Source organism: Halorubellus amylolyticus (genome assembly GCF_034808145.1).
Lineage (GTDB): Archaea > Halobacteriota > Halobacteria > Halobacteriales > Natrialbaceae > Halorubellus.
Genome location: NZ_JAXHGM010000005.1, coordinates 171,037 through 221,075, shown reverse-complemented (window position 1 = coordinate 221,075; position 50,039 = coordinate 171,037). Strand labels below are relative to the sequence as shown.

Sequence of the window (50,039 nt, the reverse complement as noted above, 5' to 3'; positions counted from 1 at the left end):
ACGCCAAGGCAGAAACGGCTGACGAGTGGCTAAAATCATTCGCCTTCGCATGGAATCAGCTAATCTGAACGCGACCGGTCGTCTCGTGCGAGCGCGGACCGACACGCGTTTTGGCGGGCGCGCGGTACCGGGGAGTGATGCAGCCTCCTGGCGCGGACGTGGTGCTCGTGCGGCACGGCGACATGGGGTCGAAGTCCCGTGGCGTCAAGCGCGACATGGAGCACCGGCTGGGGGAGAACCTGCGCGCGATCCTCGACGACCGCGGGCTCGACGGCGACGTGGAGTTGACGTGGTCGCGACCGCGCGTCCACACCTCCGAGGGCGAGGCGGCGGCGGTCGCGAGGGCGGCCGCGGACACGTTCGGCGTCGTCTCCGCGAGCCCCGCGCTGTCGGTCGACTCGGAACTCGACGCGGTCTGCGACGCGCTCGCGGCGACGGCACGGGCGGTCTACGACGGGGGCGCGTTCGCGGTCGACGCCCGCCGCAGCGACCGGTCGCTCCCCTTCGACAGCGAGGACGTCCAGCGCGAGGGCGGACAGGCGGTCTGGGACGCGGCCGTCGACGCGGGCGTCGATCCCGAGGTCGACCTCGAGGACCCGGACGTGACCTTCGGCGTGGAGGTCCGCGCGGAGGCGACGTTCGTCTACACGGACACGGTCGAGGGCGTCGGCGGCCTGCCGCTCGGCTCGCAGGCGCCGCTCGTCGTCCTCGTCTCGGGCGGTATCGACTCGCCGGTCGCCGCGTTCGAGGTGATGAAACGCGGGAGTCCGATCGTGCCGGTGTACGTCGACCTCGGCGACTACGGCGGCCCCGACCATCGCGCTCGCGCCGTCCAGACCGTGCGGGACCTCGCGCGGTACGCGCCCAACCACGTCGCGGAGGCGTGGGTCGTCCCCGGCGGCGACGCGGTCGCGGGCCTCGTCGCGGAGATGGACCGCGGCCGGATGCTCGCCCACCGACGGTACCTCCTGCTGGTCGGCGAGGCGGTCGCCGAGGCCGTCGGCGCGGCCGGCGTCGTCACGGGCGAGGCCATCGGGCAGAAGTCCAGTCAGACCACGAGCAACCTCGCGGTCACCGACGCGGTGACGACGCTCCCCGTCCACCGGCCGCTGTTGACGTGGGACAAGCACGACATCACCGCGGTCGCTCGCGACGTCGGGACGTTCGCGGACTCCACCATCGACGCCGGCTGTAACCGCCTGGTGCCCGACGAACCGGTTGTCGACGGGAGTCTCGACCAGATACGCGCGCTCGAACCTGACGACCTGGCGCCGTGGGCGCGCGACGCCGTCGACCGCGCCGAACGCGTCCCCATCGACCGGGACGCTTAGGACACCGCCGGTCGCACCGCCGAACCGTAACTTTGGAGACGTATCGCGTCCGCAACTGGACTGTGAGCGCCCTCCACGCGGTTCCACGTCCCTCCAGACGCACGCTTCGCGTCCTCGCGGTCGTGCTCGTACTCGCGAGCGCGAGCCCGGCGATGGCGACCGTCCTCGGCGTCGCCACCGGGAGCGCGGAGTACGACGGTGGCGTCCCCGACGCCGTCCCGCCCGCGGACGGCCACACGGTCGTCACCGTCGACGGCATCGGGCCCGGACTCATCGCCGCGTACGCCCCGAACGGGTCGAAGGTGTACGAGGCCGACGACCACCGGTTCTATCACGACGTCGACCCCGCCCCGCGGTTCGGGAAGGCGACGGTGACGTACGTCGCGAGCCACGCGGCGTTCCCGCGACACTGTGCGAGCGACGACGGCTGCCGGAAGTCCCAGGTGATGCGCCTGAACGTCACCACCGGCGAGCGCGAGGAGCTCTGGGCGCGGTACGCGACCCCGAGCGGCTCGAACAACATCCACGACGTCGACTTCGTGAACGACACGCACCTCGTCGTCGCCGAGATATCGCATCCCGACGGCGTCTACGTGGTGAACGTCTCCGCGGACGAGGAGGTGTGGCGGTGGAACGCGAGCGAGCACTACGCGCCGAACGCCTCGGGCGGCCAGTACCCCGGCGACTGGACGCACATGAACGACGTCGAGTACCTCCACGACCGCGGGCTCGTGATGGCGAGCCCCCGGAACATGGACTCGGTCATCTTCCTCCGGCCGGGCGAGGGCGTCGTCGAGAACATGACGCTCGGGAGCGACGGCGACCATCGCACTCTCTACGAGGCGCACAACCCCGACTTCATCCCAGCGGAGCGCGGCGGGCCGGCGGTCCTCGTCGCGGACAGCGAGAACGACCGCGTCGTCGAGTACCAGCGCGTCGACGGCTCGTGGGAGCGCTCGTGGCTGTGGCGCGACGGCCGGGTGCAGTGGCCGCGGGACGCGGACCGCCTCCCGAACGACCACACGCTCGTGACGGACACCCACAGCGACCGCGTCGTCGAGGTCGACGAAGCGGGCGACGTCGTCTGGCAGATGCGGTTCCCGGGCCCCTACGAGGCCGAGCGCCTCGGGACGGGCGAGGAGAGCGCGGGCGGTGTCGCCGCCGCCGAGTCCGGTATCGACTCGCGGCGCGCGAGCGGCGGCGTCCTCGGTGGCGTCGCCCTCGCCGCGGAGGACGCCCTCCCGAGCCTCCTCGTGAACGGGATGCTGTTCACGCTCCCGCGGTGGATGAACCCCGTCGACGCCGTCGGGATGGTGTTCGCTGCACTGTTCGCGGTCGCCTGGGGCGTCGGCGAACTCGGCCTCGTCGCCCGGCGACGCGTCGGCGAGGACTCGGCGACTACCGGGGACGCGGACGGGAGCACGCCCGGGGACGACTGACGCTCCCGTCGCGACCGCGAGTCGAGCGTCGGCGCCGGCAGGACGCAAGACATTTCTCCGTGCTACTGGTCGATACGGCTCGAAACGATGTCCCGTCTCGCGCGCGTTCGCAACGCCGTCGCCGCGCGGTTCTCGGTGGACCGGCGAGCGCTCGCCGCGCTCCGCGTCGTACTCGCAGCGGCCGTCCTCGTCGACCTCGCGCTCCGCCTGCCGGACGTCCGCGCGTTCTACACGGACGCGGGCGTCCTCCCGCGGGACCTCCTGTTCGAGCTCTACCCGACCCTCGGCCGTGCGTCGCTGCACGCCCTCTCGGGCGCACTCTGGTGGCAGTACGTGCTGTTCGCGTGCCTGGGGGTCGCCGCGGTCGCGATGGCCGTCGGGTACCGGACGCGGCTCGCGACCGTCATCACCGCCTGCCTCCTGATATCGCTACAGCTCCGGAATCCCGTCGTGTTGAACTCGGGGCACTCGCTCCTGCGCCGGCTCCTCCTCTGGAGCGCGCTCCTCCCGCTGGGCGCGCGATGGAGCGTCGACGCCCGCCACCGGAGCGCCGAAGCCTCAGCGACCGACGGGGCGGACCGCGGGAGCGGTCGGGTCCGCTCCCTCGCCGCGGCCGGCCTCCTCGTGCAGGTGCTCGCGGTCTACGTCGTCAACGCCGCCGTGAAGGCCCGCGGCGACGCGTGGGCGGCCGGCACCGCGGGCCGGCTCGTGTTCGGGATGGACGCGCTCACCGTCCTCCTCGGCGACGTCGTCGCGGGCTTCCCGACGTTGCTCACCGCCGGGACGTACGCGTGGGTCGCGCTCCTCGTGGCGTCGCCGCTGCTCGTCCTCGCGACCGGACGCGCCCGGGCCGCGCTCGTCGCCGCGTTCGCCGCCGGACACGTCGCGATGGCGCTCACGCTCCGACTCGGCGTCTTCCCGCTGGTCTCGCTGGGCGCGCTACTCCCGTTCCTCCCCTCGTTCGTCTGGGAGCGCGTCGAGCGCGTCGTCGACGACCGCCTCGCCCCGCGCGCCGACGCGGCCACCGACCGACTCGGACTCGCAGCCGGCTCCGGAGCGCGCACGCCACTGCTGCCGTCGACCGTCCGCGACCTCGGCGCGGGGTCGGGGCGAGCGCTCGCGGCCGCGTTGCTCGCGTTCGTCCTCGTCTGGAACGCCGCGGCACTCGGGCTGCTCGCGCTCCCCGCGAGCGTCACGGACACGGTCGACCCCGAGGAGCGCCGCTGGGACATGTTCGCACCGGAGCCGCGCTCGACGGGCGGCTGGTGGGTCACCGTCGGCACGACGACGACCGGCGAGCGCGTCGACCTCTCGCCGGGGACCGCGTCGACGGCGATGCCCCCCGACGTCGACGCCACGTACCCCGGCCATCGCTGGTACTTCTACCTCACGACGCTCCGGGACTCGCCCCCACCACCGGCCGCACTCGGCGACCGGTTCCCCCAGTACCTCTGCGAGCGCTGGAACCGCCGGCACGACTCGACGCTCGAATCGGCGAACGTCACGTTCGTCGCCCGAACGGTCGTCCTCGACGGGCCGGACCGCATCGACGTCAGACCGTTCGGCGTCACCGACTGCGCGGGTACGGAGGAGAGCGACGACGGCGCGCGAGCCGAAACGGATTAGCGTCGTCGTCCCCGAGAGGCGGCCGTGACAGAGGTCTGCTTCGTCGGGGACGCTGACTGCGACCTCCAGTACGAGTTGCTCTCGCGGGAGACCGCGCGGGAGGCGCTGTCGACGTACGACCTGCGGCGGCCGTTCGAGAACGCCATCGCGCTACGGACGGTGAGCCTCGGCGCCGCGGTCTCGCTGTGCAACGACCTGAACTGGTACGTCGTCCGGTTCGTCGACGACGTCCTCGTGCGCGAACCGAGCGTCGACGACGGCGAGTGGCTCTCTCGAGACCTCGCCACCGCGGTCCGGGACGGCGACGTTCACGGCCCCGAGACCGGCGAGTACCTGAAGGTGTACGGGCTCGAGGAGCCGGAGGTGACGCCCGAGGACCCGAACCCCGAGGGGCCGCCGGCGCTCGTCGAACCGCTGTACGTCTCGCGGCAGGACGGCGCGGTCCCCGAGTACGACCTCCGGGACGTCGACGACACCGTCGTCGTCCGACTCACCGAGGGGGAGTTCACCGTATGATCCCCGAAGACGAACGCGAATCAGTCGACGGCACGGACGGACGCGTCGAGCCGGCGCTCGATGGGCCGGCGAGCGTGGGGTCCGGCGTCGCCGTGGTGAACGGCCGACAGGTCGCGTACCGACGTGCGGGCACGGAGGGACCGCCGCTGGTGCTCCTGCACGGCGCCGGCGTGGACGACGGCGCACTCTCCTGGGCGCACGTGCTGCCCGAGCTCGGTCGAACGCACCGCGTGTACGCGGTCGACTGGCCGGGGCACGGCGAGAGCGACGACGCGCCCGAGCACTCCGTGGACGCGTACCGCGACGTCCTCGTCGGCGTGCTCGACGAACTCGGCCTGGCGTCGGTCGCGCTCGCCGGCATCTCGATGGGCGCCGGGGTCGCGCTCTCGTTCGCGCTCGCGCACCCCGACCGCGTCGACCGGCTCGCGCTCGTCTCCAGCTACGGCCTCGGCTCGTCGGTCCCCGCCGGGTCGCTCTGGTACGCGCTCGCGAACGTCCCCGGCGCGAACCAGGCCGGGTACGCCGCGATGGGGACGTCGACGACCGCCGCGCGGACCGGGCTCTCGCAGGTCGTGCACGACGCGAGCACGCTCGACGCGGGGTTCGTCGAGGCGTTCCGGGAGCGCGCGAGTCGCGCCGGCGCCGGCGCGGCGTTCGCCGCGTTCCAGCGCAGCGAGATCGGGCCGTCGGGGCGCGTCGAGACGGACCTCGCCGGGCGACTCGCGGACCTCGCGGTCGAGACGCTGTTCGTCCACGGGACCCAGGACCCGCTGTTCCCCGTCGAGTGGGCGCGTCGCGCCGCCGAACGCGCCCCCGACGCGTCGCTCGTCGAGATTCCCGACTGCGGGCACTGGCCGACGCGAGAGCACCCCGACGTTGTCGTGGACGCGTTCCGCTCGTTCTTCGCGCCCTGATGGCTCCGGGAGGGCGTTACAGTTCCTCGACGAGTGCGAGCCAGCCGGCCAGCGACCAGCCGACGGCCGCTCCGAAGAGCACCGGGAGCCCGAACGTAGAGACGTGCGCCTGGAGCCCGAGGAGGCCCGCGGCGACGACGGCGCCGACGACGTCGAGGAGGAGGTTCGGCGTGGACCCGTACACGCTCGGGTTGAGCGCGAACGCGAGCGTCGGGGCGACGAACCCGACCGTCGCGCCGACGGCCGCGCTCCGCCGGCGCGTCCGGACGCCCGGCCGTTCGGCCGCTCGCCACCAGCACGCGCTCCCGGCGAGGAACGCGCCGAGTGCCGTCGACAGCACGAAGTCGAGTCCGGGCGCGAACGACGGGTTCGAGAGGTCGAGCACGAACAGGAACGCGACCGCGACGATGGCGTAGCTCGCCCCCACAGCGGCTGACACGCCGGTCGCCCGCTCTGCCACTCCGGTCACGCTCGCGACGTACCCGCCCGCGCCGGAGAAACGTTCTGGTTCCCGGCCGAGCGACCGGCGTCGACGCGCGCACTCCGGGGTCGAACGCGCGGCCGCCCGGTCACTCGGGCTCGTCGAACATCCCCGTCGACAGGTAGCGTTCGCCGGAGTCCCAGAACACGGTCACGACGAGCGGACAGTCCTCGCCAGCGTCCCGCCCCGCACCGACCACCGCCTCCGGAGCGTCGCCGTCGCGCTCGCCGACGGGCGTCCGCGGTTCACCAGTGCCGGCAGGCGGACACTCGGCGTCCGGGTCCGCGATCCGTTCTGCGACGCGCTTCGCGGCGACGTTCGTCGCCCCCGAGGACTGCCCGACGAGGATTCCCTCCTCGCGAGCGAGCCGCCGGCACTCGGCCTCCGCAGTCTCGACGTCCACCGTCTCCACGTCGTCGATGAGACCGCGCTCGAGGTTCGGACTGACGAACCCCGGCCCCATCCCCTGGAAGTCGTCGTCCCCGCTCTCGCCCGTCGACAACACCGCGTTCTCCTCTGGTTCGACCGCGACGACCGTCATGTCGGGGAACTCCTCGCGGAGCCGTCGCGCGTTCCCCGAGAGCGTCCCACCGGTCCCGACGCCCGCCACGAACGCGTCTATCTCCCGACCCTCGACCTGCTCGAGGATCTCCTCGGCGGTCGTGCGGTAGTGCGCTCGCGGGTTCGCCTCGTTCTCGAACTGATGCAACTGGACCGCGCCCATCTCGCGCTCGATCTCGTCAGCGCGCTCCTTCGCCGCCTCGATCTCCCCGTCGACGAGCTCCAGGTCCGCGCCGTACGCGCTCATCACCTGCCGACGCTCCGGGCTCTTCGACGCCGGCATCACGATGGTGCACTCGTAGCCACGCGCCGCGCACACCATCGCCACGCCGATGCCGGTGTTCCCGCTCGTCGGCTCCACCACGCGGTCGCCGGGTTCCAGTTCCCCGGCGCGCTCGGCCGACCGGATCATCTCCAGCGCCGGCCGGTCCTTCGCGGACCCCGCCGGGTTGAACGACTCGACCTTCGCCGCGACCGTCGCCCCCGGCGGGCCGTCGACCGCCACGAGCGGGGACCCGATGGTCCCGAGGATGCTCCGCTTCATACCACCGAGTTCGCCCTCAGCGGTTTTACCGTGTCGGTCACCGGCAGGGCGTGACGCTACCGGAGCCACCCCGCCGCGGGGTTCGGGTCTCGCAGACGACGTCGGTGGGTGGGCAGGTGGGTGGGCGAGTGGGTGGCCGTGATGCGCGGACGCGTCGGCTCTTCTGACGGGAGCGGAACCGTCAAACCCGTCGCGTCGGTACGAGGGTGTATGAGCGAGTCATTGGAGTTGGAGACGATGCGGCCGAACCCGGCGTTCTCGCCGGGCGCGTACGAGGACAGTGTCGCGACGTGGGAGGCGCTCGCCGACCGCGTGGTCGTGAAGGTCTGGGGCGGGGACTGGTGCGTGGACTGCCGCCAGCAGCTGCCCGACTTCGGCGCGCTGCTCTCCGCCGCGGGCGTCGACGCTATCGAGCACTATCCCGTCGAGCGCGAGGACGGCGAGAAGGTCGGGCCGGGCGTCGACGCGTACGGCGTCGAGTTCATCCCGACGGTGGTCGTCGAGGACCGCGAGACCGGCGAGGAGCTCGCGCGGTTCGTCGAGGAGGCGGCCGCTCCGGTCGGTGTCGCGCTCGCCGAGGACCTCGAAGCGCACGTCTGAGCCGCTCCGCCTCGAACTTCTTCGTCGCGGCTCGACGCACCGCCCGGGCCTCTCAGCCCCGGTCCGTTCCTCGGTGTCAGTCCTCGAAGAACGCGACGGCGTCCGCGAGCGCGTCGGCGGGCGGCGAGCACGCGAACGACCGGCAGGCGTACGCCGTCGGGCCGTCGCGAGCGTCCCGGTCCGCCCAGATGGGCGGGGCCTCGTCGAGGTCGAGGACGTCGAGCCACGCGTCGAGGCCGTCCGCGGTCGCGGGCCGCTGAGCGACGACGCGCCGCGGGAGGTACGTCGCCGCGAGCGTCTCCCGGAACTCCGCGGGCCGGTCGTCGCACGCGAGCGTGAGTTCCGCGTCGCCGCGCCGGAATCGGTCGGCGACGAGCGCGAGCGAGGGATGCTCGACGGGACTGGCCTCGACGCGGGAGCCGTGGCGTTCGAGGACGGTCTCGACGACGGCCTCGTAGCGGTCGTCGGTCGTGAAGTGGTCGAGGCTCAGGAGGACGTCGCACGCGACGCCGAGACTGGACGGCGTGGACTGGTCGCGGACCTCCTGCGGGCGGACGACGAGGCCTTCGCCGGAGGCTGGCGTGAAGAACACGCTCCCGGCGTCGGCGTCGTAGAACTCCTCGCAGACGACGTCCGCGAGGTCGCGAGCGAACGCCAGGGAGCGGACGTCGCCGGTGGCCTGGTAGTGGTCGAACGCGCCGCGAGCGAGACCGGCGTAGTCCTCCAGGTAGCCCTCACCCTGGACGTCGAGGCTTCGACCGTCCTCGACGGAGCCGTGGATATCCGGTCCGTCGTCGACGGCGGCGTCCGCGTCCACCGCGGCGTCGTCGGCGTCGACCGGGACCGCGCGTCGCGACAACCGGCGTTCGTCAGCGTCCCAGAGGTGCTCGCGGACGAACGCGAGCGCGTCCGCGGCCAGTTCGGCGTGCGCGTCGTCCTCGAGGACGATCGCGCTCTCGGCGAGCGCGCTGATGGCGAGTCCGTTCCAGCCGGCGAGTATCTTCTCGTCGCACCTGGGGCGCGGGCGGTCGCTGCGAGCGTCGAAGACGGCGTCGCGAGCGCGTTCGAGGCGCTCCCGGACCGCACCCGGTTCGAGGTCGTACGTGCTCGCGAGGTCGTCGACGGACGCCGAGAGCGTCAGGACCGTCTGGCCGTCCTCGAAGTTCCCCGTCTCGGTGACGCCGAAGCGCTCGCAGAACAGGTCCGCGTCCACGGAATCGCAGGCGTCGCTCGACGCTATCGCGTCGGCGACGGCGTCGGGCGTCCAGACGTAGAACGCGCCCTCCTCGTGGTCGCCCTCGGCGGTCTCGCTCTGTGCGTCGAGCGTCGCGTACAGCCCGCCGTCCGGATGCCGGAGCTCCCGTTCGACGAAGTCGACGGTCTCGCGGACGACGTCGGCGTACCGGTCGTCGCCGGTGACCTGGTGGCCCGCGAGGAACGCCCGCGGGAGTTCGGCGTTGTCGTACAGCATCTTCTCGAAGTGCGGTATCGTCCAGTCGCGGTCCGTGCAGTAGCGGTGGAAGCCGCCGCCGACGTGGTCGTAGAGGCCGCCGTCGGCCATCGCGGAGAGCGTCTCACGGACGACGTCGAAAGGCGCGTCGCGACCGCTCTCGGCGTGCTGGCGGAGCAGGACGTGAAGACGAGCCTCCTGCGGGAACTTCGGGCCCTGGTTCCCGAACCCGCCGTACTCGCGGTCGGCGCCGCGCTCGATGGCGGCGGCGGCGTCGGCGAGCAGGTCGTCGTCCGGGGCGCTCTCCCCCGCGGACGGCACGTCCTCCAGGCGGTCCTTCGCCGCGGCCGTCCACTGGTCCGCGCGAGACTCCATCTCGCGGCGGTCGTCCTCGTCCGCCCACGACTCCGCGATGCGCTCCAGGAGTCCCGCGAACCCAGGCGTGTTCCGCTTGGGCTCCTTCGGGAAGTACGTCCCGACGTAGAACGGCTTGCCCTCCGGCGTCAGCCACGCGGAGAGCGGCCAGCCGCCGCGACCGGTGACGGTCTGGCAGACCGTCATGTAGATGGAGTCGACGTCCGGGCGTTCCTCCCGGTCGACCTTGATGGGGACGAAGTGCTCGTTCAGCAGTTCGGCGACGGCCTCGTCCTGGAAGCTCTCGTCCTCCATGACGTGGCACCAGTGACACGCCGAGTACCCCACCGAGAGGAAGATGGGTTTGTCCTGTTCGCGGGCGGCGTCGAGCGCCGCGTCGTCCCAGGGCTGCCAGTTCACGGGGTTGTCGGCGTGCTGTCTCAGGTACGGCGACGCCTCCTCGTCGAGGCGGTTCCGGTCCGTGGGGTCGCTCATGGACGCCGGTTGGGGTCGACGGCGGGTAAAGGCGTTCGTCGCGGTCGACGGCGGGTACCGGCGTTCGTCGGGGCGGTCATCATCACGGTCGCGACGCTCGTCGAGCTCCGCCGCGAGTACGCGCGCGGCAACGTCGACGAGTGCGAGGTCGACGAGCGCCTCGACGAGCTGACCGGCGGGAACGAGAGATAAGCACGTCCGTGGATACTCTCGGCGCGTGGAAGGGCAAACTTTACAGCGTCGTGCGTACCCGTTTCGCGTATGTCAGAGACCGTCCTGCTCGTCGGCGGCGGTGGCCGCGAGCACGCCATCGCCCGAGCGGTCGCCGAAGCAGACGAGCCAGCCGACCTCTACGCCTGCGCGAGCAACCGCAACCCCGGCATCGCCCGCCTCGCCGAGGACTTCGAGACGCTCGACGAGAACGACCCCGAGGCCGTGGTCGAGTACGCGCTCGACGTGGACGCGACCATCGCGGCCATCGGGCCGGAGTCGCCGCTCCAGGCCGGCGTCGTCGACGCGCTCGAGGACGCCGGCGTGTACGCGTTCGCGCCCCGCGAGGCCGACGCACGCATCGAGACGGACAAGGCGTTCCAGCGCGAGTTCATGGCGGACAACGAGATACCGGGCCGCATCGACTACGCGACGTTCGACGACGTCGACGAGGCGTGCGCGTACGTCGAGGAGTACGACGGCGACGTCGCCGTCAAACCCGTCGGCCTCACCGGCGGGAAGGGCGTACGGGTCACCGGCGACCAGGTGACGACCGCCGAGGCCGTCGAGTACATGCGCGACAGCGACTGGGACGACTGGGTCGTCGAGGAGCGACTCGTCGGCGAGGAGTTCACCATCCAGGCGTTCGTCGCCGGCGACGACGTCCTCGTCACGCCCGCCGTCCAGGACCACAAGCGCGCCTACGAGGGCGACGAGGGCCCGAACACGGGCGGCATGGGGAGCTACACCGACGCCTCGTTCCAGCTGCCGTTCATGACCGAAGCGGACAGCTTCGAGGCGCTCAAGATCCTGGAGGCGACCGTGGACGCGCTGGAGGACTACCGCGGGGTCCTCTACGGCCAGTTCATGCTGACCGCGGACGGCATCAAGGTCGTCGAGTTCAACGCCCGGTTCGGTGACCCGGAAGCGATGAACACGCTCCCGGTCCTCGACACCGACTACGTCGAGGTCCTGCAGGCCGCGCGCGACGGCCACCCGCTCCCGGAACTCGAGTTCCAGGACCGCGCGACGGTCTGCAAGTACGCCGCGCCCGAAGGCTACCCCGTCGACCCCGAAGCCGGGACGAAGGTCACCGTCAACGAGGCCGGCGCGCGCGAGGTCGCCGCCGACTACGACGGCGACGCCCTCCTGTTCTACGCGAGCGTCGACGAGCGCGACGACGGCGTCTACACGACGACGTCGCGCGCGTTCGCCGTCGTCGGGGTCGCCGACACCATCGGCGATGCCGAAGCGGTCGCCGAAGCCGTCCTCGACGAGGCCGGCGAGGAGGGCCTCCACGTCCGCCACGACGTCGGAACCGACGCGCTCGTGCAGTCCCGCGTCGACCACGTCGAGGACCTCCGGAGCGACTGACCTCGCGAACGACCCGCCTCGACCACCTCGGCCCGTCTCGACCCGTCTCGAATCACTCCGACCTGCCTCAGCCCGCTACCCGACGGGTTCCTCGCGATGCCGAACCCGCGTCAGTACGGTGGACGTTCCGTCCGGCGGCGCTCAGTCGGGACTATACTTCTCGGACCAGTACGCGATGAGTGGGACGCCGAGGACCGTGGGCCACAACCACGCCACGATACCCAGCGTGGGCGTGAGGTTGACCGCCGAGACGGCACTCGCCGTCGCGATGAACGCGGCGATCATCCGCTGGAGGTGACTGACCAGCAACGCTCCGGGATCGGGGTCGCGGAAGGACAGGACGTCAACGGCCCCGAACGCGATTCCGATGCCGCCGAAGACGACCATCGCGACGCCGAACGTCCTCCCGTCGAGGAACCAGAGGACGCCCCACGCGGTCAGTCCGGCGCAGGCGACGATGACGCCCGCGGCGGCGGTCCAGTCGACGTAGTGAGCCGTCTTATCGGGGCCTCTCCGAGCGATTGCGCGGTATCCGGAGAGGGCGAGGTAGCCGCTGAAGACCGCGACGAGGCCGAGGATGATCCGGAAGGACGTCGGGTCGATGGCGAGGAGGCCGAACGTCGTCGCCACGACGACGCCCATCGAGACGACGAAGACCTTTCCGGCCCGTCGATGCCACCACCCGCCCTTCGTCGCCACGAGCGCGCCGAACCCGGCGAAGAGCGCCACCGTCCCCGCAGCGACGTGCAGCAGCAGCGTCCAGCCCTCGACGGTCGGCATGCGAAAGACCTCAGCAATCAGTCAGATAAATCTTGTTCCCCGCCAGGCGGAACGCCCGCTCGACGGTCGACGCGACCTGGCGATGGCCGGGCCGGCCTCCCGGCGGTTCCCGTCGAGGCCGCGTCCGCGGGATGGATTCAAGACCCAGCGTCGGCTACGGGGTACCGTGAGCGACGACGAGCCAGACGGTGGCGACGACCGAGGAGCGAGCGGCGACGACACCCCCAGGCACGACCGGGTCCATAGCCATCCGACGCAGGGACCGCTGAACTCGCTCCGGCACTGGACGGACGCGAAGTCGCCGTTGCGCGTCGCACTGAACTACGTCGTCGTCTGGCTCGTCCGCGTGTCGCCGAGCCTGAAACTGAAGACGTGGCTCTTGCGGCGCATCGGCGTCACCGTCGGCGACGGCGTGTCGTGGGGACTGGAGGCGACGCCGGACGTGTTCTGGCCCGAGCACATCACGATACGCGACCACGCGATAATCGGGTACGACGCGACGCTGCTCTGCCACGAGTTCCTCCAGGAGGAGTACCGCGTCGGCGACGTCGTCATTGGCGAACGCGCGATGATCGGCGCCGGCGCCATCGTCCTCCCCGGCGTCGAGATCGGTGACGGCGCGCAGGTCGCCGCGAACTCGCTCGTCACGCGCGACGTCCCGCCGGACACGACCGTCGCTGGCGTCCCGGCGCGAGCGATGAGCGGAGACGACCTCACGGACGACTGAGCGCGAGACCCGAACGGTGTCGCGGCGCCGACCGGTCAGCGTTGCCGCGCGACGCCTTCGCGGAGCACCTTCCGGTTCGGGACGACGTACTCCATGTCGTCGTCCTCGACGCGCGTCACGAACAGGTCGACCTCCTGGACGACGCCCTCGCTCTCGCCGATACGGACGCGGTCGCCGATACTGTACGGTTGTTCCAGCAGGAGGTAGACGCCGGCGGCGCCAGACCGCAGGAAGTCCCAGAGCGCGACGACGCCGAACACGACGATACCGAAGAAGTACACGAACAGCAGGACGATGAGCGCCGACGTCGCCACCCCGAGCTGACTGAGCGACACCAGCGCGGCGACGTACAGGACGCTGTACTTCACGATCCGCGAGACGAACGAGACCTCCGGGAGCTTCACGCCGCGGAGCCGCTCGCTCACGACGAGTTCTGCCTTGTCCGCGACGACGAACCCGACGACGAGCACGAGCACCGCGACGAACAACTGCGGGACCATCTGCACGATGACCGCCCAGAACAGCGCCGCGTTCAACCCCGCGACGTACACCGCCACCAGGATGGCGAACCCGTACACGAACCACGAACTCAACCGCGAGATGATGTCAACCGTCGACGTCCCGAGGCTCTGCGCGGTCCGCTCGAACGACGTCCCCTCGACCGCGTCGCCGACGTCCGCCGCCTTGAGCGCGCGACGACTGAGCTTCCCGATGAGGTAGCCGACGACGAACCCGATGACGACGACGACGCTCGCGAGCACGAACCGGTTCGATATCGCGGACTCCGCCCACTCAACGGCCTCCCCCACCTGTAACGGCACCATCAGTAGTCCTCCGGGTCGATCTCCAGGACGAGTTCACCACCCTTGAACGCGCGAACGAGCCCGTCGCTCTCGCTCAGGACGATGGCGGTCGCGTTCGTGTCCCGCGTCACCGCGCCCGCCGCCATGTGCCGCGTCCCGAGCCCCTTCGGGATGTCCACGCCCTCCGCCGACGGCTCCAGGTACCGGTACGCGCTCACGATCTTCCCCGAATCGGAGATGACGAACGCGCCGTCGAGCCGCGAGAACTCCTTGAGCATCACGTTCACGATCGGGTCGCCGACGTGGACGTGACTCTTCTCGAAGGGGTTGTACGAGAGCGGCCGGGACTTGTTCATCACCTTCCCGGCGTCACCGACGACGAACAGCGCCCCGACCGGTTCGCCCTTCTGGCCCTTCTTCCCCAGCTCCACGACGAGTTCGAGGACGTTCTTGATGACCGACGCCTCCGCGCGCGAGTTCGCGAACAGGTCGTAGACGCCCGACCGGACCTCCTCGTCGGCGCGAACGCGCGAGACCGTGTCCGCGGTCCCGTCGAAGACGCTCGTCGCGCAGACGACGACGTCCCCGCCGTCGACGAACCCCTGTTCGAGCGCGCCCTCCAGCCCGAACTTCACGCGCTGCGACACCTCCTCGAAGTCCAGGGGCAGTTCGACGAACGCGTCGGCCCCCACCGAGTTCTCGGTGGCGACGACGACGACGTCGGTCTCCTCCAGGTCGTCGAACCGCTCGAAGTACGAGCCGTTCGGCGAGAACAACACTACGGCGTCGACGTCAGCGAACAACCCGTCGAACAACTCGCCGATATCCTCCATTGGCGAGTTAGAATCGCCCGCCCGTCAAAAAGCCTTGTGCAGCGTCCGACGCCAGTCAGACGACTGTCACGCGTCAGCAGCCCACAGGACGCGGGATACGAGAGCCGGATTTGAACCACGGTCGCTCACCCCGTTCGCTCCCTGATTCAAATCCGGTCGTCGCGATGCCTCTCCTCACGTTCGTTCGGAGAGGCATGCGCGGGACCGGATTTGAACCGGCGGACTCCTACGAGACAGCGTCCTAAGCGCTGCGCCGTTTCCTGGCTTGGCTACCCGCGCGCGGTCCGAACGTAGGCGTCGAGTGCTTCAAGAACCTGTCGTCTCGGACGCGAGATTGAAGGGTGAGGCCGACGGAGAGCCGCACGTGTATCGAGCGAGCGACCGCGTGGACAACGAGGAGTGGATACGGGAACTGCAGGCGGTCTGCGAGCGATTGGAGTTGGGGTCGGCGGCGCGGACGACCGCGACGGACCTCTTCCTGTCGACCGCACCGGAGGCGGACCGGTCGAAGCCCGCGGCGATCGCGGCGAGCGTGTACGCGGCCGCGCTCCTAGAGAGCGACGAGCGCTCGCAGACCGCGGTCGCCGACGCCGCGGACGTCTCCCGGTTGAGCGTCCAGCAGCGCTGGAAGGACGTGCTCGAGGAGGCGGGATTCGAACCACCGTCCTGGTAGCGGCGTGCGGGGGCGGCGTCGCGGAGAAGCGACCGGTCAGCGCGTCGCGTCCCGGCCGTCGCGGTCGGGCGTCACGTCCCCGTGCTCGTCAATCTCGCCGTTCACGATGCGGGTCGACGAGATGACGTCGCCGTCCTCGGCGATGACGTGGTCGACGACGACGATGTCGAGCGGGTCCACGCCCGCCTCCGCGCGGAGGTCGTTGATGCGTTCGCCGGTGTCCTCGGTCTCCGGCGAGACGACGAGCGCGTCGAACCGCGGTTCGGTCGCGATCCCGGTCGGCTCGGTGAGTTCGTGGACCGCGAACTCGCGGTCGTACTCGGCGGCGAGCGGTTCGAGTTCGCGTTCCAGGTCGCGTTTCCGTTCGGCGAACGACCGGACGTACCGGTCGACGTGCCGCGTCTTCGGTGCGAGCTCGTCGCTCGTCAACCCCACCGTCACGTCCCCGAGTTCGAACGCGCGCTCGAACAGCGCGCGATGCCCGTCGTGAACTGGGTCGAACGTCCCACCCAGCGCAACATTCATGTCCGAACGGTCGACCGGACGCGACATAAAAGGATTGAATGCGGGGACCTCGACTCGCGAGCGAGCTCGTCGTCGGACCGAGTCACTCCTCGGACGACGTCGTGTCGTCCTCGCCAGCGACGTCGTCGGTCGTCGCCTCCTCCTCGGCGCTTGTCGCATCGCCGTCGGTATCCACGGCGTCGGCCTGCACCGTGATGGTGACGGGTTCGTCGTCCGTCGTGGCCGGCTCCAGTTCGTCCTCGTCGTCGAGGAGCGATTCGAGGTTGAACACGGTGTTCAGTTCGTCCTGTACCTGTCCGACGACCCCGGAGACCAGTTCGCTCGGCGCGATCGCCGTGTACTCGTAGGGGTTGTTCCCGGCGCCCGAGGCGGCGCGTTTCTCGCGGTGGACCTTCTCCTCGTCGTGCAGTTCCGCCAGCGCCTCGCGGACAGTGCTCGGGTACAGGCCCGTGCCTTGCGCGATCTCCTCGCTCGTCGACGCGGGGTTGGCCTGCAGGAAGATGTAGATCTTCGCTCGCGTCTCCGTGTCGAGCACCCACGAGAGCAGGTCGACGATGCCCGAGTCGAAGCCGTCGACGGCCTGCTGCCGTCGCGTGGATGGTTCGTCGTCGTCCGCCGGTGTCTCCGCCTCGTCGCTGGTCATGTCCTTTCAGTGAGGACACAAGCCGTGCGGGGGTAAAAACCCATTGCCTGGGGCTTCGCGTTCACGCGCCCAGAACGAGGGACTCGCAGAGCGCGTCGAACCCCTCCGCTTCGAGGACCCGACGTTGGCGTTCGGCGCCGCTGTCCGCGTCCAGCACCTCGCGGATACCGGACACGCCGAGCCTGTCGCACTCGCGGTCGACGACCGCCGCGAGCGAGACGGTCCCGTCGCCGTCGAGCGCGACGAACTCGGCGTCGTGCCCGTACCGGAGCGCCCGCCACTTGTTCTCGTCGAGGACCTCGCGCCGATGCTGATGTGGGTAGCCGTCGCCGCGGTCGTCCCACGGGTCGGCGAGATCCGCGTAGCGCTCGCGGAGGTCAGCGACGAGCGCGTGCACGTACTCGACGAACGCGAACACCACGTCCGGGTCCGCCTGCCCGTCGGGTGCTCGAATCTCGACGGTCCCGTGCCCGGAGTGCGGGCGGACGTCGTACCAGAGTTCGCCGCGGTCCCGGATGCTGTCCGTGTCGATCATGCGGTTCTCGAACGCCGCGAAGTCGTCGTAGCCGTCGAACGCGGTCGGCATCCCCGTGTTCGGGAGGCCCTCGAAGATCTTCGCGCGAGCCGACGCCAGCCCGGTGTCGTAGCCGTCCCAGAACGGCGAGTTCGCGGCGAGCGCGAGCATCGGCGGCAGGTACCAGCGGAGCTCGTTCGCGATCCACGTCGCCGCGTCCGCGTCGTCCACGCCGACGTGAACGTGCAACCCCGCCGTGGTGTTCCTGTGCTGGGGGTACTGGATGCGGTCGAGCTGGCTCCGGTACCGCGGCTTCTCCGCGTGTTCGAGTTCCCGCCAGCGCGCGCCGGGGTGGAGGCCGGCGCCGGCGACCCGGTAGCCTTCGCGCGCCGCGAAGTCGACGAGCGCGTCGCGGACCGCGTGGAGGTTCTCGCGAGCGTCCGCGAGCCCCTCGCACTTCGGCGTCTGCGTCTCGATGACGGTCTTGAAGAGCTCGTGGTCGAGGCGACCGTCCAGCAGCTCGGGCGGGTCGGCGTCGTACACGAGGGCGTCGCTCCCGGAGACCGGCCGGCCGGACCCGTCGACGACGAAGAACTCCTCCTCGATGCCGAGCGTCCCCGCGTCCTCGAACGCCGCTCGCGACCCGCGCTTGTCCATCGACGCCACGTTCGCTCGCACGTGATAAAAGGAGTACGGAGTCGGCAGGTGACCGTGCACGACCGCGAGGTGGCCGTCGACGCCGGGTCGGCGGTCAGCGCGGTCGAGCGACGACCGCGAGGTGGTCCTCGTGGTACGGTTCGAGGCTCGCGGTCGCGAGCACCTCGTAGCCGTCGCGGAGGTCGTCGAGGACGGCGTCGAAGACGTCGCTCGGGTCGCCGGTGACGTCCTCGCTGCGGGCCTTGATGGCGAGCGCGAGCCGACCGTCGTCCGCGAGGTATCGCCGGTTCCGGAGCGCCACGTCCGCCTGCCCGCGGGTCGCGACGTCCTGCACGAGGAGGTCGCAGTCCCCTTCGACGACGTGCGCGTACGACTCCGGCCTGCGAGCGTCGGCGAGCAGCGGGAACAGGCGGTCGCGGTCGTCGGCGACGCGACAGAGGTCGCGCACCGGCCGCGGCGCGAACTCGACGGCGTACGTCGGCCCGGCGACGTCCGCCACGTGACTCGCGGTGGTGCCGGCGGCGGCACCGAGGTAGAGCACGGTCGAACCCGCTTCGAGCCCGGGGTCGAGCCCGACCGCGTACGTCGCGGCGAGCTTCGACCGCGACGCGTCCCACGCCCGCCACTCGCCGTCGGTCGCCTCCGGACCGACGACCGCGCCCTTCGTCGCGAGCGTCTCCCCGTCACCGAAGTCGCGTCGCTCGACGCCTCCGGGGAGCGTCGCGTCCGCCGGCACGTCCCCGGCGGTCATGCGTCCGCACCCCCGTCGTCGGAGTCGCCCTCGTCGGGTAGTTCGTCGCCGGTGCGAGCGCGGATCGTCGCGATGCGGTCGTCGAGCTCGGCCTCCACCTCGGGCTTGCGGTCGCCGCTGTAGTGGTCGATGCGCGCCCCGATGGAGAGCTTCCCGGCGAGCGCTCGCGCGGCGGACCCGCGGTGCTCGGGGTGCGTGCCGCGGACGTACTCGTGCGTGTAGATGATGCCGTGCTTCGGCGAGGACGCACGACCGCGGAGGTGCGCGAACAGCGCGTCCTCCGCGCCGAGCACCTGCACCGTCCCGCTCGGTTTCTTCGCGAGCGACTCCAGGCTCCCGGCGAGCGAGACGAGTCGCGCGGCGAGCACCGGCCCGGCCATCGACGCGAGGTTCGGCGCCACGGTCGGCGCCTGCTGTTCGATGAACGCACGGAGCGACGCGGCTTCCGCGTCGAGTTCGACGACGCGGCCGGCGAGCGAGATCGCGCGTTCCTCGGCCGGCGTCTCCGGCGTTCGGCCGGCGACGTCCTCGGCGAGCGCGACGCCACCGCCCGAGACGTCGAACAGCGCACCCGCCCACTCGGCGGCGCGCTCCGCCAGCTCGTTCGCGGTGCGCGCACAGTCGTCCATCGCGCGGACGGCGTGCACGAGCTGCTGGTCGTCCGCGCGCTCCCGTTCGACGGCCTCGGCGCGCGCCGCCGCGACGGTCGCCTCGTGGAGCGCGTCGTAGTACGCGTCCTCGTCGTCAGCGAACCCGGCGTCGACCGCGCGCGCCGGCCAGTCAGCGGCCTCGCTCGCCGCCCCTTCGCGGATCGCCGTCGCGGCGGCGTCGACGTCATCGGGCTCGCAGTTCGCGAACCACGCGTCGTCTGTCATGCCACGCACTCCTCGGGCCATCGGGTTAACGCCCCCGACTCGGCACGCCCCGCGTCGACCCACCCACACCCTCGACGCAGGCACGGGGTTCCACGCCGGCGGCCGCCGGGTCCTAGAACGTCCTAGAGGGATGGGGATTCCTCGAAGGACGTCCCACACACACCCCCGGAAAGCTTATGTCCATCACTCCCTCGGGAATAGTTAGCATCGAGCGGGCCAGAGCCCGCACGACTCCCCCATGAACAGCACGAACGACGAGGCCACGACCGCGGACCCGCCCGAGATAGCGAACAGATTCAGTGCACGCGACGCCGACGACGGCGGCGTAGAGATCTACGACGAGGAGAACACCGACGCGTGGATCCGCTCTGACTACACACTCGAACTCGGGCGACCCTCGTAGGACCGACCGACGCGGGCCGCTGGGTGGCGGCCCGTCTCGTTCTCACCACGACGCCGGCAACAGCACGTAGCGGAGCGTGAACGGGTCGCGGGACTGCACGACCACCAGCGGCTCCGCCGGACCCGTCTGCACGACCACGTCGCCAACGGCTCCCGTGTCAGCCACCGCGCAGCGACCGTCGCAAACAGAAGACGAAGCGGCTCGCCATCCACCACCGCACGAACGCCGCGTCCCAGCCGACGCCGTACGCTCGTGCGGTCAGTTCAGAACCATCGAATTCCGAAACGCAGAAACGGCCGCCTGGTGGCGGCCGTATCCGTGCCGAGTCCGCTTACTCGAACTTCTCGAACGGCTGCTCGCAGTCGTTGCAGTAGTGCATGGACCGGCAGAGCGACGGGCCTTTCGGGTGTTCGCGTTCGGTCTCCGTCGACCCGCAGTACGGGCACTCCGCGCCTTCCATGTCGCCGCTCGTCTGTACGGATGGGTCGAGTCGTCGACTCATGCTAGACGCTCAGTCCGAAGTCGTTCAGGTCGGACTTGCCCTGTTCGGTCACCATCTCGAGACCCCACGGCGGATTCCACACGAGGCGGAGGTTGACGTCGTCGACGCCGTCGACGCTCGCGACGCGCTCCTCGACGTCGCTCATCAGCATCTCGCGAGCGGGACACCCCGAGTACGTGAGCGTCATGTCGACCTCCGCGAGCCCGTCCTCGACGGACACGCCGTACAGCAAGCCGAGGTCGACGATGCTCACGGGCATCTCGGGGTCCTCGATGGCGTAGAGCTCGTCCCAGACCGCGCGCTCGACGCCCTCCGCGTCGGCGCCCGTCGCCGGGAGCTCCTCGGTGGTCGGCGCGTCGACGTACTCGTACTCGGTGTACGCGCACGCCGTCGCGGCGGGTTCCTCGCAGTCGTCGGGTGATGCATCGACGTCGGTCGGGACGTCGTTCGGGTCGTAGGGTACGTCGCTATCCATCGTGTGGTATCTCTCTCAGTAGGTGACGAGACCTCAGGCCTCGTCGGGGTCCTTCATGATGCGGTTCGCCTCGTGGCGGTCGAGCTTCCGGTACGTGTGCGTGAACTCCTCCTGGAGGTCGAACCACGCGTCCGTATGGGACTGATCGCGACCGATCTCGTCCGGGAGGTCGAACTCGCTGTGGTGGACGTCGTACTGCTCGGGGAGTTCGGCGTCGCCCACGTTCACGCCGAGGTCCTCGAAGAACGGCACGACGACGTCCAGCCACTCCTCGCGCATGACCGCGAGCGGTTCCGTTCGGATACCGAGCTCGTCGATGCGGTCGTCCACGTCCTCGTCGGTCGGCGCGAACACCGTGAGCGCGTACGGGAACAACCGGTCGAACGCGTCCTGGAGGCGCTCCAGTCCGTCCTTCTCCTCGGCGAGCCGCTCCATCCAGTTCTGGGCGTGCTCGCGGTGATAATCCTCCTCCTGGAGGATCTTCGCGACCCGGTCGCGGATGCGTGGATACGAGGACTCCTCGAGCGCCTCCAGACGGATGTACTCCGCCTGGTCGTAGAGGTACGACCGGACGATCGCGTCCGCCCAGTCGCCCTCCGCGAACGGCTGCTCGACGAGCGTGCTGTGGCGCCACTCGCTCGCGTCGCGCTCCCAGACGAGCTCGCTCTCCGTGTACCCGAAGTCCTCGAGGAGGTCGTACCAGAGGCGAGCGTGCCCGAGTTCGTCCTGCGCGATGTTCGCCAACGCCAGGTCGGATTCGAGCGTCGGCGACCGCACCTGCCACTCCGTGTACCGTTCCGCGGCGACGAACTCGTCGTCCGCGAGCCGATAGAGGAGGTGTTCGACGGCCTCCTGCTGGTCCTCGGTCAGTTCGTCGGGCGTCGGCAGTGACTCTTTGACCGCCATCAGTCACCACCCTGCGCTTCCTGCTTCTCCTGCTGGACCTTCCGTCGACGCTCGGCCTCGACCTGCTCGTCGGTGGACTCCGCGACCTCCGACGCCGCGGCCTCGAAGTCGTACGTGGACGCCCACCGGTAGGACTTGTCCGTCGTCCCGCCGAACTTCGCGTCCTCCGTGTCGACCTCGCCGATCTCGTCCTTCGGCGCGACCCACAGGCTGTTCGTCGGCTTGCGTCGTGCGTGCTGGACCTCCGCGAACATGAGCGCCATCTCGCGGTCGGGCGCGTGCACGTTCCCGCAGTGCTCGTGGTAGTCGCCAGCGTTCTCCTGGCGGAATACTTCCCAGATCATGGTCTAGTCGGCCGCCTGTTGTTGCGTGCCACCGAACTCGCGCGCCTCGTGCTCGTCGAGGACCTCGCGAACCCAGTCGACTGCCTCCTGAGCGGCCTGCCGGCCGTTGATCTGCTGGTGGCTGCCGTCGTAGTCGTTCTTCGCGATGGTGAAGAACTCGTCCCAGTCGAGGTCCTCCTCGACGACCTCGTACGTGCCGTCGTCGTTCTCGCGGATACGGGGTTCGTCGGGGATCTCGAGGCCGTACTTCCGGGCCTTCGGGATGTACGCGTTCAGGAACGCGGTCCGGAGTTCGTCGTTCCCCATCTGCTTGAGGCCGACCTCGCTCGCGAACCCGTGGTGCGTGGACTTGTCGTTCGTCGGCCCGAAGAACTGGATGATGCGAGGCCACCACTCGTCGAAGGCCTCCTGGGTCATCTCCTGCTCCTTCTTCGAGCCCGTCATGAGCTCGTGGAGGATGGCTTCGCCGTGCTTGACGTGGAAGCCCTCCTCGAAGCAGACCTTGTCCATCGCGTGGGCGTACGGCTCCCAGCTCGTGCGTTTGAGCGTCGCCTGCCGGCGCATCGCGGCGCCGTCGACGAAGAACGCGATCATCGGGGTCTCGACCCAGTCGTCCATCGGGTAGTGGAAGCAGTTCAGGAACTTCCCCTCGCCGTTGGCGAGCTCGTCGAGCATCTCGTCGCGGGTCTTCAGGCCGAGGGATTCGGCCGCTCGGTAGAGGAGCTGGCCGTGCCCGATCTCGTCCTGGACCTTCGCGGAGCACGCGAGCTTGCGGTCGAGGCTCGGGGCTTCGCGGATGAAGGGGCGTTCGAGGTACGCGCCCATGATCTCGGAGTTCGCGTGGAACTGGATCATGCGGGTCGCGGCTTTCCGGTACTCCTCTGGCATGTCGTCCTTGGGGCTGAACTCGCGCGGGCCCGCTCGTCGTTTGACCTCCTCGATGTCCATAATGGTTCATCATAACGTAGCGGCGCCAGCACCAAACCCGTACACCACCACATGTGCGGGCCTTAAGTACCAGTGGGTGGTAGTGGCTGTCGTGATGGTCGCGTGATAGAGGAGTGCCTGGTCGTCGAGTTCCGCGTCACGGGCGACGACTGCCCGCTCGCCGCCGCGACGCGCGAGACGGCGACGGTCGTCGAGGCGAACCCGCCCCAGTTGCGCCAGGACGGGAACGTGCTCCTGCAGTGCTCGGCGAGCGCGAGCGACGCGGACGCGCTCGCGGACGTCCTCGACACCGACGACCGCCTCCGGTACCTGCACGCGGCCCGCGTCGACGGACGCGTGAACTTCCGGTGCCTCTCCAAGCATCCCTGCGTCGTCCAGCGACTCACCGACGCCGGGTTCATGGTGGAGTCGATGCGGTACGACGAGGGCGAGGAGCGCTACGCGGGCGCGGTCGTCGGCCGCGACGTCCTCGACGGCGTGATGGCGGCCGCGGGCGAGACGGTCGGCGTGACCCTCCAGCGCATCTACCCGCTCGGCTCGGAGGACGACCAGGCGGTGGCGGAACGCTGGCCGTTCACGAGCGCGCAGGAGGAGGCGATGCGGACCGCGTACGACCTCGGGTACTTCGAGGTGCCGCGTCGCGTCGACGCGGGCGAGGTCGCGGACGCGCTCGACGTCAGCAAGTCCGCGTTCCTGGAACGGCTCCGACGCGGGCAGGCCGCGGTGTTCGACCAGCTGTTCGGCTGAGGTCGACACCGTCGGTGACGGCCGCTCGCGTCAATCGTCCGCGTGCTGTCCGTTCCCGTCGCTCCGGTCACCGGACGAACCCCGACCTCGGTCGCCATCGAGCTCGACGACGAACCGCGCACCGCCGGCGTCGCTCTCGGTGACGCGTACCGACCACTCGTGCGCCTTGGCGATGGTCTCGACGATCGCGAGCCCGAACCCCGTGCCGTCCTCGCGGGACGAGACACCCGATTCGAACACCGAGTCGCGTTCGGCCGGTGGAATACCGGCACCGTCGTCGCTCACGGCGAACGCGGCGACGCGACGGCGCTCGGACGCGTCGGCGTCCTCCGCCTCGACGCCGGTATCCCCGTCCTCGACGTCAGTGCGCCCGTCCTCGTCGCCGCTGTCCTCGTCGATGGCGTACTCGACGTCGACCGAGACCTCGACGTCGTGCCCGCCGTGCTCCACCGCGTTCCGGAACAGGTTCTCAAGGAGCCGCTGGAGTCGCGCCCGGTCCGCGAGGATGGTCGCGCCAGTGACCCCCTCAAGCGTCGCCTCGTCAGTATCGACCGACCCCCAGGCGTCCGCGACGACGTCGTCGAGCGAGACGGTGGTCACGCCGTCGACCGTCTCCGCCTCGCGAGCCAGCTCGAGCGCGTCGTCGATGATCTGCTCCATGCGTTCGTGCGCGGTCGCGACCTCGTCGAGCGCCTCCAGGTCTCCTTCGCGCGCCATATCGAGGTAGCCGTTCCCGACCGTCAGCGGGTTCCGGAGGTCGTGACTGACGACGCTCGCGAACTCGTCCAGGCGTTCGTTCGTCCGTTCGAGTTCGCGCTCACGGCGCTTGCGGTCGGTGACGTCCCGCGAGTTCAGGACGACGCCCTCGACCACCGGGTCGTGCAAGAGATTCGACGCGAACGACTCGAACACGCGGTACGAGCCGTCAGCGTGCCGGACACGGTACTCGGCGCGCGTCTCGTACCCGGGTTCGGTGACGCCGTCGCGGAACCTCGCGACGATGCGGTCCCGGTCCTCGGGATGCAGTCTGTCGGGGGCCTGGCGGCCGATCCACTCGTCCTGGTCGTATCCAAGGAGGGACTCGATCGCGGGACTGTCGTACTTGATGGTGGCGTCGGCGTCGATGACCGTGATCATGTCCGAGGAGTTCTCGATGAGCCGCTGGTAGCGTTCCTCGACGCGGCGACGTTCGGTGACGTCGCGGAGGAGCACGAGTCGCGTGCCGTGTTCGGCTCCCGAGAGCGTCTGCACGTTCACGTCGAAGTACCTCGTGGCGTCGTCGGTCTCGACGGTGACCTCGTCTGGCGTCCGAGCGTTCGGCGTGATCGCGGGTTCGAGGAACGGGAGCGCGCTCGTCGCGTCCGCACCGACGAGTTCGGAGACGTTCGGCGCGCCGAGCGTGGCGACCGCGGGGTTCGCGTCGACGATGTGGCCGGTGTCGTCGACGACGACGACGGCGTCCTGCATGTCTTCGATGACGGTGTCGCGGGCGACGGGCGAGATCCGGAGGAGGTCGTGCCGCGAGACCGCGTACCAGAGCGGGAACACCGCGAACCCGAACCCGACGACGGTGAGGTCGATGTTCTGGTGCGGGCCCTCTCCGAGGAACCAGACGACGTTCGTGAGGAACGGGAGGGTGACGCCGACGACGACAGCGATCGATTGCGCGCGGAAGAGGCTCTCGAAGCGGACCGCAAAGCGAGCGAGGAGGCCGATGGACGCGACGATGACGAGGTACGAGACGACGACGTGCGCGGTGGCGGCCGGGCCGAGCGAGCGTTCGAGTTGGACGACGCCTGCCGTGGTCTGCGTGTCGACCGCGACGACGTAGAGCTGGTGGTAGCGAGGGCTCGTGACGAGTAGCGCGAAGACCGCGACCGCCTCGACGGCGAGCGGCGCGAACGTCCACCGGTTCACCCAGTGGTCGTTGTCGGTGTACGCTAACGCGAACGCGAACAGGCTCAGCGTCCCAGCGGCGGCGCCGAGGAACTGGACGGCGAGGAACGAGCGTTTCGCGGCGAGCGTCGTCGCGCTGAGCTGGAGGACGTCGGCGACCCCCCAGACGACGAACGAGAGCGTCAGGAGGACGAACGTGCGGACGACGAGCATGTCGAGGTTCCGTCGACGGATCGTGACGATGTACGCCAGCAGCGCGAACGAGAGCGTCGCTGAGAGGGTTGTCGGGATGACGTACGGCGTGAACTGCCAGGCCATGTCGACGAGTATAGCTGGAAACGTCCCTGCGCGTTCTTTAGTGTGATGGGCACGAGGGCGGCCATTGCGTGTGGTGCTAGTCGTACGCGACGTTCGAGACCATCGCACGCGACGTTCCGGGTCACTGTGCGGGCGAGGCCCGACATCGCCGTTGGAAGGACCGGCGCCGGGCCTCTGGGACGGTTATCCGGTCTTGTAGACGCCGCGGGCGTCGGCGACGAGCGCGTCGTCCTCGACGGCGTACACCTCGACGTCGACGGTTCCGACGTCGCCGCCGACCCGGACGACGTCCGCTTCCGCGCGCAGGTCACCGGTCCCGGCGTCCAGGTAGTCGATCCGCATGTCGATGGTGGGGACGGGCTGGTCGACCTCGGAGACGAGTGCCGCGCCGCCGACGGTGTCCGCGAGCGTGAACGTCACGCCGCCGTGAGCCATCAGGCGGTCGGCGTTCCACGACAGGTCCTCGCGCATCTCCAGGTATCCTTCCGCGTGGCCGTCCGCGGCCTCCGTCACTTCCACGCCGAGCAGGTCGGCGAACGGCATCTCCTCGAAGAACGCTTCGATGTCCATACACGCTCTCGGACTGGCGGCGAGATAAAACGTGGTGGGTCGGCGCGACCCGAGCGTCGGCCGTGGTCGCGCCCCCAGGTCGAGTCGGCGCCGTCGTCAGCGTGCCGCGGGGTCGGCCTGCGTCCCGGTGTCGGCGTACTGCTCGACGAGTGCGACGACGGCGTAGACGAACGGCGTGTCGACGAGCGCGACGATGAGCTTGAAGAGGTACTGGCCGACGACGAGCGAGAGGATGACGCTCGTCGGCGTGCTCCCGCCGGTGCCGAGGACGGCGGGGGCGATGGCGAACGCGACCGTGACGAAGATGACGGTGTCGAGGAGCTGGCTCGTCGCGGTCGAGCCGATGTTCCGGAGCCAGAGCTTCTCCCCGTCGGTGTACTCGCGGATGCGGTGGAAGACGAAGACGTCCCAGTTCTGGCTGACGACGTACGCGAGCAGCGACCCGAGGACGATGTTCGTGCTCGCGCCGAGGACGGTCGCGAACGTCGAGGGAGCGATCGGCTGGTCGGGGACGGCGGGGGCGGCGATGGTCGACCAGACGAGGAGGAGCACGACGAAGTTCATCGCGAACCCGACGTTCACCATCACGGTCGCCGCCCTGCGGCCGTAGAGTTCGGCGTAGCAGTCGCTCGCGAAGAACGTGAGGGCGTACGCGAGCGCGGCGCCGGGAAGGACGAGCGCGGCGCCGGTGACGGGGAGTTCGAACGGCAGGCCGAACATGAGGAGTTTGCTTGCGGTGAGCTGTGCGGTCGCGAGTGCCGTGACGAAGAGCCCGATGAGCGCGACCTGCCCAATGGCGGCCGCGTCTCCGGCCCGAGGCGCCCGTGTTGCCATATCGGATAGCCGTCCGCTCGGGAAGCTTTTGAGGGTTTCCATCCGGTCCGACGGGGGTCCGGGAGCGCCGTGACGCTTCGTCGAGTCCTATCGAGGGATTCCCCGCGGGTGCTCGCGGTCCGACTCGAAGGATACCGGCGTGGAGCGAGCGGCGGTCGTCGGGGCTGAGACCCGGCGACAGCGACCCCCGAACAATTAAGCACCAATGGAGAGTTCAACGATGTATGCGAGTAGAGGACGAAGCCGGCGTGCGGACGATAACGTTCGACCGACCGGGGATGATGAACGCGATGGACATCGAGGTCGCCGAGGAGTTAGCTGACGCGGTCGACGAGACAACGCCCGAGGAGCACGACGCGGTCGTCATCACGGGCGACGACCCGGCGTTCTCGGCGGGCGGTGACATCCAGGCGATGAAGGAACGCGAGGAGGGCCCTCACGAGGCCTACGAGCGCGTCGCGAACTCCTTCAACCGTGCCGCGGCCACCATCATGCAGTCGCCGGTGCCGGTGGTCGCGAAGATCAACGGCGACTGCGTCGGGGCTGGACTGGCCATCGTCGCGGCCGCGGACTTCGCGTACACCGTCCCGGACGCGACGTTCTCGTGCGCGTTCATCCGCATCGGTCTCATCCCGGACACGGGCGCGACGTTCACGCTCCCGAGGCTCCTCGGGCTCCGGACCGCGAAGCGGTTGACGATGACCGGCGAGTTCTTCGACGGCGAGGAGGCCGAACGCATCGACCTCGTGAACGAGGCCGTCGACCCCGACGACCTCGACGAGACCGTCGACGCCATCTGCGGGAAGCTCGGCCGCCGGCCGACGCGGACCGTCGGGATGACGAAGCAGGCGATCCACGAGAACCTCGACAACGACTGGCGGAAGGCCCTGGACTACGAGAACCACATGCAGGTCCAGGCGTACATGATGGACGAGCACGAGGAGGGCGTGGACGCGTTCCTCGAAGGCCGCGACCCCGAGTGGGACTGACCTCGAGCGCTCGGTGACGCGGTCCGGGTCGCGTCGTCAGTCCTCGTCGACGAGGAACCGGCGGATGGCGCGGTCGAACGCGGTGGGCTGCTCGATGACCGCGTCGTGCCCGACCCCCTCCAGCAACGCGAGGCGACCGTCGGGGAGGCGACGGGTGGCGTCGCGGAACGCGCGTTCGTCGAAGAACGGGTCGTCGGTGCCGCCGACGACGAGCGTCGGCACGGGAACGTCGTGGAGGGCGTCCCGGCCGTCGTGCGCGAGGGTGGCGTCGACCGACGCCGCGAAGTCCCCGGGGTGACCCGGGCTGGCGACGAGGTCGTAGCCGACGCTCCCCGCCTGGAGGACCTTCGCGAGCGCGCCGGTGGCGACGAGTCCGTACGCGTCCCGATAGATTGCACGCCAGCGTTCCCCTCTGGCGAGCGCACGCCATCGCTGGAGTCGCGTCTCGCCCGCCGACGACACCTCCGTGCCGGCGAGCCCGAGTATCGCGCTGTTCACGCGGTCCGGGCGGTCCGCGGCGAGATGCTGGACGACGAGCCCGCCGAGGGACAGCCCGAGCACGTCCACGCTCTCGACGCCCTCAGCGGTTGCGAGCGCGTCCAGCGCGGTCGCGTAGTGCCCCGCCATCTCGCGGGTCGTCCGCGCCCCGGCGAGTCCCGGCGGCCGCGACAGCATGTACACCGTGCGCTCGCGCCGGTACCGACGCAGGTACAGCGCCATGAGGCCCGCGAACCAGCGGGCGTCGCCGACCCGCTTCAGCGGGTCGTTCAACCCGGGGACGACGACGAGCACGCCGTCGGCGTCGACGCCTCCTTGGACGCGAACGTACGAGTGCCCGTGTATCGACCCGGTGGCGACGACGCTCATCACTCCCGGTAGCGAACGCACCGTCAAAAGGCGGTCGACTTCGGCCGCTCCCGCCCGGGGTCCGGCGTCGCGTCAGCCCTGGCCGACCATCGACTCCTCGCCGTCCCACTCGCGCTGGCGGAGCTCGTACTTCTGGACCTTCCCGGTGGCCGTCTCCGGGAGCTCGTCGACGAACTCGACGCGCGTGACCCGCTTGAAGTCCGCGACGCGGTCCGCGACGAAGTCCTTCAGGCCGTCCGCGTCGACGGTCGCGTCCTCGACGAGCACGACGAACGCCTTCGGCGTCTCCCCCCACCTGTCGCTCGGCGCGGGGATGACCGCGGCCTTCGACACCCCGGGGTGCTCGTAGAGCACGTCCTCGAGTTCGATCGTGGAGATGTTCTCGCCGCCGGAGATGATGATGTCCTTCTTGCGGTCCTGGATGGCGACGAACCCGTTCTCGTCCCACGTCGCCAGGTCACCCATGTGGTAGTAGCCGTCGCGGCGCTCGCTGAACGCCTCCTCGGTCGCCTCGGGCTTGTTCCAGTACTTCTCCATCACCTGGTTGCCGCGCACGACGATCTCGCCGATGGTGGAGCCGTCCCGCGGGACGTCCTCGCCGTCCTCGTCGACGACGCGCACCTCGGTGCCGAGGTACCCGATACCCTGGCGTTTCATCAGCCCGAACCGCTCGTCGTCCGACTTGCCCGCGAAATGCCGAGGGGTGTGCGAGGTCGTGACGAGCGGGCCGGTCTCGGTCGCGCCGTAGACGTGCATGAGCGTCCAGTCGAACTCGCTCTCGACCGTCCGGAGCGTGGACTCGGGCGGTGCAGCGCCCGCGGTAGCGGCGCGGACGTCGTTCTCGCCCCCGGTCTGCACGTCGCCGTCGTGCTCGTCGTAGTACTCCATGAGCATGTTGAGGACGGTGGGCGCGGCGCACAGGTACGAGACGTCCTCGGTCCGGATGGCGTCGAAGACGTCGGCCGCGTCGACACCGCGCGTGCAGACGTGCGTCGCGCCGTTGCCCGTGATGGAGTAGATGTGCCCCCAGCCGTTGACGTGGAACATCGGGAGCGTCCACAGGTAGACGTCGTCGTCCGATATCTCGTGATGGGCGGTGACGAGGTACGAGTGCAGGGTCTCCGCGCGATGCGTGCGGCAGACGCCCTTCGGGTCGCCCGTGGTGCCGGACGTGTAGTTGATCGTGACGACGTCGTCCTCGCTCATCTCGGGGCGTTCGTAGTCGGTGCCGGCGGCATCGAGTTCGGCCTCGACGTCGCGCCAGTCGCCGTCGACCGCGCCGGGGTCGTCCGTCACGAACACGTCCACGGGGACGTCGTCGCGGACGGCCTGAATCTTCTCGGCGTACTCGCGGTCCGCGTAGACGACGTCCACGCCGGCGTCGTCGAGGATGTACGCGTAGTCCTCGGGCGTGAGCCGATAGTTCAGGGGCGTGTGGACGGCGCCGACCTGCATCGTTCCGTACGCGGCCTCGAGCTGGTGGTGCGTGTTCGGGTCGAGGACGGCGACGCGGTCGCCCTTCTCGACGCCTTCGGTCTGGAGGAACGCGGAGAACGCGTCGGCGCGCGCACCGAACTCGCGGTACGTGTAGCGGTCGCCAGTCGTCGCGACGATGGCCGTCTCGTCGGCGTAGTGCCGGCGAGCGCGGTCGAGGAAGTCCGTGACCAGCAGCGGCTTGTGCATCAACGTCCGTTACGTTCAGGGTCGTTCAAAAGCCGCGTGTTCGACCAAAAGTTACCGCAATCCGGAACCGAGTGAAAGCGAGCGAGTGCGCGGGCCCGCGGCGACGCGACCGCGTTCGGGTCGCGGTGACGTCGGCCGCGGTCAGAGTCCGAGGAAGTCCTCGGCGTTCTCCCAGAGGAGCTTGCGCTGGACGTCCTCGCTGTACTCGAGGTTCGCGAACTGCTCCATCCACGCCTGCGGGTCGAGCATCGGGTAGTCGGTCCCGAACATCACCTTGTCCTTGAGGACGGTCTTCGCGTAATGCAGGACCTGGTCGTCGATGTACTTCGGCATCCACCCCGAGAGGTCCATGTAGACGTTCCCCTTCTGCTGGCAGATCGCGAGCTGTTCCTTCTCCCACGGGAACGCGGGATGCGCGATGAGCATCTGGAGGTCGGGGTGCTCGGCGGCGACGTCGTCGAGCAGCATCGGGTTCCCGTACTTGATCTTCAGCCCGCGGCCACCGGGTGCGCACGCGCCGAGCGTCGAGTTCCCGCCGTGGAACACGCACGGCACGCCGAGGTCCTCGATGGTGTTCCAGAGTTCCTCGTGCTCGGGGTCGCTCGGGTCGAACCCCTGCGCGATCTGCTGGAACTTGAACCCGGAGAGGTCGAGGTCCTCCACGCACCGGATCGCCTCCTCGACGCAGTCGTCCTTCAGCGGGTCGACGCTCCCGAATCCGACGAAGAAGTCGTCGTGCTCGTCGCGGACCTCGGCGACGTAGTCGTTCGGCACCGGCGGGTTCCCCGTGTTCGTCTCCGCGTCCCACCCGAGCAGGACCGCCTTCCCGATGCCGGCGCGCTCGTACTCCGCGCGCATCTGCTCGTAGTCGTTGGGCACCATCTCCTTCCCGAAGCGCTCGGCGGCGTCCTGCATCATCTCGCCACCGGCGTCGAACAGGAACTCCTCGGTCGGCTGATGGGCGTGCGTGTCGATCGCCCGCGGTTCGTCCGCGAGCACGTCCGGGAGACTCATGTCTGGACCTGGTACTGCCACTCGCAAAAACGTACCCCATCGCGCGACAGGGATGGGTCGTACCGCTCGAACCCGGTCAGTCGGAGCCGTCGACGTCCGTCGTCGCCGAGTCGTCGCCGGCGGACTCGGTGGCCGACTCGAACGAGCGCGAGACGGCCGACAGCAGCACCTCGACGACGAGGAACGCGCCGACGGCACCCCAGAACTCGTCGAGGAACGCACTCGTTGCGACGTGCGCCACGAGGAGCACGGCGAGCGCGGCCGCACACGCTCCCATGGCCCACGCGACCGCGTGCAGGCGGTCGTCGTGCTCGGGCCAGGACCGCGAGTACGTCCGCGGGACCGACACGCCGAGGACGAACATGGTCAGGAATCCGAGCGAGTCGTTCCCGAGGAGGTCGGTGACGAGGAAGCCGGTGGGGATGGCGACGGCGATGCCGGCGACGACCACCGCGAACCGCGACGACGCGAAGTACGACCGAACGTCCATGCGGCGTAGTCCCAGGCGCGGACGCAAAACGCTTCGCAATCGCCGAGCGAGCGGTTCGAGGGGCGCGTCGGTTCAGAGCCCGATGGTGTAGAGGACGCTCGCGGCCATCACGACCGCGCCGACGACCATCGCGGGGAGTCCGTACCGGCTCTTGGACAACAGTTGCTCCTCGCTGCGCGTCGACAGGATGAACTCGTCGTCGCCGGCGGGCGTCACGACCGCGTCCTCGGGCCGCAGCCGTCGGTCGGGACGGGCGTCCCCGTCCGCCGGTTCGACCGCTCCGAGGAGGTACACGCTGTCGCCCGGTTGCACGATTCCCTCCTTGTACTTCCGTTCGCCGTGGGCGTTCCCGAAGTCGATGGCGTTGAACACCGAGCCGGTCTGCGCGTCGATACCGGGCGCGCGGCGTTCGAACTCCTCGACGCGCGCCGGCGTCGGGTCGTCCGGGTCGAGCTGGTGCTCGACGCGCAGGTGCTGGAAGTCCACCGTCACGCCGTCGACGGCGACGCTGTCGTCGAGGCCATCAAGCGAGATGTTCGACGTCCAGTTGCTCGCGTCGGCGTCCGAGCCGGGGCGCACGAGTATCTCGGCGCTCCCGTCGTCGACGAGGAACGGCACAGAGTCGTAGCCCTCGGCGATCTCGTGCCACGAGCTGTTCTTGCCGCCCTCGTTCCACTCGTCGACCTCCCAGCCGGCGACGACGCACGTGTCGCCGGAGAGCGGCGCCTGCATGGTTCCCGCGTCGTCGCCGGTCGCGGCGACCTCGCCCTTGAGTTCGACGAGTCCGGGTTCGTCGACGTCGAGGACGCGCGAGGTCGGCGTCCCCGAGATGACCTGGTGGTACGCTCGACGCCGGTATCCCCACACGGTCGCGATGCCACCGACGACGAGCCCGATGATACTGAACAGGACCGACATGTCAGTCACTCGTCGCCATCGTGACAAAAATCCACTGGGTTCGGAGCGTCCGCCGCCGCCGACTCCCCGAGGCGTCAGGGCGCTCTCCGGACCCGCTCTCAGGGCGACTCCGGGTCGTCCTCGTACGCGGCGCGCTTCTTGAACATGAACTTCATGTCGCCCTCGAGGAGGACCTCGTCGTCCTGGTTCCACGTGGTACCGTCGATGACGACGAGCCCGGCGTCCTCGCGGCTCTCGAAGGTCTGCTTGTCGGTGACCTCGAACTCGGCGTTGATGGTGTCGCCGATGGTGAGCGGGTTCGGGACGTCCATGTAGTTCATGCCGAGGAACGCGATGACGGTGCGTTCGACGAACCCGCAGCGCTGGACCATCCCGGTGGTGAGGATGAACGTCATCGGCCCGTGACCGATGCGCTCCCCGAACGGGCCGTCCTCGCTGTACTCCGCGTTCGTGTGGAGTTCCGTCCAGTCGTCCGCGAACATCGAGTGGAAGACGAAGTCCGACTCGGTGACGGTCCGCCCGGCGCTCTCGAACGTCTTCCCGACCTCCATGTCCTCGAAGTAGTGGGGTTCGTAGCTGTAAGCCATACCGGGCCTTCGCGGGGTGTCAGTAAAAACGATGGTGGTCGTTTCCACGCGACGACCGTCGGCCGTGGACCGCCGACGTCCGGCCCGCCGGAGGCCCTCCACCGGGGACCGACTCACGACCGTTCGAGAGGTGTCCGGGTCAGCGGTCCTCGAGGTCCGCGTCGCGAGAGCGCGGTCCGCCGTCGGCGTCGTCGTCGGCCTCGTCGAGCGGTCGCTCCGCGGGAGCGCTGTCGCGATAGCCGGTGTCGTGTCCCGCTGACGCGTGGTCGTCGCGAGTGGCGAGTTCCGCGCCGAGCCAGCCGCCGAGTGCGCTGAACGCGACGTGGTAGAGGACGGCGACGGCGACGACGACCGCGACGAGAACCCACGCGAGAACGGGGAGGCCGAGTGCGACGCGAGGGCCGCCGCCGCCGGACGCGACGAGGCCGACCCACCCGACGGTGAACACGGACCCGACGAGTGCGATGACGAGGAGCGCGGGGATGGCGGCGAGGAGGCCGGCAAGCGCGCCGACGCGGACCCCGCGTCGCGACACCGACCGCGTCCCGTCGCGCGCTTCGGCTTCGAGGTAGCCCGAGAGCGCACCGCCGACGACCGGCGCGAAGGGAATCCAGCTGAAGACGACCATGACGACAGCGCCGAGGAGCGCGTTGACGAACCCGCTGCGGGAGCGGCCGGCACCGGAGGTGGTTGAGTACTCGTTCATACCATCAGTACGACGTATGAGGTAGTAAATCGATCCCCGTCTCTCGGGGGGCGAGAGACCGAATATCACGGGTCTCGCCGATCACGATTCTAGCGACCGTCGCTTGGGAATCCCCGTTCGGGGCGGCTTCTGCTCAGAACTGGGTGTCGTCGAACTGGCTGTCCCGGGACCGCGCACCGCCCGTGGCGTCGCCGGTCGACGACGGCTGGTAGCGGCGCTGGTAGGCGACGACGCCGAGGTAGCCGCCGAGCGCGCCGAGGCCGAGCGTGTACGCGACGCCGGCGAGCCCGAAGAGGACGAGGAGGAACCCGAACGCCGCCGGGATGACGGCGAAGAAGGAGATGCCGAACGCGACCGCGAGGATCGCCCAGAGGGCGACGAGCGACGGGAGCGAGAACAGGACCCCCGCGATGGCGCCCGCAAGCGCGCCGCGGCGGCGGGTCTCGCGGACGAGCCAGCCGGCGACCGCGCCGCCGAGGAGCGGCGACCCGGGGACGAACCCGGTGAGGAACGCGACGAGTGCGCCGAAGCCGGCGATGGCGGGCATGCTGGTTCTGACGGCGTCGCGAACGGGCTGGAGCGGGTCGTCGCGCGCGGAGGGACGCGTCATATCGACGAGTTCTGCGTTCTCGGTGAAAAGTGATGGGTCGGGCGGCGACCGCGGCGACGCCGGCGAGAGCGAGGAGTCCGACGGTCCAGAGCGCGAGGACCGTCCGCCTCTCTATCCGTTCGTCCCGCAGCGGACCGAGCCCCATGCACCACCACGCAGCGTGAGATGATGTCGGGGGTCCCCGTTCGAGGCGCGGTTCCCCGAGTTATATGCTCGCTGCCGTTGCATGTCGAGGCATGCGCGAGGCATACGTCGTCGGTGCGGGCCAGTCCGACTTCGGCTCGTTCCCGGAGGAGAGCTACCGGTCGCTGTTCGCGACCGCGTACGAGGCAGCGGTCGACTCCGTGGACGGTGATCTCGACCCGGACGCGGTCGACGAGGCCGTCCTCGGGACGCTCGGGGTCGGCGGCCGACAGATCGGGCTGTCGGGGCCGGCGGTCACCGAGCACGTCGGGTTACACGGGGTACCGACGACCCGCGTGGAGAACGCGTGCGCGGCGTCGGGGTACGCGGTCAGGCAGGCGGTGCAGGCGGTGAAGTCCGGGATGGCCGACCTCGTGCTCGCCGGCGGGTACGAGGTGATGACGGACGCGTCCGGTGACGCGACCCGGTACTGGCTCGGCGTGAGCGGGGAGACGGAGTGGGAGCGGTTGTCGGGGACGACGTTCGCGGGAGTGTACGCGCAGATGGCGAGCGCGCACGTCGACGCGTACGGCACCGACCCCGACGCGCTCTCGGAGGTCGCGGTGAAGAATCACGCGCACGGCGCGAAGAACCCGCACGCCCAGCTCGGGTTCGAGTGCACGCTCGAGGACGCGCGGGACGCCCCGGTGGTGGCGGACCCGCTCACGCTCTATCACTGCTGTCCGACGACGGACGGCGCGGCGGCGGTGCTCGTGGCGAGCGAGGACGTCGCGAGCGAGCTCTCGGCGGACCCGGTCCGGGTCGCGGGCGTCGGCGCGGCGTCGGACGCGGTCGGGCTCTTCCAGCGTGACACGTACGCGAGCGTGCCGGCGTCGGCGATGGCCGCCGAGCGCGCGTACGACCGCGCCGGCATCGACGCGGACGAGGCGGGGGCCGTGACCGACGCCGTCGACTTCGCGGAGGTCCACGATTGCTTCGCCATCGCGGAGCTGATGGCGTACGCGGACCTCGGGTTCTGCGCGCCGGAGGACGCCGGTGCGTTCGTCGCGGACGGCCGGAGCGACCACGGGGGTGACGTCGTCGTGAACTCCTCGGGCGGCCTGAAGTCCAAGGGTCACCCGATCGGGGCGACGGGCGCGGGACAGGTCGTGGAGGCGTACAAGCAGCTCCGCGGTGATGCGGGCGAGCGACAGGTCGCGGACGCCGAACGCGGCGTGACGCACAACGTCGGTGGCAGCGGCGGTGCGGCGGTCGTTCACGTCCTGGAGCGGGCCTCGGAGGTGAGCGCGCGATGAGCGACGACGCCACCCGCGACGGGGACGTCGAGGGCTCGAAGGGGTCGAACGGCATCCGCGCGGTCGGCGCGTACGCACCGCGGAACCGGTTGTCGGCGAGCGAGGTCGAGGCGGCGTGGGGGTCGGTGCAGGCGTCGGGCGTCGGCGAGAAGGCGGTCCCGGGCGCGGACGAGGACGCGCTGACGATGGCGTACGAGGCGGCGACGAACGCGCTGCACGCGGACGGGACGGACGCGAGTTCGGTCGGCTTGCTCGCGTTCGCGTCGACGACGCCGCCCGTGGAGGAGGAGGACGTCTCGATCCGTCTGGGGTCCACGCTCGGTGTGCCCGAGACGGCTCGTTTCGAGTCGTTCGGCGGGAGTACGCGAGCCGGGACGCGCGCGCTCGCCGCCGGGTTCGACGCGGCCCTCGACGACGGCGAGCACGCGCTCGTCGTCGCGAGTGACTGCCCGAAGGGCGAGCCCGCTGGCGAGCGAGATCAGGCTGCGGGCGCCGGTGCCGTGGCGTTCGTCGTCGTGGACGGCGGGCCGGCGAACGCGCTCTATCGCGGGTCGTTCGCGCGCCCGACCCCGGGGACGCGGTTCCGCGAGCGCGGCAGCGAGCGCGTCGACGGGCTCGGCGTGACGTCGTACGACCGGGCGGCGTTCGCGGAGACGCTCGCCGGCGCGGCGAGCGCGCTCGACGCGCGCACGACCGATGGCGGCGTGGACGTGGACGCGGCCGCCGTGCAGGCGCCGGACGGTTCGATGCCGTATCGCGCGACGGGCGCGCTCGGCGTGGACACCGACGCGATACAGCGGGTCGCGACCGTGCACGACCTCGGCGACACGGGCGCGGCGAGCGCGCTCCTGGGGCTCGCACGCGCGCTCGACGACCCGGACGTCCGTCGCGTGCTCGTCGCGGGCTACGGGAGCGGCGCGGGCGCGGACGCGTTCGTCGTCGACGCGGACGGCGCGATGCCGGCGTCGCTCGCGCTGGAGCGCGACGACGAGCGCGAGCTCTCGTACGCCGAGTACCTCCGCCTCCGCGACGAGGTCGTTCCCGACGACCCGCCCGAGGGCGGTGGCGCGTACGTGAGCGTGCCGTCGTGGCGGCGGACGCTCCCGCAGCGGCATCGGCTCGTCGCGGGGCGATGCACCGAGTGCGGTGCGCTCGCGTTCCCGCCGGAGGGCGCGTGCGGCGACTGCCGTTCGATGGCGGGCTACGAGGACGTTCAGCTACCGGGGACGGGTCGGGTGGAGGCGGCGACGACGATATCGCAGGGCGGTGCACCGCCGGAGTTCGCGCAACAACAGCAGCGAGACGGCGACTTCGACGTCGTGGTCGTCGCGTTCGACGCTCCCGCGAGCGACGACACCGTGAGCGCACCCGCGCAGGTGACGGACGTCGACGGCGGCGACGTCTCCGTGGGCGACGACGTCGTCGCGACCGTCCGCCGGATATACACGCAGGAGGGCGTGACGCGGTACGGGTTCAAGGTGCGGCCCGCCGGACGTCGGTGAGGCGACGCCCGGAACGGGCAACGCTTACCTGCCAGGCCGTCGCGCGTTCTGGTATGCGTATCTGTGTACTCGGAGCCGGCACGATGGGCCACGGCATCGCGCAGGTGAGCGCGATGGCGGGCCACGACGTCGCGATGCGCGACATCGACGAGACCGTCCTCGACGAGGGCGTCGACGCCATCGCGGACAACCTCCAGGGCGGCGTCGACCGCGGCAAGGTCACGCCCGACGAGAAGGAAGCGACGCTCGACCGCATCTCGACGACGACGGCCCTCGACGAGGCGGCGGCGGACGCCGACCTTGTCGTCGAGGCGGTCCCGGAGTCCGTCGACCTCAAGCAGTCGACGTTCGAGGAGATCGAGGCGGTCGTCGACGACGGCGCGATCGTCGCGTCGAACACGTCCTCGCTCTCGGTCACCGAGATCGCGAGCGTCCTCGACGACCCGTCGCGCGCCGTCGGCCTGCACTTCTTCAATCCCGTGCACATCATGGGGCTGGTCGAGGTCGTCGTCCCCGAGCAGGCGAGCGAGCGAACGGTCCGGTTCGCGACGGACTTCGCCGAGGACCTCGACAAGGAGGCCGTCGTCGTCCGGGACTCGGCGGGGTTCGCGACGAGCCGACTCGGCGTCACGCTCGGCGTGGAGGCGATGCGGATGGTCGAGGAGGGCGTCGCGAGCCCGCGGGACATCGACGCCGCGATGGAGCTCGGGTACAATCACCCGATGGGTCCCATCGAACTCGGCGACGTCGTCGGGCTGGACGTCCGCCTGGACATCCTCGAGCACCTCCGGGAGGAACTCGGCGAGCGCTTCAAGCCACCCCAGAGCCTCCGGCGGAAGGTCCGCGCCGGGAAGCTCGGACGGAAGACCGGTGAGGGGTTCTACGTCTGGGAGGACGGCGAGATCGTGGGCGTGAGTGAGGACGCCGCCGCGGCCGGTCAGGTCGACCGCGACGACGAAGAGGGGCCGGTATGGGAGTAGTCGACGTCGCGGGCGAGTGCGACCTCGTCTCGGCGTCGGTCGGCGACCACGCCGAGTACGTCGCGACGGTGACGGTCGAACGGCCGGACAAGCGGAACGCGCTGAACGCGCAGGTCCGGCGCGAGCTCAAGGACGTCCTGGACGCCGTCGAGGACGACGACGAGGTGCGCGTCGTCGTGCTCACGGGGTCCGAGGAGTCGTCGGCGTTCGTCGCGGGCGCCGACGTCTCGGAGCTCCGGGAGCGCAACGCCGTCGAGCAGCGCGAGGCGTCGAAGCGGCCGCGGGTCTACGAGTACGTCGACGACCTGGAGAAGCCGGTCGTCGCGCGCATCAACGGGCACTGCCTGGGTGGCGGAAACGAGCTCGCGCTCGGGTGCGACGTCCGAATCGCGAGCGCGGACGCGAAGCTCGGACAGCCGGAGATAAACCTCGGTATCATGCCCGGCGGTGGCGCCACGCAGCGCCTGCCGCGGCTCGTCGGCGAGGGGCAGGCGATGCGCTTGATACTCTCGGGGGAACTCGTCGACGCGGAGGAGGCGGCGGACATCGGCCTCGTGGACGAGGTCTGCGAGCCCGACGCGCTCGACGACCGCGTGTACGAGCTCGCCGGGCGGATGGCGGAGAAGAGTCCGCTGGCGCTGGAACTGGCGAAGGAGGCGGTGAAGGCGGGGTCCCGGATGGACCTGGAGCAGGGCATCGAGTACGAGGCCGAGCTGTTCGCGCTCCTGTTCTCGTCGGCGGACAAGGACGAGGGTATCGACGCGTTCTTCGAGGACCGGGAACCGGAGTGGACCGGTAACTGACCGGGGAAGCGTCGTTCAGGCACGGATTGAAGACGTGTGGTCGTCCTCAAGCACTCGTTTCTCTCCGCTTGCTTTACAATTCAAGGCTCGAACCATTCGGCCACAGATACTATTGGAAATAGTCGCTAGCTAAGACAAGACTATATCCCTCCTAAGCGTTGCTAAAAAATCCTTCCTCTGCATAAAAGATAGTAATACCGTATTGGGCCGCTATTTTTTCCTCGTTTTCCAATGCACCTTTACGTCATACATTTGGTAAGGGACGCTTTCTATGGCTGTAATGAGGCGCCAATCCCCTCGGGGCAGGGATACGGACGTCAGTCACCACGAGGTGCGTCACGGTGGCGACTGACGCGCGAAGAATGAGGACCATACGCGACGACGACGGCGGGGCATCGACCGTCCTCGCGGTAATCCTGATGATGGGTTTCGTCGCGGCAGCGTCGGTGTCGCTGCTCGTCGTCGGGACCGCGACCGTCGACCAGTCCAAGGACACGGCGCAGGAACAACAGGTCGAGAACACGTTCCGGCAGTTCAACAAGGACGTCTCCAGCGTCGCGTTCGGCCGCCAGAAGTACCGGTCGATGGAGTTCGACATCCAGGACCAGACCGCCGCGTTCCGCCAGGAGAACACGGGCCGTATCCGCGTCGTCATCGACGGCAACGAGATCGTCGACGAGCAGGTCGGATCGCTCGTCTACGAGCAGAGCGGTGAGACCATCGCGTACCAGGCCGGCGGCGTCTGGCGCGGTGCCGGCGAGGACTCACGGATGGTCTCCCGGCCGCCCGTCGAGTACCAGAACGGGTCGTTGACGTTCCCGATACCGGCACTCGACGGCGACGAATCCGTCCAGGCAGGCCAGCTCAATATCAACAAGCGAAAGACCGAATCCCCGATCAACAACGTCGGCTACGTCGAGGGGAAACTCGTCACGCTCTACATCACGAGCAAGTACTACGAGGGCTGGGCGCAGTACTTCCGCACGCAGACCAACGACGTCGCCGTCGAGGTCGACAACTCCCCGGCAGGCGACAAGGGGACGGTGAAGGTGAAGCTCGGGAAGCCCGTCGCGAACGGCGACTTCGACGACGGCGTGCTCGCAACCGGTGGCGACAGCGGTGACATCTGCATCGACAACAAGGACTCACCTGATTCGCTCGCTGCTACAGGAGAGATATACTCGTGTAAGAACAACAAAGAGGCCGACGGCAAAGAGAACGTCGAATCCAACCTCTATGAACTCGATTCCGCTATCAAGCGCAAGGTTCAGAACGCCGAGGACGTCGTCGCAGATGGAACCGACACCTCGATCAAGCCGCTCAACGTCGAATCAGTCTCGAACAAGGTCACTGCAGGGACGTACTACGATTCGGACGGATTCTCGATTGGGGACAGCGTGGAGTTCGACCTCTCGAGTGGGAACATCACGCTAATCGTAGACGGAGACATGGCGGTCGATAAGGGCTCGATCGACGTCACCGGGACGAGCAGTGGGCATGCACTTCGAATCTACTCGACCGGTAACTTCGGGATGCAGAACGGTGGTGCTGGCGCGTCGAAGAGTGCGGGAGCCGAGCACTTCCAGATATACGGTACTTCAGACATGCTCGTCGCGATAACGGGTGGCGATAAATCCCAGTTCGTCGGGACCGTCTACGCGCCGCGTAGCGAACCGGTACTGTCCCCGTCCGGTGAAGGCGGAGAGGCAAACCCAGCGGTCGTCGGTGGCGGAGGCAGTCACTGCGACGGGTGGGACATGTGTGTCGCGACCGGGAGTGCTGGCTTGACCGGCGCCGTGGTTGGCGGCCCGACCTACATGGGGCAGGCAACGTCCGTGAAGTACGACGAATCACTTGACAGCGTCAAGCCGACGCTCCAACTCGACGACGGCGTGCTACCGCCGCCGATCACGTTCCTCAAAGTGAGCGTGCACACGGTCGCGGTGAACAACAGCGGTGCGAACAACATCCAGCCTGCCGGTGGCCTTGGTGCTCCGGCGAGCGTCGTGTCGCCGCCGTCGACGCCCACCACGACGCCGTACCAGTCGTCGACTACCGGGTCGAGGACGCTCGCGGCGCCCGTAGCGCGACGCGCACCCGTCCAGTAACCGATTCGTAGGCCGCACTGCGTCTTCGCCTCGGTTCTCGAATCCGTCACTTGCGACAGACGCAGGTCTCATCGCGTCAGTACCTCTCCTCACTGTGGGGTGTACGGCTGTGAGAACGAAGACCGCGGGTCGTCGAGCGTTCGACGCGTCAGGCGTCGGTCGCGTTCGTCGGGTGGTCGATTTCCCGCATGAGTTCCTTGACGGTCTCGTACTCGCCGTCCATCGCCTGCGGGAACACGGCCATCGTGACGACGTAGTCGCCCTCGTGCTTCACGGGTTCGCTGACGACGACGTAGACGTCGACGTCCTGGCCGTTGAACGTCGCGGTCCCTTCGAACTGGGAGACGTTCGTGGATTCGCCCGCGACCGCGACGGTGGTCTTGTCGACCTCCTCGCCGATGGTGAGGCCCTGGTACTGGCCCTGCATGCGCTTCGCGAAGTCCTTCGTCCCGAGTCGCGAGAGCGGGTTGAACGACTGCCCGAACGCGCTCACCTCGGGCGACGTGAACGTCGCGAACACCGCCGCCTTCTGCTCGGCGAGCGGTCCGATGTCGACGGTCTTGTGGTACTCGACCGCCCAGTTCGTGACCTTCACCGTGCGTTCCTGGTCGGCCGCGGAGAACGTCCGGTTGACGCTGAGGTCGCGCGTTTCCGCCTTCTCGTAGTCGCTACTGCTCGCGGTTTCCTCGGCGACGACCGCAGGCGACGCCTCGACGGACGTCGTTCCCGAGAGGAAGCCGAGGCAACCGGCGGTCGCGAGCGTCGCGGCGAGCGCGAGCGCGACCATCGTTCGCTTGTCGAATCGCATACGCGTCCCGAACCGTTCACGGGATATAAATCACCGGTCAAGGAACGTCGGTCTCCGATGTGCGTCGACCACGCGCGGTCTCGGCGTTCAGAGCCGATAGGTCGGGCCGTCGTCGGTGTCCTGTACCTCGACGCCGAGCGCTTCGAGTTCGTCGCGGAGTTCGTCGGCGCGGTCGTAGTTCCCCGCCTCGCGTTCGGCCTCGCGAACCTGGAGGACGAGGTCGACGACCTCGCCTGCGACGTCCGCCTCGCCGTCGGGTGCGGCGTCGAACGCGAACCCGAGGACGTCGCCGCCGAGTTCCTCGTACGCGTCGACGGCGTCGTGGAGCGCGCGGTAGTCGTAGGCGTCGCGGCCGTCGACGTGCCTGTTCACCGCGGCGGTGAGGTCCATGAGCGCCGTCACCGCCTTCCGCGTGTTGAAGTCGTCGTTCATCCCGGCTGCGAACTCCTCGCGAGCGGACGCGACCGCGTCGCGGAGGTCGCCGTCCGTGACCTTGGTCCGCGCGGCCTCGCTGTCGCACGCCGCCACCGCGGTCTCGTACCCGCGCTCCAGGCGCTCCCAGCGTTCCTCGGCCTCCGCGAGCGTGTCCTCGCTGTACACCGCCTCGTTGTGGTACGCGGTCGACACGAGGAACGCTCGGAGGACGTTCCCGCCGACCGAGTCGAGGCCGTCTCGGACCGACCAGTAGTTCCCGAGACTGCTGCTCATCTTCTCGCCCTTCCGCTGGAGGAGGCGGACGTGCAGCCAGTAGTTCGCGAACCGCTCGCCGGTCGCCGCCTCGCTCTGCGCGATCTCGTTCTCGTGATGGGGGAACACGAGGTCCTGGCCGCCGACGTGGACGTCGATGGTGTCGTCGAGATGCGTCATGCTCATCGCCGAGCACTCGATGTGCCAGCCCGGCCGCCCGTCGCCCCACGGCGACGCCCACGTCTGCCCGCTCGGGGGCTCGGCGTCCGCGTCGCCCGCGTCCGGGTGGTCGGGGTGGCGGTGCTCGTCGACGGCGTCCGCGCTCACGCCGTCGCCCTTCCAGAGCGCGAAGTCCGCCGGATGCCGTTTCTCCGCGAGCTCGTCGGGGTCGCCCTGCTCTTCGATGTCCTCGACCTGCTGGTTCGAGAGCTTCCCGTACTCCTCGAAGCTCGTGACGTCGAAGTAGACGGAGCCGTTCGCCTCGTACGCGTACCCCTTCTCGACGAGGGTCTCCACGAGGTCGACGATCTCGGGGACGTGCTCGCTGACGCGCGGGTACACCTCGGCGCGCTTCAGGTTGAGTGCGCGCATCTCCGCGAGCAGTTCCTGGATGTAGTGGCTCGCGACCTCGCTCTCGTCCGCGCCGAGGTCGGGGTCGCCGGCGCGGGCGACGATCTTCTCGTTGACGTCCGTGAAGTTCTCGACGTGCCGGACGTCGTAGCCCTCGTGTTCGAGCCAGCGATGCATGACGTCGGCGGCCACCCAGAGGCGGGCGTGCCCGAGGTGCGCGGGGTCGCTGGTCGTGAGCCCGCAGACGTAGAGCAGGACCTCGTCGGGGTCCTGGGGCTCGAAGACCTCGCGTTCGCCCGTCAACGTGTTCGAGACGTGTAGGGTCATTGCCCGCCTCTACCCCGGGAACGCAAGAAAAAGCCTCGGTCTCGCGCGTCGAGACCGTCGACCAGCGATGCGTTAGAGGTGTGCGAGGGAGGCGGTCGGGCAGCGTCGGGTGGCGTACACGCGGAAGGTGGTCGGTCAGCGTCGGTCGGTGACCGCGGGCCCGGACGGGACGGCGTCGAACGCGCGTTCGATGGCGCGGAGGGCGTTCGCGGCGTCGAGCCGCGGGACGACGACGACGACGACGTCGTCGGCGTGTGCGAGCGCGTCGACGGCGACGTCGTCGACGGCGAGCGCGTCGAGGGTCGTGCGGACGCCGTCGAGGTCGACGTCGCCGGTCGCGAGTACCGCGGTCTTGCCGTCGTCGGTCGCACCGAAGGCCGCGCCCGAGACCGAGAGGAGGACCTCTCGCGCGTTCGCGTTCTCCGGGTCACGGAGGCGGCCGACGCCGCGTTCCATCGTCACGCGGACGTCTCGCGCGGTCGGCTCGCGGTCGGGGAGGTCCTCGGCGTACCGGCGGAGTGCGGTCGCGACCGCGTCCTGGTCGCCGTCGACGTCGAGGAACCGTGCGGCAGCGGAGTAGTTCGCAACGCCCGCTCGGAGCGCGTCGACGAGGAACGGCTGCTCGCGGGCGGCGTCGCGAGTGCGTTCGGCGAGGCTCATGGTCGAACGCGCGACGGCCGGCGAGAAAAGTACCGCGGTCGACTCCAGGTCGCCAACTCGCGGGGTGCGGTCGGTGACGACCGGTTTCTCGGTCCGAAAGCGACGATTGCGATTTAAGTCGGTCCGGTTGGACGGTGCGGGTGTGCCGGAGGACGTCGACGTGCGGACGGTCGTCGGGTTGCTCGACGACGACTACGCCAGAGACATCCTCGCGGCAGCGAGCGAGGAGACGCGCTCCGCGAAGGAGCTCGCGGACGCGATCGACGCGTCGCTCCCGACGGTCTACCGGCGCGTGGACGACCTCGTCGACGCCGGGTTGCTCGTCGAGGAGACCGAGGTATGGGGCGACGGGAACCATCACAGCGTGTACGTCACGGCGCTCTCGCGCGTCGAACTGGCGCTCTCAGAGGGGACATTCGAGATGCAACTGGAAACGAAGACGGACGTCGCGGACAGGTTCACGGATATGTTCGAGCGCCTCTAACCATGCTCGGGGTACTACCACCACCTGGCGACCTCGGGCGTGCGCTCGTCGCCGCGGACGCGACCGCCGTGCGCGTCCCGCTCGCCGCGGACGCGGGCAGCGAGTCCAGCGACGGCGCCGGCTCGGTCCTGAGCGGTCTCGACCCGCTCCAGGTCGTGCTGCTCGCGATGGCGCTCGCATCGACGGCCCTCGGGCTCTACGTCGGCTATCAGGCGTACCGCGGGTTCGTGCGGAACGACAGCACGCCGATGAAGTTCCTGTCGCTGGGGCTCGTCCTCCTGACCGCGGTGACGTTCGGTCTGAGCTTCGGTGGGAGCGTCGCGTTCCAGTACGACCTCGCACCGGCGGTGTTGCGGCCGGCGTGGCAGGTCGCCGTGCGCGGGTCCCAGCTCGCCGGGGTCGCGTGCATCGTGTACGCGCTCCACCGTCGGCCCTGAGAGGTCCTCGCGAGACCGCTCCGTCGCGGACGACGGTCGCGTCGCTCTACTCCCCTCGGGCGACGGGCGCACCGGGACCGTTCGCGGAGAGTCTACCCGCCTCGCTAGGGAGGTCAGCGGCCTCAGCTGGTGGTCCGCTGGCCTCGACCGGGAGTATATCGGCCTCGAACGGGGTCGTGGTACGCGTCGACTCGCCGTCGCCGCAGTCGAGCGACGCGGCGAGGTCCACGAGCGCGTCACGCGGGTACGGGCCGATGCTGGCGGCGGAGACGACGTACTCGTCGCAGTAGACGTACACCGCCTGCGAGCGGCCGAGCTGGGTGTAGAGCGCGCGGTGACCGTCGACGGTGAGTGGCTCCGCGACCTCGCGTTCGCGCGACTGGATGATGCCGTCGCTCAGGTAGCGGCCGGCGACGAGCACCGTCGACTCGTTCGAGTACAGGACCTGGCCGCCGGTCGCGTTCAGGTCGATGCCGGCGGCGTACGCGAACTCGAACCCGTCGGGGACGCCGGGGTCGGGGACGGGAACGGACGTGTTCGCCGCGAGCGCCGCCACCGTCGGGAACCGGACGACGCCCGTGGCGTAGTCGACGACCTCCGTGCTCTCGCTCGGCTCGTAGCGGTACGTGGACGCAGAGACGTTCGCGCCGTAGTTCAGGTTCGAGAACGTCATGACGTGCGACCAGTCGTCGCCGTCGACGGTCGCTGACCGGTCGACGCGCACCGGGAAGAACCGCTCCTGGTCGACGTAGTACGTGATGGTGAGGTCCTCGACCGCGGTGGCGTTCGAAGCGGCGGGTTCGACAACGAGGACGTGCGTGCGTTCGCCCTCGACGGTCTCCGTGCCGTCGTAGGAGACGGCGAACGCGCTGACGTTCGCGGACGGCGCGGCGACGGACGTCTCGTCGTCGCCGCGGACGACGGTCGGGGCCGGCCCGACGCCGACGTTCGGCAGGTCCGAGACCGTGCCGTCGCTCTCGTTCGCGGCGTCGAACGCGGCCGCGAGGAACTCGCCGAACCCGCTGCCGTCGCCCGTGCCGAACGTCGCGTCGAACGTCGCCGCGGTGTGGGCGTACCGCTGCGCGACGTCCGTCGACGCGTTGTACTGCCAGTAGTGGTCAGCGTTGGAGACGAAGACGTTCCCGCGATGGGAGGCCGGTGCCGTGACGCGCTGGCGGGCGTTCCTGGTGCCGACCTCCGCGGCGAACCGGAGCGTCGACCGGTTCGTGCGGTCACCGGACGAAATCTCGACCCGGAGGTCGCCGGTGACGTTCCCGAGGCCGCGGTACGTCGAGGCGGCGTCGTCGCCGTCCGGGAGTGGCGTCGTCGTCGACCGAACCGTATCGACGTGGCAGCCGGCGAGGACGACCGCGGCGGCGACGGCCGCGAGGACCAGGACCGTGCGCGTTCGTGTCATCTCGATTGGCAGTTCCCGGAGCGTGCAGGTTAGGCGTTGCGGTCGGCCGCGCGCCGACCGCCGCCGGGTCCGGTCGCGGCGCCGACCGAATCCCGCATCCCGCGACGATGCCACTAAGAGCGTGCGGGCCGGACGCGAACGTATGCAAGCGCTGGTCATCGTCGCACACGGCTCGCACCTCAACCCGGAGTCGAGCACGCCGACGTACGCGCACGCGGACACCATCCGCGAGACGGACGCGTTCGACGAGGTTCGCGAGGCGTTCTGGAAGGAGGAACCGCACTTCCGGGAGGTCCTGCGGACCCTCGAGAGCGAGGAGGTGTACGTCGTGCCGCTGTTCATCTCTGAGGGGTACTTCACCGAGGACGTCATCCCGCGCGAGCTCCGGCTCGGCGACTGGGACCCCGACGCGTGGGAGTCCGACGGGACGAGCGCGACGCACGTCACGCTCCGCGCGAGCGACGTCGACAAGACCGTGCACTACTGCGGGCCCGCCGGAACGCACGACGCGATGAGCGACGTCATCGTCCGACGCGCCGAGACCGTCACGGGCGACCCCGACGTCGGCGACGGGTTCGGGCTCGCCGTTGTCGGGCACGGCACGAAACGCAACGAGAACTCCGCGAAGGCCATCGAGTACCACGCCGACCGCATCCGCGAGATGGGGCGGTTCGACGAGGTGAAGGCGCTGTTCATGGACGAGGACCCCGAGGTCGACGACGTCACCGACTTCTTCGAGAGCGAGGACGTCGTCGTCGTCCCGCTGTTCGTCGCGGACGGCTATCACACGCAGGAAGACATCCCCGAGGACATGGGGCTCACGGACGACTACAGGGAGGGCTGGGAGACGCCGGCGAAGGTCGACGGCCACTACCTCTGGTACGCGGGGGCGGTCGGCACGGAGCCGCTGATGGCGGACGTCGTCCTCGAGCGCACGCTCGACGCGGGCGCCGACGTCGCCGACGCCGTCGAGTACGTCAAGGAACACACCGGCGACGCCGCGGTCACGGAGGCCTGAGCGATGGACGACGAGCAACTCACGGCGCTGTCGGCGGCGGTGACGGTCGAGGACGACCTCGCGTTCGACGGCCTGCACGTCACGCGCCGCGACGACGGGTACCGGTTCGAGCTCTCGGACCTGGAACGCGGCGGGCTCTCCGAGGAGGAACTGCGTCGGGTGGCGCGAGCCAACCCCGAGCACGTCTCGAACTGGTACTTCTGGCACGACGTCGCGCCGACGGCGGGCTCGGCGCGGTTCGACTTCCTCCGGTACGTGGAGCGCGTCGCCGACCACGACGCGCCGACGGAGACGCGCGGACACGGCGGGGACGCGACCCACGGGACGACGTACGAACCGACGGCGGTTCTGGACCGCTATCGCGCGCTCGAACGCGGCATCGAACGACAGTGGGGCGAGCTTCACCTGTCGGTCGAACTCGCTGACGACGGCTATCGGCGGTACGAGGTCCGGCACGTCGACGACGCCGACGCCGACCCCGACGACCTCGACGAGCACCGCGACGTCCGGGACGCCCGGGACGTCGCGAAGTTCGACGACCGCGGCCGCTACCGGCCGCTGAAGACCGCGCCGACGCTCCCCGCCGGCTGGCGGTTCCCCGAGCTGACCAGCGGCGAGGTCGTCGCGGTCGTCGAGTCCATCTATCCGGCGACCATCGCGAACTGGCATCGGGAACGCGAGGGGAACCTCGACGTCGACCACTGGGAGCCGGCGATGGCGCGCCAGTCCGGCATCTACGGCGTCGTCCAGACGTGGAACCGCGGCGAGGGCACCGAGCACGTCGAACGGGTCGCCGAGAGCTGCTGTGCGGACTCGGAGTGCCTGAAGCGCCGCGAGTGGGGGTACGACGAGGACACCGACCTCGAAGCCGACGGCGGCGTCGGCGCGTTCCCCTGCAGGGAGCCGTGCTCGATGGTCGTCTCCGCCGCCCGCAAGTGGACGAAGCTCGAGGGCGAGGACGCACAGACCTACGAGTTCGAGCTGACGCCGAGCGAGAAGGAACAGCTCGAAGCGATAGTCGACACGGTCGCGGACGGCGACGTCGACGAGGTCCGCGAGGCCGACTTCCGGCACGACGCGAACCGCTGGCGGACGCGGTACCTCCGCGAGAAACGCATGGACGAGGACGGCAACCTCTGTGGCGTCCCGACCGACGGCGACGACTGACACGGTTCCAGGCGACCCAATCGATCACCCGAACCAGCCGAGTCGGCTCGCGCGAACGCCGTCAGTCCGCGACGAGCGCGTACACCGCCGCGAGGACGCCCGCGACGACGACGAGTGCGCCAGTCGCGACGACGACGTCGCCGAACGCG

At 69.7% G+C, this 50,039-nt stretch carries 54 protein-coding genes and 1 tRNA gene (1 of these 55 running past the window's edge); 22 read left to right on the top strand and 33 right to left on the bottom strand.

Annotated features, from left to right (window positions below):
- Positions 1-137 precede the first annotated feature (137 nt).
- From SM754_RS14035 to SM754_RS14015, 5 genes are all read left to right on the top strand, one after another.
- Complete coding sequence (locus SM754_RS14035; protein WP_323676868.1) at positions 138-1,331, top strand: tRNA sulfurtransferase; 1,194 nt, start codon at positions 138-140, stop codon at positions 1,329-1,331.
- A 62-nt stretch (positions 1,332-1,393) separates the two neighbouring features.
- Positions 1,394-2,770 carry an aryl-sulfate sulfotransferase gene (locus tag SM754_RS14030; protein ID WP_323676867.1) on the top strand — a complete coding sequence of 459 codons (1,377 nt, stop codon included), beginning with the start codon at positions 1,394-1,396 and terminating at the stop codon, positions 2,768-2,770.
- An 87-nt stretch (positions 2,771-2,857) separates the two neighbouring features.
- Positions 2,858-4,396 carry an HTTM domain-containing protein gene (locus SM754_RS14025; protein WP_323676866.1) on the top strand — a complete coding sequence of 513 codons (1,539 nt, stop codon included), beginning with the start codon at positions 2,858-2,860 and terminating at the stop codon, positions 4,394-4,396.
- Between the two features lie 24 nt (positions 4,397-4,420).
- Entirely contained in the window at positions 4,421-4,912 is a 492-nt protein-coding gene (locus SM754_RS14020; RefSeq protein ID WP_323676865.1) for a DUF5804 family protein, read from the top strand.
- Complete coding sequence (locus SM754_RS14015) at positions 4,909-5,826, top strand: alpha/beta fold hydrolase (protein ID WP_323676864.1); 918 nt, start codon at positions 4,909-4,911, stop codon at positions 5,824-5,826. The genes SM754_RS14020 and SM754_RS14015 overlap by 4 nt, the downstream gene beginning before the upstream one ends.
- A 16-nt stretch (positions 5,827-5,842) precedes the next feature.
- Here SM754_RS14015 and SM754_RS14010 read toward each other — a convergent pair whose 3' ends face one another.
- Together SM754_RS14010 and SM754_RS14005 are read right to left on the bottom strand one after the other, a co-directional pair.
- Complete coding sequence (locus SM754_RS14010; RefSeq protein ID WP_323676863.1) at positions 5,843-6,295, bottom strand: hypothetical protein; 453 nt, start codon at positions 6,293-6,295, stop codon at positions 5,843-5,845.
- 100 nt (positions 6,296-6,395) lie between these two features.
- Positions 6,396-7,412, bottom strand: coding sequence for a PLP-dependent cysteine synthase family protein (locus SM754_RS14005; protein ID WP_323676862.1), 1,017 nt, complete (start codon positions 7,410-7,412; stop codon positions 6,396-6,398).
- 210 nt (positions 7,413-7,622) lie between these two features.
- On the opposite strand from SM754_RS14005, the gene SM754_RS14000 reads away from it, so the two are divergent.
- Positions 7,623-8,012 carry a TlpA family protein disulfide reductase gene (locus SM754_RS14000; protein WP_323676861.1) on the top strand — a complete coding sequence of 130 codons (390 nt, stop codon included), beginning with the start codon at positions 7,623-7,625 and terminating at the stop codon, positions 8,010-8,012.
- Positions 8,013-8,088: 76 nt separating this feature from the next.
- Here the strand turns inward: SM754_RS14000 and SM754_RS13995 are convergent, their stop codons facing one another.
- On the bottom strand, positions 8,089-10,311 hold the full coding sequence (locus tag SM754_RS13995; protein WP_323676860.1) for a thioredoxin domain-containing protein: 2,223 nt from the start codon (positions 10,309-10,311) through the stop codon (positions 8,089-8,091).
- A gap of 9 nt (positions 10,312-10,320) precedes the next feature.
- On the opposite strand from SM754_RS13995, the gene SM754_RS13990 reads away from it, so the two are divergent.
- Together SM754_RS13990 and purD are read left to right on the top strand one after the other, a co-directional pair.
- Positions 10,321-10,503 carry a hypothetical protein gene (locus tag SM754_RS13990; RefSeq protein WP_323676859.1) on the top strand — a complete coding sequence of 61 codons (183 nt, stop codon included), beginning with the start codon at positions 10,321-10,323 and terminating at the stop codon, positions 10,501-10,503.
- A gap of 69 nt (positions 10,504-10,572) precedes the next feature.
- Positions 10,573-11,895: a phosphoribosylamine--glycine ligase gene (gene purD / locus SM754_RS13985; RefSeq protein ID WP_323676858.1), complete on the top strand. Its 1,323-nt coding sequence runs from the start codon at positions 10,573-10,575 to the stop codon at positions 11,893-11,895.
- A 141-nt stretch (positions 11,896-12,036) separates the two neighbouring features.
- Here the strand turns inward: purD and SM754_RS13980 are convergent, their stop codons facing one another.
- A complete protein-coding gene (locus tag SM754_RS13980; protein WP_323676857.1) occupies positions 12,037-12,675 on the bottom strand; it encodes a hypothetical protein in 639 nt (212 codons plus the stop codon).
- A 166-nt stretch (positions 12,676-12,841) separates the two neighbouring features.
- Between SM754_RS13980 and SM754_RS13975 the strand changes: the two genes are divergently transcribed.
- Positions 12,842-13,402 (top strand): acyltransferase, encoded by a 561-nt coding sequence (locus SM754_RS13975; protein ID WP_323676856.1) that lies wholly within the window; start codon positions 12,842-12,844, stop codon positions 13,400-13,402.
- A gap of 35 nt (positions 13,403-13,437) precedes the next feature.
- Here the strand turns inward: SM754_RS13975 and SM754_RS13970 are convergent, their stop codons facing one another.
- The 3 genes from SM754_RS13970 to SM754_RS13960 form a co-directional block, all read right to left on the bottom strand.
- A complete protein-coding gene (locus tag SM754_RS13970) occupies positions 13,438-14,226 on the bottom strand; it encodes a mechanosensitive ion channel domain-containing protein (RefSeq protein ID WP_323676855.1) in 789 nt (262 codons plus the stop codon).
- Positions 14,226-15,038: a diadenylate cyclase DacZ gene (gene dacZ / locus SM754_RS13965; RefSeq protein WP_323676854.1), complete on the bottom strand. Its 813-nt coding sequence runs from the start codon at positions 15,036-15,038 to the stop codon at positions 14,226-14,228. The genes SM754_RS13970 and dacZ overlap by 1 nt, the downstream gene beginning before the upstream one ends.
- 195 nt (positions 15,039-15,233) lie before the next feature.
- A tRNA-Leu gene (locus SM754_RS13960) sits at positions 15,234-15,317 on the bottom strand.
- 85 nt (positions 15,318-15,402) lie between these two features.
- Between SM754_RS13960 and SM754_RS13955 the strand changes: the two genes are divergently transcribed.
- On the top strand, positions 15,403-15,711 hold the full coding sequence (locus SM754_RS13955) for a transcription initiation factor IIB family protein (protein ID WP_323676853.1): 309 nt from the start codon (positions 15,403-15,405) through the stop codon (positions 15,709-15,711).
- 36 nt (positions 15,712-15,747) lie between these two features.
- Here SM754_RS13955 and SM754_RS13950 read toward each other — a convergent pair whose 3' ends face one another.
- From SM754_RS13950 to SM754_RS13930, 5 genes are all read right to left on the bottom strand, one after another.
- The gene (locus SM754_RS13950; protein ID WP_323676852.1) at positions 15,748-16,236 is read right to left on the bottom strand and encodes a phosphopantetheine adenylyltransferase; all 489 of its coding nucleotides are present in this window, start codon (positions 16,234-16,236) and stop codon (positions 15,748-15,750) included.
- An 82-nt stretch (positions 16,237-16,318) separates the two neighbouring features.
- Positions 16,319-16,879, bottom strand: coding sequence for a winged helix-turn-helix transcriptional regulator (locus tag SM754_RS13945; RefSeq protein WP_323676851.1), 561 nt, complete (start codon positions 16,877-16,879; stop codon positions 16,319-16,321).
- Positions 16,880-16,940: 61 nt separating this feature from the next.
- Complete coding sequence (locus SM754_RS13940) at positions 16,941-18,050, bottom strand: glutamate--cysteine ligase (protein ID WP_323676850.1); 1,110 nt, start codon at positions 18,048-18,050, stop codon at positions 16,941-16,943.
- Positions 18,051-18,144: 94 nt separating this feature from the next.
- Positions 18,145-18,801 (bottom strand): fibrillarin-like rRNA/tRNA 2'-O-methyltransferase, encoded by a 657-nt coding sequence (locus SM754_RS13935; RefSeq protein WP_323676849.1) that lies wholly within the window; start codon positions 18,799-18,801, stop codon positions 18,145-18,147.
- Positions 18,798-19,676 carry an NOP5/NOP56 family protein gene (locus tag SM754_RS13930; protein ID WP_323676848.1) on the bottom strand — a complete coding sequence of 293 codons (879 nt, stop codon included), beginning with the start codon at positions 19,674-19,676 and terminating at the stop codon, positions 18,798-18,800. Before SM754_RS13930 ends, SM754_RS13935 begins: the two co-directional genes overlap by 4 nt.
- Positions 19,677-19,914: 238 nt before the next feature.
- Between SM754_RS13930 and SM754_RS13925 the strand changes: the two genes are divergently transcribed.
- Positions 19,915-20,079: a DUF7331 family protein gene (locus SM754_RS13925; protein ID WP_323676847.1), complete on the top strand. Its 165-nt coding sequence runs from the start codon at positions 19,915-19,917 to the stop codon at positions 20,077-20,079.
- Positions 20,080-20,410: 331 nt separating this feature from the next.
- Here SM754_RS13925 and paaE read toward each other — a convergent pair whose 3' ends face one another.
- From paaE to paaA, 5 genes are read right to left on the bottom strand one after another with little or no spacing between them, the layout of a single operon-like run.
- Positions 20,411-20,581: a 1,2-phenylacetyl-CoA epoxidase subunit PaaE gene (paaE, locus tag SM754_RS13920; protein ID WP_323676846.1), complete on the bottom strand. Its 171-nt coding sequence runs from the start codon at positions 20,579-20,581 to the stop codon at positions 20,411-20,413.
- Position 20,582: 1 nt separating this feature from the next.
- Positions 20,583-21,056 carry a 1,2-phenylacetyl-CoA epoxidase subunit PaaD gene (paaD, locus tag SM754_RS13915; RefSeq protein ID WP_323676845.1) on the bottom strand — a complete coding sequence of 158 codons (474 nt, stop codon included), beginning with the start codon at positions 21,054-21,056 and terminating at the stop codon, positions 20,583-20,585.
- Between the two features lie 33 nt (positions 21,057-21,089).
- Positions 21,090-21,962 (bottom strand): 1,2-phenylacetyl-CoA epoxidase subunit PaaC, encoded by an 873-nt coding sequence (paaC, locus tag SM754_RS13910; protein ID WP_323676844.1) that lies wholly within the window; start codon positions 21,960-21,962, stop codon positions 21,090-21,092.
- The gene (gene paaB / locus SM754_RS13905) at positions 21,962-22,306 is read right to left on the bottom strand and encodes a 1,2-phenylacetyl-CoA epoxidase subunit PaaB (protein WP_323676843.1); all 345 of its coding nucleotides are present in this window, start codon (positions 22,304-22,306) and stop codon (positions 21,962-21,964) included. Before paaB ends, paaC begins: the two co-directional genes overlap by 1 nt.
- A gap of 3 nt (positions 22,307-22,309) precedes the next feature.
- Positions 22,310-23,254, bottom strand: coding sequence for a 1,2-phenylacetyl-CoA epoxidase subunit PaaA (gene paaA / locus SM754_RS13900; RefSeq protein ID WP_323676842.1), 945 nt, complete (start codon positions 23,252-23,254; stop codon positions 22,310-22,312).
- Between the two features lie 102 nt (positions 23,255-23,356).
- On the opposite strand from paaA, the gene SM754_RS13895 reads away from it, so the two are divergent.
- Complete coding sequence (locus tag SM754_RS13895) at positions 23,357-24,001, top strand: helix-turn-helix domain-containing protein (RefSeq protein ID WP_323676841.1); 645 nt, start codon at positions 23,357-23,359, stop codon at positions 23,999-24,001.
- 30 nt (positions 24,002-24,031) lie between these two features.
- Here SM754_RS13895 and SM754_RS13890 read toward each other — a convergent pair whose 3' ends face one another.
- From SM754_RS13890 to SM754_RS13880, 3 genes are all read right to left on the bottom strand, one after another.
- The gene (locus SM754_RS13890; protein ID WP_323676840.1) at positions 24,032-26,215 is read right to left on the bottom strand and encodes a histidine kinase N-terminal 7TM domain-containing protein; all 2,184 of its coding nucleotides are present in this window, start codon (positions 26,213-26,215) and stop codon (positions 24,032-24,034) included.
- A gap of 183 nt (positions 26,216-26,398) precedes the next feature.
- The gene (locus SM754_RS13885; protein ID WP_323676839.1) at positions 26,399-26,785 is read right to left on the bottom strand and encodes a PaaI family thioesterase; all 387 of its coding nucleotides are present in this window, start codon (positions 26,783-26,785) and stop codon (positions 26,399-26,401) included.
- A gap of 96 nt (positions 26,786-26,881) precedes the next feature.
- Positions 26,882-27,619, bottom strand: a complete 738-nt coding sequence (locus SM754_RS13880; RefSeq protein WP_323676838.1) for a queuosine precursor transporter — start codon at positions 27,617-27,619, stop codon at positions 26,882-26,884.
- A 224-nt stretch (positions 27,620-27,843) separates the two neighbouring features.
- Between SM754_RS13880 and SM754_RS13875 the strand changes: the two genes are divergently transcribed.
- The gene (locus SM754_RS13875) at positions 27,844-28,608 is read left to right on the top strand and encodes an enoyl-CoA hydratase/isomerase family protein (protein ID WP_323676837.1); all 765 of its coding nucleotides are present in this window, start codon (positions 27,844-27,846) and stop codon (positions 28,606-28,608) included.
- Between the two features lie 36 nt (positions 28,609-28,644).
- Here SM754_RS13875 and SM754_RS13870 read toward each other — a convergent pair whose 3' ends face one another.
- The 8 genes from SM754_RS13870 to SM754_RS13835 form a co-directional block, all read right to left on the bottom strand.
- Positions 28,645-29,475, bottom strand: a complete 831-nt coding sequence (locus SM754_RS13870) for an alpha/beta fold hydrolase (protein ID WP_323676836.1) — start codon at positions 29,473-29,475, stop codon at positions 28,645-28,647.
- 72 nt (positions 29,476-29,547) lie between these two features.
- Positions 29,548-31,158 carry a long-chain-fatty-acid--CoA ligase gene (locus tag SM754_RS13865; RefSeq protein ID WP_323676835.1) on the bottom strand — a complete coding sequence of 537 codons (1,611 nt, stop codon included), beginning with the start codon at positions 31,156-31,158 and terminating at the stop codon, positions 29,548-29,550.
- A 141-nt stretch (positions 31,159-31,299) separates the two neighbouring features.
- Positions 31,300-32,172, bottom strand: a complete 873-nt coding sequence (locus SM754_RS13860; RefSeq protein WP_323676834.1) for an amidohydrolase family protein — start codon at positions 32,170-32,172, stop codon at positions 31,300-31,302.
- 76 nt (positions 32,173-32,248) lie between these two features.
- Positions 32,249-32,662: a hypothetical protein gene (locus tag SM754_RS13855; RefSeq protein WP_323676833.1), complete on the bottom strand. Its 414-nt coding sequence runs from the start codon at positions 32,660-32,662 to the stop codon at positions 32,249-32,251.
- A gap of 72 nt (positions 32,663-32,734) precedes the next feature.
- The gene (locus SM754_RS13850) at positions 32,735-33,580 is read right to left on the bottom strand and encodes a hypothetical protein (protein ID WP_323676832.1); all 846 of its coding nucleotides are present in this window, start codon (positions 33,578-33,580) and stop codon (positions 32,735-32,737) included.
- A gap of 98 nt (positions 33,581-33,678) precedes the next feature.
- Complete coding sequence (locus tag SM754_RS13845; RefSeq protein ID WP_323676831.1) at positions 33,679-34,167, bottom strand: MaoC/PaaZ C-terminal domain-containing protein; 489 nt, start codon at positions 34,165-34,167, stop codon at positions 33,679-33,681.
- Positions 34,168-34,306: 139 nt separating this feature from the next.
- A complete protein-coding gene (locus SM754_RS13840; protein WP_323676830.1) occupies positions 34,307-34,873 on the bottom strand; it encodes a DUF5518 domain-containing protein in 567 nt (188 codons plus the stop codon).
- A 133-nt stretch (positions 34,874-35,006) separates the two neighbouring features.
- On the bottom strand, positions 35,007-35,483 hold the full coding sequence (locus SM754_RS13835; protein WP_323676829.1) for a DUF5518 domain-containing protein: 477 nt from the start codon (positions 35,481-35,483) through the stop codon (positions 35,007-35,009).
- A 236-nt stretch (positions 35,484-35,719) separates the two neighbouring features.
- On the opposite strand from SM754_RS13835, the gene SM754_RS13830 reads away from it, so the two are divergent.
- From SM754_RS13830 to SM754_RS13810, 5 genes are all read left to right on the top strand, one after another.
- Positions 35,720-36,922, top strand: coding sequence for a thiolase C-terminal domain-containing protein (locus SM754_RS13830; protein WP_323676828.1), 1,203 nt, complete (start codon positions 35,720-35,722; stop codon positions 36,920-36,922).
- Positions 36,919-38,424: a zinc ribbon domain-containing protein gene (locus SM754_RS13825; RefSeq protein ID WP_323676827.1), complete on the top strand. Its 1,506-nt coding sequence runs from the start codon at positions 36,919-36,921 to the stop codon at positions 38,422-38,424. Before SM754_RS13830 ends, SM754_RS13825 begins: the two co-directional genes overlap by 4 nt.
- 53 nt (positions 38,425-38,477) lie before the next feature.
- On the top strand, positions 38,478-39,404 hold the full coding sequence (locus SM754_RS13820; RefSeq protein WP_323676826.1) for a 3-hydroxyacyl-CoA dehydrogenase family protein: 927 nt from the start codon (positions 38,478-38,480) through the stop codon (positions 39,402-39,404).
- Entirely contained in the window at positions 39,395-40,207 is an 813-nt protein-coding gene (locus SM754_RS13815; protein ID WP_323676825.1) for an enoyl-CoA hydratase/isomerase family protein, read from the top strand. The genes SM754_RS13820 and SM754_RS13815 overlap by 10 nt, the downstream gene beginning before the upstream one ends.
- A 362-nt stretch (positions 40,208-40,569) precedes the next feature.
- Positions 40,570-42,315, top strand: a complete 1,746-nt coding sequence (locus tag SM754_RS13810) for a DUF7289 family protein (protein WP_323676824.1) — start codon at positions 40,570-40,572, stop codon at positions 42,313-42,315.
- Between the two features lie 148 nt (positions 42,316-42,463).
- Here the strand turns inward: SM754_RS13810 and SM754_RS13805 are convergent, their stop codons facing one another.
- From SM754_RS13805 to SM754_RS13795, 3 genes are all read right to left on the bottom strand, one after another.
- Positions 42,464-43,123: a DUF6517 family protein gene (locus SM754_RS13805; protein WP_323676823.1), complete on the bottom strand. Its 660-nt coding sequence runs from the start codon at positions 43,121-43,123 to the stop codon at positions 42,464-42,466.
- An 87-nt stretch (positions 43,124-43,210) separates the two neighbouring features.
- On the bottom strand, positions 43,211-44,707 hold the full coding sequence (cysS, locus tag SM754_RS13800; protein ID WP_323676822.1) for a cysteine--tRNA ligase: 1,497 nt from the start codon (positions 44,705-44,707) through the stop codon (positions 43,211-43,213).
- Between the two features lie 135 nt (positions 44,708-44,842).
- The gene (locus tag SM754_RS13795) at positions 44,843-45,367 is read right to left on the bottom strand and encodes a DUF7523 family protein (RefSeq protein WP_323676821.1); all 525 of its coding nucleotides are present in this window, start codon (positions 45,365-45,367) and stop codon (positions 44,843-44,845) included.
- A 142-nt stretch (positions 45,368-45,509) separates the two neighbouring features.
- Here SM754_RS13795 and SM754_RS13790 point away from each other — a divergent pair, with 142 nt between their 5' ends.
- Positions 45,510-45,851, top strand: coding sequence for an ArsR/SmtB family transcription factor (locus tag SM754_RS13790; RefSeq protein WP_323676820.1), 342 nt, complete (start codon positions 45,510-45,512; stop codon positions 45,849-45,851).
- A gap of 2 nt (positions 45,852-45,853) precedes the next feature.
- On the top strand, positions 45,854-46,288 hold the full coding sequence (locus SM754_RS13785) for a DUF7521 family protein (protein ID WP_323676819.1): 435 nt from the start codon (positions 45,854-45,856) through the stop codon (positions 46,286-46,288).
- Positions 46,289-46,334: 46 nt separating this feature from the next.
- Here SM754_RS13785 and SM754_RS13780 read toward each other — a convergent pair whose 3' ends face one another.
- Positions 46,335-47,705 carry a LolA family protein gene (locus tag SM754_RS13780; RefSeq protein ID WP_323676818.1) on the bottom strand — a complete coding sequence of 457 codons (1,371 nt, stop codon included), beginning with the start codon at positions 47,703-47,705 and terminating at the stop codon, positions 46,335-46,337.
- Between the two features lie 142 nt (positions 47,706-47,847).
- Here SM754_RS13780 and SM754_RS13775 point away from each other — a divergent pair, with 142 nt between their 5' ends.
- Together SM754_RS13775 and SM754_RS13770 are read left to right on the top strand one after the other, a co-directional pair.
- Positions 47,848-48,723 (top strand): CbiX/SirB N-terminal domain-containing protein, encoded by an 876-nt coding sequence (locus tag SM754_RS13775; protein ID WP_323676817.1) that lies wholly within the window; start codon positions 47,848-47,850, stop codon positions 48,721-48,723.
- A 3-nt stretch (positions 48,724-48,726) separates the two neighbouring features.
- Positions 48,727-49,890 (top strand): DR2241 family protein, encoded by a 1,164-nt coding sequence (locus SM754_RS13770; RefSeq protein WP_323676816.1) that lies wholly within the window; start codon positions 48,727-48,729, stop codon positions 49,888-49,890.
- A gap of 61 nt (positions 49,891-49,951) precedes the next feature.
- Here SM754_RS13770 and SM754_RS13765 read toward each other — a convergent pair whose 3' ends face one another.
- Positions 49,952-50,039, bottom strand: partial view of a DUF7524 family protein gene (locus SM754_RS13765; RefSeq protein ID WP_323676815.1) — the end only. It continues 473 nt past the right edge of the window; only the last 88 of its 561 coding nucleotides appear in the window; its start codon lies beyond the right edge, outside the window; its stop codon occupies positions 49,952-49,954.

Coding starts and splice junctions, on each gene's coding strand:
- SM754_RS14035 (WP_323676868.1), top strand. CDS start 138: ATGCAGCCTCCTGGCGCGGACGTGGTGCTCGTGCGGCACGGCGACATG.
- SM754_RS14025 (WP_323676866.1), top strand. CDS start 2,858: ATGTCCCGTCTCGCGCGCGTTCGCAACGCCGTCGCCGCGCGGTTCTCG.
- SM754_RS14015 (WP_323676864.1), top strand. CDS start 4,909: ATGATCCCCGAAGACGAACGCGAATCAGTCGACGGCACGGACGGACGC.
- SM754_RS14005 (WP_323676862.1), bottom strand. CDS start 7,412: ATGAAGCGGAGCATCCTCGGGACCATCGGGTCCCCGCTCGTGGCGGTC.
- SM754_RS14000 (WP_323676861.1), top strand. CDS start 7,623: ATGAGCGAGTCATTGGAGTTGGAGACGATGCGGCCGAACCCGGCGTTC.
- SM754_RS13995 (WP_323676860.1), bottom strand. CDS start 10,311: ATGAGCGACCCCACGGACCGGAACCGCCTCGACGAGGAGGCGTCGCCG.
- purD (WP_323676858.1), top strand. CDS start 10,573: ATGTCAGAGACCGTCCTGCTCGTCGGCGGCGGTGGCCGCGAGCACGCC.
- SM754_RS13980 (WP_323676857.1), bottom strand. CDS start 12,675: ATGCCGACCGTCGAGGGCTGGACGCTGCTGCTGCACGTCGCTGCGGGG.
- SM754_RS13970 (WP_323676855.1), bottom strand. CDS start 14,226: ATGGTGCCGTTACAGGTGGGGGAGGCCGTTGAGTGGGCGGAGTCCGCG.
- dacZ (WP_323676854.1), bottom strand. CDS start 15,038: ATGGAGGATATCGGCGAGTTGTTCGACGGGTTGTTCGCTGACGTCGAC.
- SM754_RS13950 (WP_323676852.1), bottom strand. CDS start 16,236: ATGAATGTTGCGCTGGGTGGGACGTTCGACCCAGTTCACGACGGGCAT.
- SM754_RS13945 (WP_323676851.1), bottom strand. CDS start 16,879: ATGACCAGCGACGAGGCGGAGACACCGGCGGACGACGACGAACCATCC.
- SM754_RS13940 (WP_323676850.1), bottom strand. CDS start 18,050: ATGGACAAGCGCGGGTCGCGAGCGGCGTTCGAGGACGCGGGGACGCTC.
- SM754_RS13935 (WP_323676849.1), bottom strand. CDS start 18,801: ATGACCGCCGGGGACGTGCCGGCGGACGCGACGCTCCCCGGAGGCGTC.
- SM754_RS13930 (WP_323676848.1), bottom strand. CDS start 19,676: ATGACAGACGACGCGTGGTTCGCGAACTGCGAGCCCGATGACGTCGAC.
- SM754_RS13925 (WP_323676847.1), top strand. CDS start 19,915: ATGAACAGCACGAACGACGAGGCCACGACCGCGGACCCGCCCGAGATA.
- paaE (WP_323676846.1), bottom strand. CDS start 20,581: ATGAGTCGACGACTCGACCCATCCGTACAGACGAGCGGCGACATGGAA.
- paaD (WP_323676845.1), bottom strand. CDS start 21,056: ATGGATAGCGACGTACCCTACGACCCGAACGACGTCCCGACCGACGTC.
- paaC (WP_323676844.1), bottom strand. CDS start 21,962: ATGGCGGTCAAAGAGTCACTGCCGACGCCCGACGAACTGACCGAGGAC.
- paaB (WP_323676843.1), bottom strand. CDS start 22,306: ATGATCTGGGAAGTATTCCGCCAGGAGAACGCTGGCGACTACCACGAG.
- paaA (WP_323676842.1), bottom strand. CDS start 23,254: ATGGACATCGAGGAGGTCAAACGACGAGCGGGCCCGCGCGAGTTCAGC.
- SM754_RS13890 (WP_323676840.1), bottom strand. CDS start 26,215: ATGGCCTGGCAGTTCACGCCGTACGTCATCCCGACAACCCTCTCAGCG.
- SM754_RS13885 (WP_323676839.1), bottom strand. CDS start 26,785: ATGGACATCGAAGCGTTCTTCGAGGAGATGCCGTTCGCCGACCTGCTC.
- SM754_RS13880 (WP_323676838.1), bottom strand. CDS start 27,619: ATGGCAACACGGGCGCCTCGGGCCGGAGACGCGGCCGCCATTGGGCAG.
- SM754_RS13875 (WP_323676837.1), top strand. CDS start 27,844: ATGCGAGTAGAGGACGAAGCCGGCGTGCGGACGATAACGTTCGACCGA.
- SM754_RS13870 (WP_323676836.1), bottom strand. CDS start 29,475: ATGAGCGTCGTCGCCACCGGGTCGATACACGGGCACTCGTACGTTCGC.
- SM754_RS13865 (WP_323676835.1), bottom strand. CDS start 31,158: ATGCACAAGCCGCTGCTGGTCACGGACTTCCTCGACCGCGCTCGCCGG.
- SM754_RS13860 (WP_323676834.1), bottom strand. CDS start 32,172: ATGAGTCTCCCGGACGTGCTCGCGGACGAACCGCGGGCGATCGACACG.
- SM754_RS13855 (WP_323676833.1), bottom strand. CDS start 32,662: ATGGACGTTCGGTCGTACTTCGCGTCGTCGCGGTTCGCGGTGGTCGTC.
- SM754_RS13850 (WP_323676832.1), bottom strand. CDS start 33,580: ATGTCGGTCCTGTTCAGTATCATCGGGCTCGTCGTCGGTGGCATCGCG.
- SM754_RS13845 (WP_323676831.1), bottom strand. CDS start 34,167: ATGGCTTACAGCTACGAACCCCACTACTTCGAGGACATGGAGGTCGGG.
- SM754_RS13840 (WP_323676830.1), bottom strand. CDS start 34,873: ATGAACGAGTACTCAACCACCTCCGGTGCCGGCCGCTCCCGCAGCGGG.
- SM754_RS13835 (WP_323676829.1), bottom strand. CDS start 35,483: ATGACGCGTCCCTCCGCGCGCGACGACCCGCTCCAGCCCGTTCGCGAC.
- SM754_RS13830 (WP_323676828.1), top strand. CDS start 35,720: ATGCGCGAGGCATACGTCGTCGGTGCGGGCCAGTCCGACTTCGGCTCG.
- SM754_RS13825 (WP_323676827.1), top strand. CDS start 36,919: ATGAGCGACGACGCCACCCGCGACGGGGACGTCGAGGGCTCGAAGGGG.
- SM754_RS13820 (WP_323676826.1), top strand. CDS start 38,478: ATGCGTATCTGTGTACTCGGAGCCGGCACGATGGGCCACGGCATCGCG.
- SM754_RS13815 (WP_323676825.1), top strand. CDS start 39,395: ATGGGAGTAGTCGACGTCGCGGGCGAGTGCGACCTCGTCTCGGCGTCG.
- SM754_RS13810 (WP_323676824.1), top strand. CDS start 40,570: ATGAGGACCATACGCGACGACGACGGCGGGGCATCGACCGTCCTCGCG.
- SM754_RS13805 (WP_323676823.1), bottom strand. CDS start 43,123: ATGCGATTCGACAAGCGAACGATGGTCGCGCTCGCGCTCGCCGCGACG.
- cysS (WP_323676822.1), bottom strand. CDS start 44,707: ATGACCCTACACGTCTCGAACACGTTGACGGGCGAACGCGAGGTCTTC.
- SM754_RS13795 (WP_323676821.1), bottom strand. CDS start 45,367: ATGAGCCTCGCCGAACGCACTCGCGACGCCGCCCGCGAGCAGCCGTTC.
- SM754_RS13785 (WP_323676819.1), top strand. CDS start 45,854: ATGCTCGGGGTACTACCACCACCTGGCGACCTCGGGCGTGCGCTCGTC.
- SM754_RS13780 (WP_323676818.1), bottom strand. CDS start 47,705: ATGACACGAACGCGCACGGTCCTGGTCCTCGCGGCCGTCGCCGCCGCG.
- SM754_RS13775 (WP_323676817.1), top strand. CDS start 47,848: ATGCAAGCGCTGGTCATCGTCGCACACGGCTCGCACCTCAACCCGGAG.
- SM754_RS13770 (WP_323676816.1), top strand. CDS start 48,727: ATGGACGACGAGCAACTCACGGCGCTGTCGGCGGCGGTGACGGTCGAG.